The organism is Niastella yeongjuensis (assembly GCF_900110245.1).
Classification (GTDB): domain Bacteria; phylum Bacteroidota; class Bacteroidia; order Chitinophagales; family Chitinophagaceae; genus Niastella; species Niastella yeongjuensis.
This window is the reverse complement of sequence record NZ_FOCZ01000007.1, coordinates 460,958-518,628: the sequence shown is the minus strand read 5'-3', so window position 1 is coordinate 518,628 and position 57,671 is coordinate 460,958. Positions and strand designations below refer to the sequence as shown.

Annotated in this window: 46 protein-coding genes and 1 tRNA gene (2 of these 47 running past the window's edge); 19 read left to right on the top strand and 28 right to left on the bottom strand. The window is 44.4% G+C overall.

Translation table 11 applies throughout. The annotated features are described in order from the left end of the window. The 3 genes in view from BMX95_RS21160 to BMX95_RS21150 are tightly spaced (at most 5 nt apart) and all read left to right on the top strand, a layout consistent with a single transcriptional unit that may run on beyond the window. Positions 1-1,101: the 3' portion of a TonB-dependent receptor plug domain-containing protein gene (locus BMX95_RS21160; RefSeq protein ID WP_081203676.1), read on the top strand. Its footprint begins 912 nt before the window's first position; only the last 1,101 of its 2,013 coding nucleotides appear in the window; the start codon falls outside the window, past its left edge; the stop codon is at positions 1,099-1,101. A gap of 5 nt (positions 1,102-1,106) precedes the next feature. Further along, a complete protein-coding gene (locus BMX95_RS21155; protein WP_081203677.1) occupies positions 1,107-2,162 on the top strand; it encodes a cytochrome-c peroxidase in 1,056 nt (351 codons plus the stop codon). Positions 2,163-2,164: 2 nt separating this feature from the next. Further along, on the top strand, positions 2,165-2,650 hold the full coding sequence (locus BMX95_RS21150; RefSeq protein ID WP_081203678.1) for a molybdopterin-dependent oxidoreductase: 486 nt from the start codon (positions 2,165-2,167) through the stop codon (positions 2,648-2,650). Positions 2,651-2,809: 159 nt separating this feature from the next. On the opposite strand, the gene BMX95_RS21145 is transcribed toward BMX95_RS21150, so the two are convergent. The 3 genes from BMX95_RS21145 to BMX95_RS21135 are packed head-to-tail and all read right to left on the bottom strand — an operon-like array spanning position 2,810 to position 6,099. Next, complete coding sequence (locus BMX95_RS21145; protein ID WP_081203679.1) at positions 2,810-3,331, bottom strand: hypothetical protein; 522 nt, start codon at positions 3,329-3,331, stop codon at positions 2,810-2,812. Between the two features lie 47 nt (positions 3,332-3,378). Continuing rightward, positions 3,379-4,887 (bottom strand): NAD(P)H-hydrate dehydratase, encoded by a 1,509-nt coding sequence (locus BMX95_RS21140; protein ID WP_081203680.1) that lies wholly within the window; start codon positions 4,885-4,887, stop codon positions 3,379-3,381. 12 nt (positions 4,888-4,899) lie between these two features. After that, positions 4,900-6,099 (bottom strand): serine hydrolase domain-containing protein, encoded by a 1,200-nt coding sequence (locus BMX95_RS21135; RefSeq protein WP_081203681.1) that lies wholly within the window; start codon positions 6,097-6,099, stop codon positions 4,900-4,902. Between the two features lie 243 nt (positions 6,100-6,342). On the opposite strand from BMX95_RS21135, the gene serA reads away from it, so the two are divergent. Beyond that, positions 6,343-7,581: a phosphoglycerate dehydrogenase gene (gene serA / locus BMX95_RS21130; protein WP_081203682.1), complete on the top strand. Its 1,239-nt coding sequence runs from the start codon at positions 6,343-6,345 to the stop codon at positions 7,579-7,581. A gap of 129 nt (positions 7,582-7,710) precedes the next feature. Here serA and BMX95_RS21125 read toward each other — a convergent pair whose 3' ends face one another. Further along, on the bottom strand, positions 7,711-10,332 hold the full coding sequence (locus BMX95_RS21125) for a DUF5916 domain-containing protein (RefSeq protein ID WP_165759083.1): 2,622 nt from the start codon (positions 10,330-10,332) through the stop codon (positions 7,711-7,713). Between the two features lie 349 nt (positions 10,333-10,681). Between BMX95_RS21125 and BMX95_RS21120 the strand changes: the two genes are divergently transcribed. After that, positions 10,682-11,797, top strand: a complete 1,116-nt coding sequence (locus BMX95_RS21120) for a Gfo/Idh/MocA family protein (protein ID WP_081203684.1) — start codon at positions 10,682-10,684, stop codon at positions 11,795-11,797. Between the two features lie 15 nt (positions 11,798-11,812). Next, entirely contained in the window at positions 11,813-12,211 is a 399-nt protein-coding gene (locus BMX95_RS21115; RefSeq protein WP_081203685.1) for a nucleoside deaminase, read from the top strand. Positions 12,212-12,213: 2 nt separating this feature from the next. Here the strand turns inward: BMX95_RS21115 and BMX95_RS21110 are convergent, their stop codons facing one another. Then, positions 12,214-12,870, bottom strand: coding sequence for a YdeI/OmpD-associated family protein (locus BMX95_RS21110; protein ID WP_081203686.1), 657 nt, complete (start codon positions 12,868-12,870; stop codon positions 12,214-12,216). 124 nt (positions 12,871-12,994) lie between these two features. Next, positions 12,995-13,390 carry a hypothetical protein gene (locus BMX95_RS21105; protein ID WP_081203687.1) on the bottom strand — a complete coding sequence of 132 codons (396 nt, stop codon included), beginning with the start codon at positions 13,388-13,390 and terminating at the stop codon, positions 12,995-12,997. A 200-nt stretch (positions 13,391-13,590) separates the two neighbouring features. Here BMX95_RS21105 and BMX95_RS21100 point away from each other — a divergent pair. From BMX95_RS21100 to BMX95_RS21085, 4 genes are all read left to right on the top strand, one after another. After that, positions 13,591-13,674: transfer RNA gene (locus BMX95_RS21100), tRNA-Leu, on the top strand. 112 nt (positions 13,675-13,786) lie between these two features. Next, complete coding sequence (locus BMX95_RS21095; protein ID WP_081203688.1) at positions 13,787-14,896, top strand: SEL1-like repeat protein; 1,110 nt, start codon at positions 13,787-13,789, stop codon at positions 14,894-14,896. A gap of 192 nt (positions 14,897-15,088) precedes the next feature. Continuing rightward, complete coding sequence (locus tag BMX95_RS21090) at positions 15,089-16,615, top strand: arylsulfatase (protein ID WP_081203689.1); 1,527 nt, start codon at positions 15,089-15,091, stop codon at positions 16,613-16,615. 499 nt (positions 16,616-17,114) lie between these two features. Beyond that, positions 17,115-18,368 (top strand): epoxide hydrolase family protein, encoded by a 1,254-nt coding sequence (locus BMX95_RS21085; protein WP_081203690.1) that lies wholly within the window; start codon positions 17,115-17,117, stop codon positions 18,366-18,368. Positions 18,369-18,469: 101 nt separating this feature from the next. On the opposite strand, the gene BMX95_RS21080 is transcribed toward BMX95_RS21085, so the two are convergent. Together BMX95_RS21080 and BMX95_RS21075 are read right to left on the bottom strand one after the other, a co-directional pair. Then, a complete protein-coding gene (locus BMX95_RS21080; RefSeq protein WP_081203691.1) occupies positions 18,470-19,165 on the bottom strand; it encodes a response regulator transcription factor in 696 nt (231 codons plus the stop codon). Further along, complete coding sequence (locus BMX95_RS21075; RefSeq protein WP_081203692.1) at positions 19,162-20,613, bottom strand: sensor histidine kinase; 1,452 nt, start codon at positions 20,611-20,613, stop codon at positions 19,162-19,164. Before BMX95_RS21075 ends, BMX95_RS21080 begins: the two co-directional genes overlap by 4 nt. A 114-nt stretch (positions 20,614-20,727) precedes the next feature. On the opposite strand from BMX95_RS21075, the gene BMX95_RS21070 reads away from it, so the two are divergent. Next, positions 20,728-21,444, top strand: a complete 717-nt coding sequence (locus BMX95_RS21070) for a basic secretory protein-like protein (RefSeq protein ID WP_081203693.1) — start codon at positions 20,728-20,730, stop codon at positions 21,442-21,444. 39 nt (positions 21,445-21,483) lie between these two features. On the opposite strand, the gene BMX95_RS21065 is transcribed toward BMX95_RS21070, so the two are convergent. From BMX95_RS21065 to BMX95_RS21040, 6 genes are all read right to left on the bottom strand, one after another. Continuing rightward, a complete protein-coding gene (locus tag BMX95_RS21065; protein ID WP_081203694.1) occupies positions 21,484-22,452 on the bottom strand; it encodes a DUF5007 domain-containing protein in 969 nt (322 codons plus the stop codon). 23 nt (positions 22,453-22,475) lie between these two features. Next, positions 22,476-23,168 carry a hypothetical protein gene (locus BMX95_RS21060; RefSeq protein WP_081203695.1) on the bottom strand — a complete coding sequence of 231 codons (693 nt, stop codon included), beginning with the start codon at positions 23,166-23,168 and terminating at the stop codon, positions 22,476-22,478. A gap of 18 nt (positions 23,169-23,186) precedes the next feature. Further along, a complete protein-coding gene (locus tag BMX95_RS21055) occupies positions 23,187-24,656 on the bottom strand; it encodes a RagB/SusD family nutrient uptake outer membrane protein (RefSeq protein WP_242673233.1) in 1,470 nt (489 codons plus the stop codon). Between the two features lie 26 nt (positions 24,657-24,682). After that, positions 24,683-27,958 (bottom strand): SusC/RagA family TonB-linked outer membrane protein, encoded by a 3,276-nt coding sequence (locus BMX95_RS21050; protein ID WP_081203697.1) that lies wholly within the window; start codon positions 27,956-27,958, stop codon positions 24,683-24,685. A 503-nt stretch (positions 27,959-28,461) separates the two neighbouring features. Further along, on the bottom strand, positions 28,462-29,097 hold the full coding sequence (locus BMX95_RS21045; protein ID WP_081203698.1) for a hypothetical protein: 636 nt from the start codon (positions 29,095-29,097) through the stop codon (positions 28,462-28,464). Then, positions 29,098-31,878 carry a 2-oxoglutarate dehydrogenase E1 component gene (locus tag BMX95_RS21040; protein ID WP_081203699.1) on the bottom strand — a complete coding sequence of 927 codons (2,781 nt, stop codon included), beginning with the start codon at positions 31,876-31,878 and terminating at the stop codon, positions 29,098-29,100. Positions 31,879-32,158: 280 nt separating this feature from the next. On the opposite strand from BMX95_RS21040, the gene BMX95_RS21035 reads away from it, so the two are divergent. Further along, positions 32,159-32,959 carry an AraC family transcriptional regulator gene (locus tag BMX95_RS21035; protein WP_081203700.1) on the top strand — a complete coding sequence of 267 codons (801 nt, stop codon included), beginning with the start codon at positions 32,159-32,161 and terminating at the stop codon, positions 32,957-32,959. Positions 32,960-33,026: 67 nt separating this feature from the next. Here the strand turns inward: BMX95_RS21035 and BMX95_RS21030 are convergent, their stop codons facing one another. The 9 genes from BMX95_RS21030 to BMX95_RS20990 all read right to left on the bottom strand — a co-directional run bounded on the left by BMX95_RS21030 (position 33,027) and on the right by BMX95_RS20990 (position 44,300). Continuing rightward, positions 33,027-33,590, bottom strand: coding sequence for a TetR/AcrR family transcriptional regulator (locus BMX95_RS21030; RefSeq protein ID WP_081203701.1), 564 nt, complete (start codon positions 33,588-33,590; stop codon positions 33,027-33,029). 36 nt (positions 33,591-33,626) lie between these two features. Then, positions 33,627-34,730 carry an efflux RND transporter periplasmic adaptor subunit gene (locus BMX95_RS21025; RefSeq protein ID WP_081203702.1) on the bottom strand — a complete coding sequence of 368 codons (1,104 nt, stop codon included), beginning with the start codon at positions 34,728-34,730 and terminating at the stop codon, positions 33,627-33,629. Position 34,731: 1 nt separating this feature from the next. After that, a complete protein-coding gene (locus tag BMX95_RS21020; RefSeq protein WP_081203703.1) occupies positions 34,732-37,899 on the bottom strand; it encodes an efflux RND transporter permease subunit in 3,168 nt (1,055 codons plus the stop codon). Positions 37,900-37,904: 5 nt separating this feature from the next. Beyond that, positions 37,905-39,218 (bottom strand): TolC family protein, encoded by a 1,314-nt coding sequence (locus BMX95_RS21015; RefSeq protein WP_207631714.1) that lies wholly within the window; start codon positions 39,216-39,218, stop codon positions 37,905-37,907. A gap of 120 nt (positions 39,219-39,338) precedes the next feature. Further along, a complete protein-coding gene (gene mug / locus BMX95_RS21010) occupies positions 39,339-39,857 on the bottom strand; it encodes a G/U mismatch-specific DNA glycosylase (protein ID WP_081203705.1) in 519 nt (172 codons plus the stop codon). Between the two features lie 2 nt (positions 39,858-39,859). Continuing rightward, a complete protein-coding gene (gene ilvB / locus BMX95_RS21005) occupies positions 39,860-41,596 on the bottom strand; it encodes a biosynthetic-type acetolactate synthase large subunit (RefSeq protein WP_081203706.1) in 1,737 nt (578 codons plus the stop codon). Between the two features lie 363 nt (positions 41,597-41,959). Then, positions 41,960-42,592 carry a TetR/AcrR family transcriptional regulator gene (locus BMX95_RS21000; RefSeq protein ID WP_081203707.1) on the bottom strand — a complete coding sequence of 211 codons (633 nt, stop codon included), beginning with the start codon at positions 42,590-42,592 and terminating at the stop codon, positions 41,960-41,962. Continuing rightward, positions 42,561-43,043 (bottom strand): DinB family protein, encoded by a 483-nt coding sequence (locus tag BMX95_RS20995; RefSeq protein WP_242673234.1) that lies wholly within the window; start codon positions 43,041-43,043, stop codon positions 42,561-42,563. Before BMX95_RS20995 ends, BMX95_RS21000 begins: the two co-directional genes overlap by 32 nt. Before the next feature lie 30 nt (positions 43,044-43,073). Then, positions 43,074-44,300, bottom strand: a complete 1,227-nt coding sequence (locus tag BMX95_RS20990; protein WP_081203709.1) for an MFS transporter — start codon at positions 44,298-44,300, stop codon at positions 43,074-43,076. A gap of 378 nt (positions 44,301-44,678) precedes the next feature. Between BMX95_RS20990 and BMX95_RS20985 the strand changes: the two genes are divergently transcribed. From BMX95_RS20985 to BMX95_RS20975, 3 genes are all read left to right on the top strand, one after another. Next, a complete protein-coding gene (locus BMX95_RS20985; protein WP_081203710.1) occupies positions 44,679-45,296 on the top strand; it encodes a TetR/AcrR family transcriptional regulator in 618 nt (205 codons plus the stop codon). Between the two features lie 70 nt (positions 45,297-45,366). After that, the gene (locus BMX95_RS20980) at positions 45,367-46,644 is read left to right on the top strand and encodes an MFS transporter (protein WP_081203711.1); all 1,278 of its coding nucleotides are present in this window, start codon (positions 45,367-45,369) and stop codon (positions 46,642-46,644) included. Positions 46,645-46,668: 24 nt separating this feature from the next. Then, positions 46,669-47,238 carry a cysteine hydrolase family protein gene (locus BMX95_RS20975; RefSeq protein ID WP_081203712.1) on the top strand — a complete coding sequence of 190 codons (570 nt, stop codon included), beginning with the start codon at positions 46,669-46,671 and terminating at the stop codon, positions 47,236-47,238. A gap of 607 nt (positions 47,239-47,845) precedes the next feature. Here the strand turns inward: BMX95_RS20975 and BMX95_RS20965 are convergent. Both BMX95_RS20965 and BMX95_RS20960 read right to left on the bottom strand, forming a co-directional pair. Continuing rightward, a complete protein-coding gene (locus tag BMX95_RS20965; protein WP_081203714.1) occupies positions 47,846-48,985 on the bottom strand; it encodes a chromate transporter in 1,140 nt (379 codons plus the stop codon). A gap of 97 nt (positions 48,986-49,082) precedes the next feature. Continuing rightward, a complete protein-coding gene (locus BMX95_RS20960) occupies positions 49,083-49,922 on the bottom strand; it encodes a chromate resistance protein ChrB domain-containing protein (protein ID WP_081203715.1) in 840 nt (279 codons plus the stop codon). Positions 49,923-49,934: 12 nt separating this feature from the next. Between BMX95_RS20960 and BMX95_RS34580 the strand changes: the two genes are divergently transcribed. Then, complete coding sequence (locus BMX95_RS34580) at positions 49,935-50,117, top strand: hypothetical protein (RefSeq protein WP_133054049.1); 183 nt, start codon at positions 49,935-49,937, stop codon at positions 50,115-50,117. Between the two features lie 390 nt (positions 50,118-50,507). Further along, positions 50,508-52,340, top strand: a complete 1,833-nt coding sequence (locus tag BMX95_RS20955; protein ID WP_081203716.1) for an SBBP repeat-containing protein — start codon at positions 50,508-50,510, stop codon at positions 52,338-52,340. A 160-nt stretch (positions 52,341-52,500) separates the two neighbouring features. On the opposite strand, the gene BMX95_RS20950 is transcribed toward BMX95_RS20955, so the two are convergent. After that, positions 52,501-53,034, bottom strand: coding sequence for a carboxymuconolactone decarboxylase family protein (locus tag BMX95_RS20950; RefSeq protein ID WP_081203717.1), 534 nt, complete (start codon positions 53,032-53,034; stop codon positions 52,501-52,503). A 210-nt stretch (positions 53,035-53,244) separates the two neighbouring features. Between BMX95_RS20950 and BMX95_RS20945 the strand changes: the two genes are divergently transcribed. Next, positions 53,245-54,039 (top strand): ABC transporter ATP-binding protein, encoded by a 795-nt coding sequence (locus BMX95_RS20945; protein WP_081203718.1) that lies wholly within the window; start codon positions 53,245-53,247, stop codon positions 54,037-54,039. Then, the gene (locus tag BMX95_RS20940) at positions 54,036-55,601 is read left to right on the top strand and encodes an ABC transporter permease/substrate-binding protein (RefSeq protein WP_081203719.1); all 1,566 of its coding nucleotides are present in this window, start codon (positions 54,036-54,038) and stop codon (positions 55,599-55,601) included. Before BMX95_RS20945 ends, BMX95_RS20940 begins: the two co-directional genes overlap by 4 nt. A gap of 66 nt (positions 55,602-55,667) precedes the next feature. Here BMX95_RS20940 and BMX95_RS20935 read toward each other — a convergent pair whose 3' ends face one another. Together BMX95_RS20935 and BMX95_RS20930 are read right to left on the bottom strand one after the other, a co-directional pair. Continuing rightward, a complete protein-coding gene (locus tag BMX95_RS20935) occupies positions 55,668-56,237 on the bottom strand; it encodes a carboxymuconolactone decarboxylase family protein (RefSeq protein ID WP_081203720.1) in 570 nt (189 codons plus the stop codon). A gap of 289 nt (positions 56,238-56,526) precedes the next feature. Continuing rightward, positions 56,527-57,671 carry the 3' portion of an MFS transporter gene (locus BMX95_RS20930; RefSeq protein ID WP_081203721.1) on the bottom strand. It continues 397 nt past the right edge of the window, so the window shows 1,145 of its 1,542 coding nt (coding positions 398-1,542); the start codon falls outside the window, past its right edge — the gene reads right to left on this strand; it ends in the stop codon at positions 56,527-56,529.

Below are 57,671 nucleotides of genomic sequence, written 5' to 3'. Positions count from 1 at the left end.
GTTTTCAATAATGACCTGAAATCTTTTGACGATGGCAGCTATACTACCATTTCAAAACCATATGCATTTACGAGCATCTATCGCGATTATACTTTTGGCGGAATAGGAGAGTATGGCATCAGCCTGTTCCGGGGCCGCGATGTAGTAAAGGCCACGGTACAATACAAACAGGACGTACACCGCGAGCACAATGAAGGCGAGCCGGAACGTACCATGAGCGACAAAACGTTTACCGCGGGTTTTGAAAATGAATACCGCCTTATGCCAGCCCTTACTTTATTAACGGGCTTTAGTTATAATAACAGGGCCAGCATAAAAGCTCAGAATTATAACAGCACCACCAAAGAAATTACCGATTACCCGGCAAACGACAACAACGCCATTAATGTACAGGGCGGGTTGGTATATAAATTAAATGCCATTAACTCGTTTAACCTGTCTGTTGCCCGTAAAACCAGGTTTGCCACCACCAAAGACCGGTATTCTTACCGCCTTGGTACGGCCATTCCCAATCCCGACCTGCAGGCAGAGTACAGTGTAAACTATGAACTGGGGTATGCCGGCACATTCAACAACCGCCTGCGGGTACAGGCTGCGGCATTCTACAGCAAAATAAATAACACCATTCTTTCAGTAAACAATGTGTACCTCGATCCCGTGCGCAATGTATGGCAAAGCCAGTTGCAGAATGTTGGGGAGTCGGAATACCTGGGTGCAGAGGCCGGTGCAGAATACATGATCCTGACCTCACTGAAAGCAGGTTTGAATTATACCTATGTTAAACGGAACAACCTGAGCAATGCGGCGGTGCATTTTACTGATGTGCCCGAACACAAAGTATTTGGCTTTCTGCAATACCAGTTGCGCAACCGCTTTACCATACAGGCAAATACTGAATATAATTCTGAAAGATACAGCACTACATATGGGGTAAAATCCGGTTCCTTTATGTTGTTGAATGCCAGCGCTACCGTGAATGTATGGCGTTACTTTTCTGTTGAAGCAGGCATTAACAATATTACCGATAGAAACTATACCCTGGTGGAAGGATACCCCGAGGCCGGGCGCAACTATTTTGTAAATTTAGTGTACCGTTTATAAGTAATATGCGAAACTCCCTGCTGATAATAATTGGACTGGCGATAACGACAAACACGCCCACGCCGCTGCCGTTGAGCTATCCCAGCTATTTTGGTAACCGCATATATATTCCTGCCGATAATCCGGTAACCGTGGAAGGAGTGGCATTGGGCAGACGCCTGTTTTATGAAACAAAGCTTTCTGCCAATAACCGCATTTCCTGTGCTACCTGTCACCGGCAGGAATATGCTTTTACAGATGGTAAACCTTTTAGTACCGGTGTTGACGGCACCCTTACCAAACGCAATTCCATGACACTGGCCAACCTGGTTTGGGTGCGTAATTTCTTTTGGGATGGGCGTGCAGATGGACTGGAAGAACAGGCTGCCACCCCATTGACCGATGAACATGAAATGGGACAGGCCCTGTGCAAGTCGGCTGAAAAATTACAGGCAGCAAAACCATATCCGGCATTATTCAAAAGTGCATTCGGTTCCAGCCATATAACTGCCGAAGGCATTATAAACGCCATTACGCAGTTTGAAAGAACGCTGATCTCCTGTAACTCCCGGTACGACCAGTACTTGCAGGAAAAATACCAACCGACCCCTTCGGAGTTGAATGGCATGACGCTTTTCTTTGCCAATCCCAATCCCGAGAAACAGGTTCGGGGTGCTGCCTGCGGGCACTGTCATGGTGGTCCTAAAACATTCAATGAGTTGTTTCATAACAACGGCCTTGATAGTATGCCCGGCGATGCAGGCCGGGAAGGTATCACCAAACAACCGACAGACAAGGGCAGGTTCAGGGTAGTTACCTTACGGAATATTGCCTTAACGGCCCCTTATATGCACGATGGCCGGTTTAATACGCTGGAAGAAGTGGTAGATCACTACAGCGATCATGTACAATCCAGCCGTACGTTGAGTATATTTCTGCAAGATAATTCGAATACCACTCATGGTAAGCAGCTGCAATTGACGGCACAGGAGAAAAAAGACCTGATCGCTTTTTTGCATATGCTTACGGATTCTTCTTTTATTACCGACAAACGCTTTTCAGACCCATTTAAAAACAAATAAGTATGATAAAGAATTTGATTGCATCGGCTTTATTGGTGTGTATAGGTTATGTTGCTTCTGCGCAGGCATATGTACAGGTAACGGGCGAAGTGAGCAAGACCCTGAAATTATATGAGGCCGATATTGCAAAGATGAATAAGGTATCGGTTTCCCTTACCGACAAAGATGGCAAAGACCACAGTTATACCGGTGTACCGGTGCTGGATATCCTGAATAATGCAGGCGTTACAACCGGCAAACAACTGCATGGAGAAAACCTCACCAAATATGTGCTGGTAAAATGTGCCGATGGTTACCAGGTATTATTTGCCCTGGCTGAAATGGATACCGCGCTTTCTAAAAAGACCATCATCCTGGCTACCCGGGCCGACGATAAACCATTGCCCGAAGGCAAAGGCCCGTTTCGACTGGTAGTGCCCGGTGAAGGCCGCCCCGCCCGCAGTTGTTTTCAGGTAGTGGAGTTTATTGTAAAGTTTGCTAAGGATTAGGGCAGTGAGTAGTGAGCAGTGAGTAGTGAGTAGTGAGGGGTGAGTAGGGTCGCGAGCTTACTCACCATTCACTATTTACAATTCATTAGGCTTGCTTTCTTACATATTTGGTCAGGATCACAATTACCTGGCCCTCTATTTTACCCTCAATCTGTTCGATCAAGCATAGATCAACCGGCGTTTCTCTTTTTTGATCTTCCAAAGGCTGATACCGGATACCAATACCCACAAAAGAGGATAGATCATCTGTTTCATATAGGCTGCCCGCCCCGTAGGTTCTTTCCAAAGCATATAAAGATAAACGAGCCAGAAAATATATGCGACGCTGAACAGGCAAATGAGCAGCCAGTTCAGGCTAAGGAACCGGGCTTTTTTCTCTGTGCGTATTTTGGCAATGGACATCGCGAAAAAGATCATCATCAGCAGGATCAGCAGAATGGTGGTATTGCCAGTGCCGGCTACTTTTAAAAACTGGATGGGTACCCAGTCAAAGAAGTTTAATTTGAAATAACGCAAGGCGAATGCTATGACAAAAACGCCCAGCATACCCACCGTAAATTTCTTAAGTTTTGTAATGCCATGGAACCGGATAGCCCGGTAAAAAAAGATGAGAAAAAGAATGAGCAATAAAATATATGGCCCATAAATAATCAGGTTGACCAGGAAAGGGGAAGTTTTCATAGTATCGCAATTCGGATTGGGTTTAAAACGGTAATATCTGGATTTTCTTATAACGATTGATACGCCTGACCTAAAAAATCTACCAGGTCAGAGGCTATCAGGGAAGGCTGTGAAGCATAAGCAGCGGCCAGATCGCCGGCAAGACCATGCAAATACACCCCTAAAATGGCGGCGTGCAGGGGTGGATATTTCTGCGCCAGCAGTCCGGTAATAATTCCGGTCAACACGTCGCCGGTACCGCCGCTGGCCATACCAGGATTGCCGGTGCTGTTAAAATAGCCCTTGCCATCGGGGGACGCAATAAATGTATATCGGCCCTTTAATACAATATATAAATCATTATCTGTTGCTGTTTGCAGGGCTAGTTGTATACGGTCGTAATCATTGTCGGTTTTTCCAAACAACCGTTCAAATTCTTTGGGGTGCGGGGTAAGAATGGAGCCCAGGGGGATCTTGTTCAGCAGGGCTTTTTCTTTCCCTATCGCGTTCAATCCATCGGCATCGATCACCATCGGACGGCGGTTCTGTTCAAAAATGTTATATAAAAGCGCAATATTACTGGCATTCGACCCCAGTCCCGGACCTATACCAATGGTGTCGTATTTGTCCATTTCCTGGATTGCATGGCCGGAAGTGGCGCTTTCGTCGCCAGCAGCACCTGTTTTACACATGGCTTCGGGCACCGAAGATTGCATGATGTTGTACCCCACAGCCGGAATATGACAGGTGAGCTTGCCTACACCACTGCGTAAACAGGCGCGGGCGCATAAAACGGCAGCACCCATCATCCCATAACTACCTGCAATGATGGCGGCATGGCCGTAATCGCCTTTGTGCGAAAAAGGTTTGCGCGGTTGCACCAATTGTTTCACCATTGCCGGGTCAATAAGCTGAAAGGGCGAATCCTGCATGGACAAGAATTCCGGAAGCAGTCCTATGTCTAACAGGTGCACATCGCCAATGCTGGCTGCGTTTTCCGGCATCAGGAAAGCCGGTTTAAAACACTGAAAACTAAGGGTGTGATGCGCCTTAATTACAATATTCCCTTTAGCGCTGTGGTCAACAAACAGACCGCTGGGAATATCGACGGCTATCACTTCATTATTACTATTGTTAATATGTTGTATCAGGTAAGCGGTGAGACCGTCGGCCGGGCGGTTGATGCCGGAACCCAACAACGCATCGATGATCACTTCGCCGGCCGGGATGGCGTGTAGGTTTTCTTCTGAAGAAATGAAACGGATGGTGGCATTGGTATCGTGCAACCGGGCCAGGTTGAGCTGAAAATCTACTGTACCCTTATGGCCAAACTCAAGAATATAAACGGTAACCGTATGATGGGTTTGGGCCAGCAGCCGGGCAATGACCAATCCGTCGCCGCCATTATTGCCTTTGCCGCAAAAGATGGAGAAGGCTTTCCCTTTATAATTGTTTTGTAATAGCCATTCATAACAGGCTGTAGCAGCGCGCTCCATCAAATCGACAGAGGCAATGGGTTCGTGACGGATGGTATATTCATCCCACGCCCTGATTTGTTCGGTAGCAAAAATTTGCATTCCGAAAATTAGTTACTTTTTGGCAGTAGAACGGCGACCGGCAGGTTTCTTTTTATGCGCAACGGTGTGCGAGCGACGTGTTACAACTGGTTTTTGAGCCTGAGCAATCTGTGGGTTGCTGGGATCGTCATCGTCGTAGCGGTTGTTGTTTTGCAGGTAATCACCGAAAATATCGGCCATTTCCTTCACCTTGTAAACGTAGCGGCAATCATTATTACACAGGGCAATAATGGTAGCATCCTCATCCAGCATCCGATAAAAAGAGGTGCGGTTGCCATGCCACCAGCCATTGTGGTAAATGAGCTTTTTGCCATTATTCAACAGGTACATGCGCCAGCCCAAACCATAATTGTGGGTACCCGGTTTTTCAAAACTATAACCGGAATAGGCCTGATCGAGGAATGACTTTTTAAAGATGCTTTCATTTTTCAGGGCCTGGTCCCATTTCAGCAGGTCACGTACGGTGCTGTAAACGTTTTTGTCGCCATATACCGCATCGAGAAATTCGAACCTATATTCTTTTCCGCTGTAATAAAAGGAAGGCATGTATTTCGCAGAATCGGCAAGGGTGAACACATAGGTGTCTTTCATCCCAAACGGTTCGAAGAATGTCTTTTTCAGGTATTCAGGGTAGCTCTGGCCGCTTACTTTTTCAATGATGAGGGCCAGCAGGGCAAAATTGGTATTGGAATAGCTGAAGCCATGGTTGGCAGGCGCTATAGGTATTTTCTTGTAGTTGGCGATAAGGAAATCGAGTACATCCTGGTTAGAAACCATCTTGTGTCTGTCCCAACCCATGGACCCCATGTAGTGGTCATATTTGGGAATACCGCTTCGATGGTTCAGCAACAGGCGTACGGTAACGGCTTCCAAAGGAAAGCCCGGTAAGTATTTTGAAACGGGATCGTCGATATTGAGTTTGCCTTCCTGCCACAGTTTGAGGGTGGCCATACCGGTAAAGGTCTTTGATACTGAGGCAAGATGGAATGGCGTACTGGGCGTGATGGAGTCTTTTCCGGTGCGGGGATCTATGAAGCCATTGTACATTTCGTAAATGACCTGGCCATTTTTGGCTACCAGCACACTGCCATTGAACCTGGTTTTACTGAAGGTAGAGTCGAGATGGTTGCTGACCATTCTCTTATAATAACTCATCTCTTCGGGGGTTAAAGGAACGGCATGAGAAAGTGATGAAGTATCACCTTCATTCATAGGGGAGGAAGTAACCTTCTTATTATTAACTCGAGCACAACTTTCCAATACCACTAGGGTTAGCAACAACCTGACTATGTTTTTCACCAGGACTATTAATTTATGGTTTCAACTAATGTACAAAGTTACAGAAAACGGTTCAGTAACGGGCCATGAATTCAATTTCTATGCCCAACTTTCTGCAACTATGAACTATATTTGCAATCTTTTAACTAAGATAACGTAAAAGCAGTAGGATTCATTATGACCGACAAACAAATTACGAGTTATCCCAAGGAAAAGATAAACATTCTTCTACTTGAGAACATCTCTGACACGGCTGTTAAATTCTTTAAAGACAATGGTTACACATCCGTTAAAAAGGTAACGGGGGCATTAAGTGAAGAAGACCTGATTAAGGAAATAAAGGACGTGCATTTGCTGGGTATCCGATCCAAATCGCAGATCACTCCGCGTGTACTGGATGCTGCAAAGAAACTACAGGCAATCGGTTGCTTTTGTATTGGAGTTAATCAGGTTGATTTAAAATATGCTAAACAACAGGGTGTTGCGGTGTTCAATGCGCCGTATTCCAATACCCGTTCCGTAGCTGAGCTGGTTATTGGTCTGTCTATTCTGTTGATCAGACGCATTGTTGATAAGAACAAAGCCGCTCATGAGGGTGTATGGATGAAGGACGCAAAGGGCAGTTATGAGCTGCGTGGCAAAACCCTGGGCATTATCGGATATGGTAATATCGGAACCCAGGTGAGCATTCTGGCCGAAGCCATGGGGATGCATGTTATCTTTTACGATACCATCACCAAACTACCGCTGGGTAATGCTGTAGCCAAGAAAACCCTGAAAGACGTGGTAAGCCAGGCCGATATCATAACGCTGCACGTACCCGAAACGGCTGCCACCAAAAACATGATCAACAAGAACGTGATCAAGAATTTCAAGAAAGGGTCTATCCTTATCAACTATGCCCGTGGGGAAGTGGTTGAGCTGGAAGCGCTGGCCAAGGCATTGGAGGAAAAAGCAATGAGTGGCGCTGCAGTGGATGTGTATCCCTGGGAGCCGGAAAAAAACGGCGACAAATTCTCTACTCCGTTACAGGGTTTACCCAACGTGATCCTGACCCCGCACATCGGCGGTTCAACCGAAGAGGCGCAGGAAAACATTGGGGAAGATGTGAGCAACAAATTGTACCAGTATCTTGAACATGGAACAAGCATTGGCTCACATACGGTGCCTACTTTAAGCCTGCCCCTACAGGAAGGTGTGCATCGCATCCTGCACATTCACCGTAACGTGCCGGGCGTGCTGTCTGCCATCAATACCACCCTGTCTAATGCCAAGATCAACATCCTGGGCCAGTACCTGAAAACAAATGATGAAATAGGGTATGTGGTGCTGGATATTGACAAAAAGCTGTCTAACACAGCGGTTCAGTTGTTGAAGGAGGTGAAGGACACCATTAAGGTGAGATTGTTGTACTAATAGTCTATTTCTTTATAGAAAGGTGGGTCACTCATTGTGAGTGGCTCACCTTTTTTGCTACCGGTTACCAGTCGCCGGTTTCCGGGCCCTAAATTTCAGCCAAGCGTTAGGCATCTTCGTACATGGCAACTACTTTAAAAACCGATACGTCCACTTTACCAGAAAGATATTCCTCGCATCATCGTGGCCAAAGGCATTATTGAATAAACTTTTGGGAACCCGTACATTGTTTTCGAGATCGGCATCGGCATCGGGCGTATTGCTTTGCGACCACACCAGGTAAAGCTCTGAACCACGTTTATACTCCCAACGCATTACGAAATTGCTGCGGAACTGCACAAAGTTAAAATCAGGTTTATCGAAGGTATAATCCACCACGCCATCCTTTTGTTCATCAACCAGGTATTCATCACCCACCAGTTTAAGGGTACCTTCTTTGAATGGCTGAAACCGGTCATTGTAGTTTTTTGCCATGGGATTGATCACATACGCAAAATGATCGTATGTTGGCCGGTTCAAATAGGGTTGTCCGTAGTATTGCAAAGTAAGGTCGGGTGTAATGTTATACGTTAACCGGCCGGTAAAACGCAGGGTGTGTTGTTTTACTTCACTTACAATGGCACGGGAGGTATTGTTGTAGTCTACATTATCGACAAACTGGTCCTGCCGGCGCCAGTAATAGGTATAACTTCCGGCCAGACTAAGCCGCAGGGAATTCATGGGTTGAAAATAAAGGGTGAGCTCTACGTTATTATTTCTCATGGTATGACCGAAACCCCACACGTTGTACAAAGCCAGATAGGCGTATAGTTTCTTTCTAAAATCAGTATTCACATATATGTTGTGCGAAACAGTACCCGGATTGCGAATGGCCGTAGTGCCTCGTAAAGCATTGTTCGAAACGTCGTATACCACAGTAGTACCACCGGTACCAGCCTGCCAGTTGTTTTTAAAATAGGCATGGCTGTTGAAGTTAAACGCCTGGTTCAGGAAGCGGCCGCTGTAATCCCAGCGCGACCAGTGGTTATAATTCAACCGGGCTGAACGGAAGAACAGGAATGATTTGGGCCAGTGAAAACCTGCCCAGGTAAAATGGTTGATCTCATTGGCGGTAAGCATAAAGCCGATATCGTTCAACTCCAGTTCCGGAGAACGCAGCGTAAAGCCGGTTTCGAATTTAAACAGGCGGCCATGTTTTCCGGCTCCCTTACCACCCACTTTTCCAAAACGGAAGGTGCCGCCGGTTCCCGTAAGCGCTGTACGGCTGCTGTCAACCGATAGCACGCGGGCATCTGTTCGCTGGAACAGGTGTTCAAAAGCGGTCTGGGTATTGAGGATGGCATCCTTTGTGCCCTGTACCTGGCTAAAGACCATATTACCGCGCACATACCAGATCCGGTTCTTCCAGGTATGGTAGAAATCGAGCCCGCCGGAATAGGCCTGGCGATGCAACAGGTCATTCAACCCGCCATCGCGATTTACAGCGGTAATAATACCACCAAAGATAGTTTGTCCGCTATTGATGTCTTTCTGCAATCTGCCAACAAAATAGCTGGTAAGCGGCTCCACCAGCTCCTTTCTTTTCTCTCCATTGTTGTCGATGGTTGCCATTTCCCGTTGGGTAATACTTTCCAGCACCCCAATGCTCCAGCCTTTTCGTGTTTTGCCACTGAACTTGGCGGCACCGAGGATAGAGGTGTACTGCGGCATTTTTAAATATTCACTATCATTGGTTTCAGGTGTTAAATGCGGGGAACTGCCGATACGGCGGGAGTAAAAAAGCAGGTCTGAATCATAATCGCCACCCGCCTCGGAACCGGTTAACTGATAGTCGAAAATATTCCGGCTCTCTATAAAAAAGGGACGGCGCTCTTCAAAAAAGTTCTGAAAGCCATCGATGCGTACCTGGGAAGGATCGGCCTCCACCTGTCCGAAATCGGGATTAACGGTGAAATCAAGGATCAGATCATTGGTAACGGCATACTTGCCATCGACCCCGCCGGTTAATTTACTGTCGAACCCCGTGGCAAAAGGATTGCCTGGTTCTTTTTTGTATTTATCGGCCTGAAAGGTGACATAGGGGGCAATCTCCACCTGCCGGTGCATGGGAATATTTTTCAATCCTTTCAGTTCACCAAAACGGCTTACCCAAACCCCGGAATTCTGTGGGATGTATTGCCAGCACGATCTTTCTTCCTTGCGAAAAATGCGTCGCGTTACCTGTATGCCCCAGGTTTTATCAACCTCATTGCCATAACGCAGCTGACTGAACGGGATCTTTACTTCGGCCGTCCAGCCGGTTTCATCGATATGGGTTTTCGAAAACCAGATGGGATTCCAGTTGGCATCCCAGTTATTGCCGTTGTTCGAAACAAATTCATCGCCACGTACGCCCGATACCGATAGGGTAAAGGAAAAGGCGGTGCGGTGGTCGTGGTAACTGTCGATATTTATTTCTACCCAATCGCCGGGAAACTGGTCACGGCGGTCCATCCAGCGGATGATGGAATCGGGATACTGATCGATACAATGGTAGGCTATGTACAGGTATTTTTCGTCGTACAGGATCTTGAATTCGGTGGGCTGGTGCGGTGCCTTGCCTTCGTTGGGCTGCCATTGGGTGAAGTTACCGCTCCATGTAACCGAATTCCAGGCATCTTCGTTGGGGATGCCATCTAATAAAATATTGCCTTGAAGGTGTTGGGTAATAAATGTTCTTCTCACAACCGTTGTATCGGTGGGTTGACTCATGGCGGTTGAAGTGATACATGTGACTGCAAAACAGATTAGCAAAAGCAGTTTGCGCGGGTTCATAAACCAAGTATACAGATTCTCTTTTTTTTATGCCTGTTAAAGTATAGCATCGGTAGTTTTGGAAAAACGAGCAACGGGGTTATTGCTTTAACGATCTAAGCGAAATGCAGGCATCAATAAGTTACAAAAAACAACTATTTTAAGGATGAGCGGAAAACGAAACCGGCAGGAACGATACAACCGGTTCTATACCGGCAAACTATCATCCCCATTGGTAAAAATGTTGGTGGCATAAATAATGCTGCGGTAACTCATTGTTACTTAAATTTAAATAAAACTTGCCTGTATGAATTCCCGTCGAGACTTTCTGCAAAAGCTGGCGGCATCGGTGATTGCCTTTCCCATGCTGTCGACCGAAGCCATTTCCTGTATAGAAAATGCCGATAAAAAAAACTATGATGGGCCGCCGTTACGCGTAGCTATTATGGGCCTGGGTAGTTATGGTACCCGCGTGGCAGACGCCATGAGAGATTGCAAACGTGCCCGCCTGGTGGGCGTAGTAAGCGGCACACCCGCCAAGATCACCAACTGGCAGTCGAAGTATAATATTCCCGAAAAGAACTGTTACAGCTACGAGACCTTCGACACAATAAAAGACAACCCGGATATTGATGTCGTGTATGTGACCACGCCTAACGGCCTGCACCACGATAATGTTATCCGTGCTGCCAAAGCGGGTAAGCATGTCATTTGTGAAAAACCGATGGCCTTGAATGCAAAGGAAGGGCAGGAAATGGTGGACGCCTGTAAAAAAGCGAATGTAAAATTGTTGGTTGGTTACCGTATGCATTTTGAACCCAAGACCCTTGAGATCATACGAATGCGAAAGGATGGCGAGTTGGGTAAAATACTTTTCTTCCAGGGGTTGAGTGGTTTTACTATTGGCGATCCCACCCAATGGCGGTTGAACAAAGCCCTGGCCGGCGGCGGCTCATTGATGGATATTGGGATCTATTCCATTAATGGTGCGCGTTACATGATCGGAGAAGAACCGGTTTGGGTAACCGCGGAGGAAACCAAAACCAATCCGCAAAAATTTAAACCGGGGGTTGATGAGACCATACAATTTCAACTGGGTTTCCCGAGTGGGGCAGTGGCCTCCTGCTTGAGCACCTATAGCATGAACAACCTCGATCGATTCTTTTTAAATGCAGAGAAAGGTTTTGCGGAATTACAACCCGCCACCGGTTACGGGCCCATTAAAGGCCGCACCAGCAAAGGCGAGTTAACGCAACCGCATATCACCCATCAAACGGTGCAGATGGATGAAATGGCCGGCATAATCCTTGATGGCAAACAACCGATAGTTCCGGTAGATGGAGAAGAAGGCGTGCGTGATCTGAAGATCATCGATGCCATTTACCAGGCGTGCAGCACAGGCAAAAAGATAGCGTTGAAATGATTTACTTTTGCGGTCATGAGTGAACATCAGCAATACCTGGAAAGATGCCTCGCCCTGGCAGAAAAAGCCGCTGCAGACGGTGAAAGTCCCGTTGGCAGCGTTCTGGTAAAAGACGGAAAAATTATTGGGGAAGGGTATGAAAAAAGCCGGCAATTGAAAGACATTACCCGGCATGCTGAAGTGGTGGCCGTTCTCGATGCGGTACAAAAGGGAGAAGATGTATCCGGGTCGGTTTTGTACAGCAATGTGGAGCCCTGCATCCTTTGTTCTTATGCCATCAGGCATTATAAAATAAAAGAGGTAGTATTTGTAAAGTATTCCGGGGAGTTGGGAGGAACCAGGGAGCCGTTTAATATCCTTACCACTACTGAGCTGCGTTCCTGGAGCCAGCCACCAACGATAACCGTATTATAAGCTTATATATTCCTGGGATTCTTCCAGCCCTTCAATAACCGGTCGAGCGTGTCGGCAATTCGTTTTTCCCGGGTTTCCGCACGTTTGGCGGTAACAATCCATTCTACATATTCTTTTTTGTGGGAGAATGGAAGCGACTCAAAGTAAGTACCAGCCTTTTTGTTTTTAGCTAGCACCGCCTGCAGGTCATCTGGCAGGCGCACAATCTTCTTTAGGGGGTCGATATATTCCAGGATGGGCCGTTCCGTTTGATTGGCCGCTTTCTTTTTATCGGCTTCAGTTTTCAGTCGAAAAGCAAAGACCGACCAGGTATCGTTAAAAGAAACCAGCGTGATCCAGTGGACCTGTGGCTGTTTCAGCAGGTTGTCCCACCCTTTATCGCGGGTAAGGTCAGTTTGCAGGGAAGAAGTGCCTTTGGGATAATAACACCAGCAAAGCACATCTTCTTTAACCAGGGGCAGTACTTTGGGCAATTCTTTATCGAGCTGGGCTTTATTGAGGAGGAACCAGTGAATTTGCTGGTAATTCTTCGCTGTGGGGGAAATAGATACATCATCAGGAAGGGGCCCGAGTTCCTTTTTAAAATCGGCCGGCGCGTTGATGGTGCGCAGGGTGAAGCCTTCTTTTATTTTTAGTTTTTGCGCCAATGGAGCAGGCATGGTAGTAGTTTGAAACTAAGGTAAGCAAAGAAGTAGGATCTTGTTTATTGGATCTTGCGGAATAGGGGAAGATAACAAGTTGACAAGGAAATGAGCCCTGTCAACCTGCTTATTTATTCGAAGTTTATTTAACATCCGCCGTTTTGGTAAAAGCCTTGTCAATATAAAACTTTACGGGCAGTTCGTACTTGACGACCAGGTCCATTATTTTCATTGATTCAGCCGGTGGATCTGCCTGTAAATTTTCGCGGGAATAAAAAACTTTTCCGTGGACATTTTTAAGCTTGCCAAGGGCGGAGTCGAGCATGGTAAGGTCGACCGGGAGACCATTGGCTGTTATTTTTCCGGATGATGCCACGAACACCTGAAGGGTCGAGTCGTTTGTTTGGGCTGTCCCGGTTACTTCGTCAAGGGGCATTGCCGGCTTATCACAAGTAGAGGAGCCGCAGCCTACGATAGCGATGCCCAGGGCAAGTACCATTCCGACGGAAAGGATACTCAATAGGGATTGTTTTTTCATGGAAGTTTGTCTCAGATTTATGAGACAACCTGAACGTTGAATATGGCCACTGATTGTACGGGGCATATATTCATTTTCTTAAATCAGGTGACATTCAATTTTTTCTGAGAATTATTTCTCATTTTTTTGGTCAATTCAGAATTACGGTTATCTTTGCAACCCGAAACGAAATAGCTCTTTAGAAAATAAAAGATCTGAATGCCCAGGTGGCGAAATTGGTAGACGCACTGTGTTCAGGTCGCAGCGCTCGCAAGGGTGTGCTGGTTCGAATCCAGTCCTGGGCACTTACTTAAAAAGCCTCTCGATTATCGAGGGGCTTTTTTGTTATGGGCCTTCCTCTCCACCTGCGCGTCATCCATATTTTTTCAATTTAATTGTAATCCGGTACTTAAACAGATGAAACATTATTTTCTGATAATTTTATTTATAATAACTTCTTTCCTTTCTTTTGGACAAACCAAAGATTATGAAAAAGGACTAAAGGCGTTTGACTCTAAAGACTTTTCAAAAGCTTTTAAATTATTGAAACCATTTGCAGACAATGGAGATTCAATGGCTGAATTTGTTGTAGGCTTTTGTTACCTCAATCCTGAATTTAAAATAAAGAATGATTCGTTAGCAGAATATTACCTAATAAGTTCAGCAGAGAAAGTTAACTCCAAAGCAATGGAAATACTTTCTATTTATTACTTTCAAAAAGGAGGAGAAAATGAAAAACTGAAAATTCAAGCGTTGGTTTGGGCTGAAATAGCGGGAGCATATGACCCAGCTTTTAATGCGACAACTACCCGTTTTTTAATCAGACAATACCTAAATGAATCGGAGTTGAATGAAGCAGAAAAGATTCTGAAAGACAAAAAAATAAAATTTGACAAAATTAGTATTGAAGCATTTCAAAGCCTTAACAAACAAGCCAAATCGAATAATGAAAACGCTAACAAAGTAAAAATCCCTGAAAATAAATACAATCTAATAGAAAATCCATATTCTGATTGGGTTTATCGATGGAAACTAGAAAGATTTGAGTGTGACACGATGTATTACACGGCACAAGTTGAAACAAAAATAATCGACTCCGCGATAAATGTTATTAAGCAAAATCAATCATTTGACATTCATTTTTTGTATCGTGGTGACAACAAAAAGAAATTCACCATTTCTATTGACGAACAGGAATACTTAATAACAGAGCTTGACTTACTTAAAAACTATAAATGGGAACAAAATATGTTTCCTTATTCAAGACGTTTAGAGCAAAACGAAATTCAACCAGTATTTGACAAAACAGAAAACCTCCCAACGGAAAAGGAAAAAAACATGTGTTCAATCGTTTATACCTTTTCAAAACCTATTTTTATCCGTAACGGAACAATAGCTTTATATTTAGACCAAAAAAGGTATCGGACTAATTATACTCAGTTGGAATTTGGATTCTACATACTTGAAAATAATAGATGGGAACAAATTGCAAGTGTTTACAAGCATTATGAAAATGCGAAAGAATAAACTGTGCATAACAAGGGTAATGCAGCAGATAGGTCTTGACAAAGCCTGCAAACCAATGTTTGCGGGCCTTTGCTTTTTGGGGTCCAAAACTGAAATTAAGTACTTAAAATAAGGCGGAAACCTTACTACTGCCGTGTCTATAGTATTGACATAAGTTATTCTAAACATTTTAGATAATTCAATTTAAAGATTATGGCAGCAAAGAAAAACGAAAAAAAGCCCAATATATTGGTAATATTTGGTGATGATATCGGAATTCCCCAGATCAGTGCATACACCAGAGGATTGATGGGATATAAAACACCTAACATCGATCGTATTGCAAACGAAGGAGCCATTTTTACGGATTCATATGGGCAGCAAAGCTGTACCGCAGGGCGTGCAGCCTTTATATTAGGCCAGGAGCCATTCCGCACAGGGCTCCTGACAATTGGTATGCCGGGTGACCCTCATGGTATCACAGATTGGATGCCCACAATTGGCGATGCATTGAAAGAACAAGGGTATACAACCGGCCAATTCGGTAAGAACCATTTGGGCGACCGTGACTATCATCTTCCTACAAATCACGGCTTCGACGAATTCTTTGGCAACCTTTATCACCTGAATGCGGAAGAAGAACCCGAAGGTTACTTCTATCCCCAAGATCCCACTTTCAGAAAGAAGTTCGGACCAAGAGGCGTTATTCACTCCTGGGCACAGAAAAACGGCGAACAGAAAATTGAGGATACCGGTGCGCTTACTAAAAAAAGAATGGAGACCATAGACGAAGAATTTCTTGCCGCTGCAAAAAATTTTATTGATAAAGCCGCCAAAAACGACAAACCCTTCTTTGTTTGGTTCAACACCACCCGTATGCATGTGTTTACACATTTAAAACCTGAATCATTAGGTAAAACGGGCAAAGGCATACACGCAGACGGTATGGTTGAGCATGATGGTCATGTAGGAGAATTGCTTGACCAGCTCGATGATCTTGGAATAACTGACAACACAATAGTTCTTTATACAACTGACAATGGAGCAGAGATTGCACTTTGGCCTGATGGCGCCATGACGATGTTCCATGGTGAAAAAGGTTCTACATGGGAAGGTGGCTTGCGAGTTCCCATGCTGGCCCGCTGGCCTGGGGTAATTAAGGCGGGGACGGCCTACAATGATATAATTTCGTTGATAGATTGGTTCCCTACCTTGTTAGCAGCTGCCGGTGTTCCCAATGTTAAGGAAGAACTGGCCAATGGTACCACCTTCGGAGGTAAGAAATTTAAAGTTCACCTTGATGGTTACAACTTTTTACCTTATTTCAAAGGCGAAGAAAAAACAAGTCCCCGTAATGAGATCTATTATTTTGACCAGGGAGGTAATTTGAACGCCATTCGTTACCAGGACTGGAAAGTAAGTTTCGCTACCCAGCAAGGCAATATAGCTACCGGCGTACGCTCCGTTTCAGCATGGGCCCTGATAGCTAACCTTCGTATGGATCCTTATGAAAGAGGACTGGAAGAAGGCGGTGGCGCTGTTGAGTTTCTTGCCCGGAATATGTGGTTACTGGTGCCGATACAGGCCCAGATAAAAAAATTCTTCAGCGATTTTCACGACTACCCATACCAGGCAGGTTCGTCACTCAATGCCGGAGGAATTAACTATGGTATGTTGAAACAGCAGGAGGCACTTAAACGGTTGAAAGAAGTAGAAACATTTGCTACCATTGGTGGATAATGATCTTCAGAATACATAGGGGGCAGGTTATCAATTGAACTGTTCCCTATTTAAGTACCGTCAGGATAAATCTGACGCTTATGAAAATATCGTTTCTTCATCCACTGCTTTTTGTTTCTTGATACCTGATTCCAGTTAGGTTGATTGCTGAATTTTAACTTTTCAGCGGCGAACCTAACTTACACCTGATGCCATTAGTTTTAATGGCATTCTTTCTTGTGTCATGTCATCGGAATGAATCAAAGCCTAATCCATCTTCCCTATGGACGGAAGTGCAGAATGCCCTATAAGAAGCTTAACTATTTTTAGATGTGGAATTTGGCGATTACCTATATTTCCTCTGACAGGTAAAAAGCGTGAATAAGCATGCCTAACTGGCACGCTGTTTCTCCCAATATGAGCTAATTAGTCGAAAACACTGAGCTTAATAGAACAGTTAATATACATCCCATACTATACTTTCGATCCCATTTTATATTAAAAGATAATCTATAAAAGCATGGGATTAATTGAAAGTAAATTACCAGAAATACCAGCTAACGGCATTCCCTTATTTGAATTACCACTGGCAACTGCATCTTTAACACCTTTTGAGTTACATATTCCACAAGCCGTAATCGATGACCTTCGTTTAAGACTTAACCAAACCAGATGGCCAGACCGTGAAATCGTTAATGATTGGTCACAGGGTGTTCCCTTGTCGGCGGCAAAAGCATTGATTGATTATTGGGTCAATAACTATGACTGGAGAAAATTTGAATCGCAGCTGAATCAATTTCCACAGTTTCGTACACTTATCGACGGAGTGGGCATTCATTTCATCCATGCCCGTTCACCGCATCCCAATGCATTACCCATTATTTTAACACATGGATGGCCTGGTTCAGTGGTTGAATTCCTTGGAGTAATAGACCGTTTAACTGACCCCACAAAATTTGGCCTACCCGCTAAGGATGCATTTCACGTAGTTGTACCTTCGATACCAGGTTACGGTTTTTCAGATAAACCTACTGAACAAGGCTGGAATCCGTTGCGTATTGCACGTGCCTGGGCTGTTTTGATGCAAGAGAAACTAGGATATACCCAATGGGTGGCTCAGGGGGGTGACTGGGGCGCTGCCATCACACATGCATTAGCTGGAGAGCGTCCTCAGGGATTGCTTGCAGCACATGTAAGCTTACCACTGGTCGTTCCTGATGCTTATCCGCCAAATCCCGACAAGGAAGAACAGGAAGCCATCAGGGATATTGAAAACTACTTAAACAACATGTCTGGCTATGCAGATCAAATGAATACACGTCCACAAACTATAGGTTATGCGCTTAACGATTCTCCCCTGGCGCTGGCTATGTGGATGTACGAAAAGTTCTGGGAGTGGACAGATAATCAGGGCCAACCGGAGGATGCGCTAACAAAAGATCAAATGCTCGACGATATATCTCTTTATTGGTTTACTGGCACTGGTACTTCCAGTGCGCGGCTGTATTGGGAAGGCGTAGGAAGCACGATCAGGAATTCAGGCTTTTTCTCAGCATCCCGTGCAACGTCAAATAAAATAGAACTTCCAATGGCAGCCAGCATTTTCCCCGGCGAAACATTCCGCGCGCCACGCGCCTGGGCCGAAGTTGCCTGGCCCAACTTATTTTATTGGAATAAGGTAGATAAGGGAGGGCATTTTGCCGCGTTTGAACAACCCGAGATCTTTGCGGGTGAGATGTATAAAGCATTCCGGTCATTCCGACATTCCTGGTAAGAAAGCACAAAAAGCCTTGTAAGCCTATAGATTTACAAGGCTCTTTGAACTTTAACAATTATTCGGTTAGCCTCACCTGTGGCGATACCAAACAGGGCTTTCTACTCCTGCACCCTGAAGATAAACCCCACGCCATATACATTCTCAATCCGGATGCAGTTGGAATTGTTCAGGTGTTTTCGCAGTCGGGAAATAAACACATCCAGGCTTCGGCCCAGAAAATAATCGTTCTTGCCCCAGAGTTGTACCAGGATGTTTTCCCGGCGCAGGATCTTGTTCTCATGTTCAAAAAGATAGAGGAGTAGCTCTGCCTCACGGGGCGTGAGGATAATGTCATTTCTGTGTTTGATAGACAGCCGGAGGGAATCTTTATTAAACTCTACATCACCACGGGTAATAATGGGCCGTTGAGGTGTTTCGGTAGCAGCATAGCGGCGAATGATGTTCTTTATACGAAGCACCAGTTCATCCACATCAAAGGGTTTTGAAATGTAATCATCCGCGCCAATCTTCAGGCCATACAAACGATCTGCTTTTTCATTACGCGCCGTGAGGAAGATAAAGGGAATCTGAATGCCGGCTTCAAAGATCCGGTTGGCCAGTTCAAAGCCATCCATTACGGGCATGGAAACATCAATAATGGCCAGTTGATAGGAGGAATGAAACTGTTGCAACTGGTCGAACGCCAGCTTACCATTCTTTGCCCAATCTACCTCAAAGCCAACAATCTCCAGGTACTGTTTAACAACATTGCCCAGATCAATCTCATCCTCAACCAATAAAATCTTTGCATTCATAGGAGGGTCTTTTGTTCCAATACGGGTATACTGATTGTAAAGGTGCTGCCTGTTCCTTCTTCACTCTGGAGATCCAGCTTCCATTTGTGCGAGTCTATAGCCCGGTTCACATAGAATAGTCCCAATCCCAGTCCCTTCACCCGGTTATGAACACCGCTGCCGCCCCGGTAAAACTTATCAAAAATATGCTTTCTAATTTCTTTGTTGATACCAATGCCATTGTCCGCTATTTTAATGTGCAGGGCTTTTTTATCGCTGGATGTGGTGACAATTATATGCTTGGATTCTCTGGTATTGTATTTTACCGCATTGTCAAAAATATTCAGAATTATGGTAGTGAACCAGAAAGGATCAAGCAAAACAACGTCCCGTGTTGCATTTTTGTTTAAGGTAAGGGTGACCTCAGATTCAGACTCTGTTGCATTGAGCCGGTAATCCAGCAACAGTTCCTCCAGCAGATGGTGCACAGAGCTGCGCTCCACGTGCAGGGACAATTTGTTCATGGTGGTAATACCCAGCGTTTGGCTGATCAGCGTTTTGAGCCGTTCGGCCTGCCGCTGTACTACTTCAGTAAGCGGGAGGAGGCTGTCTTTATTAGACAGGATCTTGTCGTTCTGCATGGTCCGGTTGGCCACAATGATGGCAGACAGCGGCGTATGAAATTCATGCGTGATGCTGTTGATGAAATCAGATTTCATCTCTGACAGTTTCTTTTGCCGGATCCAGTTCCGAAAGGTTACAAAGTTCAGGATGACCACGCCGCCTACTGAAAGGAGGGAGAGCAGAAAGGTGGGCATCATGAGCCGGAGAATGGTTTGTTTGCGGTCATACGTGTCCACATATAGGCTAAAGGAGATGCTGTAGCTGTTATCCGTACTGCTGCTGACAGTTACATGCCGGGCCAGGGTATTGGGCTCCAGATTGTCCAGTGTACCGGCTATGCGGATCCCTGCCTTTGTTTGGATCTGCGGATCAATCCATTCGTTATGGCCGTTCTGATGGTAGAGGGGTACATACTGGTCCCGCCGGAAAGCTATTTCAATAAACTCAATGGTAGACGCATACCGCAGCTTTCTGTCCAGGTGATTGCGCTGCATGATGGCTTCCATCAGGCTGTCAATATTGTTGGCTTTACGCAGGTCACGGAAAGCGCTGTCACAAACCCGTTGGCCAAGTTTATTGAACGCCTGTTTGTCCATTTTATACAGGGCTTCCAGCCGCGGCAGGTTACCCATTATATGGTTATCCAGTATATTGGCGCCACCCGGCATGACCTTGTCATTTTTGATGGCCCCCAGGTACTCATCCGTAATAATGCGTTTTTCTGCAAAGAGGTAATGGTTGTTTTTTAATTCATAGGTGTTGTACAGGAGAAAGAATTGTACACAGGTCAGTGTGAGGGCACTGGCAATCGCAATGATCCTGTGCAGAGAGGTGGTATACTTCAAGCAATGCTGGTTTAAATTGTAATTTGATTTCCATTAACACTGTGTTTGAAGTCTGTTGACAACAAACAGACCTGACCCATAAATATCTTCACAACTTCATCCAAAACTTCAACAATGAACTCAACATTAACAGCGGTAATGATGGCCGGCCTCGCATTGGGCCCCGCACTGCCAGCCTGGGCTTCCGGCCACAGCCAAAACGGCTACCAGGCGCCTGCTGCGGATACCATTACCCGTGAAGGGTATACGCTGGTATTTATTAACCGGCAGCCTGATTTTGACACCACTACCCGGCAGCGTATGATTGACGTATTTTTTACCGTTTACCCTAAAGAAGCTAACCGGTTCAATACCCACACAGCCCAAAAAGTAGTCTTTACCATCGATCCCGACTATGATGGCGTTGCAGAGACCGGCAACGATAAGGTGCGTTATAATCCCAAATGGCTGAAAGCCCATCCGGAAGATATTGATGTGGTCACCCATGAGGCCATGCACATTGTTCAGGCCTATACACATCCTGTTCCCGGATGGCTTACAGAGGGTATTGCTGATTATGTGCGTTATGTATATGGTGTCAACAACCAGAAGGGAAACTGGCGGCTTCCAGACCTGAAGCCCGGCCAAAACTATACCAATGCTTACCGTATAACTGCCCGCTTCCTGGTATGGGTGGAAAAAAACCATTCTGGTACTGTTGACAGACTGGATAAGGCAGCCCGCGAGGGGAAATATACGTCACAGATCTGGACTACGCTAACCGGAAAAACGGTTGATGAACTCTGGAAAGACTACAGCCAAAATCCTCAACTGGAACTCACCTACCGTTAATTACAAGACAATTACTATGTGATCAGGCAAGGGATCCCGTTATATCGGGTCCCTTGTTACTTTAGGTAAGTGAATGGTAACTAAATAAGTGCCACCCTGCCACAAACGGAATGTAAATCTTGGGTTCACACTGTATGTTCTGGTGCCGGCTGGTGTAATACCCGGGTCTATCCTGGCTATGTTGCCGGGAATGCGATAATAGATGGTATAGCCCTGTGCGCCCTGGATAATAGGGAATGGCGTCAATTCAAAATCACAGATCAGGGCTGTGTCTGTAACTGTCAGCGGATGGAAACGGGCAAAGGTGCGGAAGCTGCTTCTGTCCCCACGTTCAATATATTCATTATTGGATGGCTTAAAGGGTGTGCCGTTCTGGTCTTCAACCTTCAGGATGACCCGGTAGCCATTGGTAGAGAGTCGTTCAATTTTCATTTGCGGTGTGGCTATGTCCCCGCTGGTAGTGGTACCGTCCTGGAACCAGGCACAGGCGGCGCCGTCATTCTCATAAGGCAGACCATCATACAATGTAAACCGGCCAACATCCTTATAGATCCTGCTGCCGGATTCATTGGTGGCCTTAACATCATAGGTGTAGGTACCTAATGGCACACTGTCTGTAGTACTGTAAAATGTAAAGGCGCCGGTGTGTACGTTGAAATCAAAACAAGGTTCATTAACCAGTTTTCTAACGGAATTCAGCAGTTCGATGGTGCTATCTATAGCGGGATCAAACTGGCTGATGAATACATACCGCTGGTGATTGGCATAAATGGCATCCGCATGTTTGCCGGTGGCGGAATCCCGAACGTCCAGCAGTTCATAGGTCACAGGGGCGCTGGATCCATCTGCATCTACCGGGTTGGTCTCAGTTACAATACCCCTGGCTATCTGAATGGGGTTGTCCGTATACCGGATCTGCTGGCTTAAATAACCAGGTGTAACTTTCTGGCAGGAGTTGGTGACCAGGCCTGCCAGGAGAACTAATCCAATATATTGAGGAATCTTCATGATTGATTGTGTTTGATTGGAGATTAGTGATTGTCATCATAAAAGTTGAACATATGTGAGTTACCCAGCACGTGCAGCACACCTGTGGTGGTAAGAATACCTGTGGTCTGGCAAAGACTTTCCAGCCGCTGCTCATCCACTACGGATCCCAGTTGGGTAGAATCTGGCGGTACCGGATGACCGGGTAACGCAATGATCTTGGTGAAATAAATGTATTGCGGTTCTGTGGTGAATACATTCTGATTGGTGTAATCAGAAGTAGGGATCAGCTGCATTAACCTGTATTCACCATTACGCGATTGCCGCCATAAACCATTCCTGGTAATATTATCCCGTGTGAACCGGTCTGCAAACATATAACTGCGCAGGGAGTCCTTCAGGGCTGCCAGGTTCAGGGAATCAAATGTATAGGGCATGTTCTCATCATTCCTTTTGATGCGCAGGTCGGCCCCTTTGGCTTCTACATATCTGCGGATAGAATAATTGGTAAAGGCAAAGAAGGTGCCCGCCTGGTTGAGCTCGTCTTTCAGCCCTGTTTTGTCAATCATCATCACCAGTGTATCAAACAAATGGTTGGTCTTGAGATAGTCATAGGTGGTCATGTTCACCTGCGCCACAAAGGTGCTTCCGCCAATGGTATAGGATTTCTTGCAGGCAACGGTGGCCAGTAACAAAAGGGCCGAAGCCGCTGTTAATATTTTTATCTTCAGTGTCATACTAATCAGTTTTATTGGTTAAAGCTTGCCCTGCCAATATTTGGTTTGCACCAGTGTAAAGTCATCCTTGAACATGGACGGATCTATTGGCCATACCCAGCCGCCATTATAATACTGGTCCGGGCTGAAATTCTCATTATAATCAAGCAACAGCCCCGTGCGGATCAGATCATAATAGGCCTGGCCTTCAAAGAAAAATTCCCGCAATCTTTCTTCCAGTATCTCCCTGCCCATGTCTGTGCCGCCGGCGCCTGTATAGTCTGCAATACCTGCCCGTTCTTTAACAGCGTTTAACAATGGCAGTGCTTCTCCATCCCGGCCCAGTTTATTGAGCGCTTCTGCCCGCAGCAACATGATATCCGGCAGCCTGAAAATATTCAGGTTATTGGACAGCCGCGGATCACCTTGAGAGGAGCCGTCGGCATAGTAAATATTTGCGTATTTAATGGTCTGCCCCTGGTTGCTGGTATAGGCCTGGTAAAAGAATTTGGCATAACGGATATCAGCAGTATCAGAATAAAGGTTTATTACATAATCATGATTGATGGGCCAGTTCAGGCTGCCCTGGTTGGCAATAAAGGGCCTGGCCAGGGTAGGCAGATAACCGCCACCATTACCGGCCGTAGCAATGCCTTCATTTTGACCGTAGTTAACGTTGATCTCAAAAATGCCTTCCCGTGATTTGCCAACAAATACCTGTGCATAGTGCGCGGAGTCCTCCAACTGGTAACCACCCTGTCTGATAAGCGTGTCGGCTGTTTTTTCACAGGCGCTGTAGTCATGCTTCCAGGCCTGGATATGCGCTCTGAGCGCCAGAACGCTGCCTCTGTTGGCACGGACTGCAGTTTGACTGAGATCTGCATATCCAAACACCAGGTTGCTTTCCGCCGTCTGGCAATCTGCCAGACATTGCGCCCATATGGTGGTTGCCGGTGAGCGGGCAATAGTTTGCGCCTGGCTAACATCCAGATCCGGCGCCAGCTTCAGCGGTATATCTCCCCAGATACGGCTCATATAGAAATAAACATAAGCGCGGAGAAAATAAGCCTCTCCAATGATCTGGTTCTTGAGATCCGGATTGGTAAAAGCGGAAGCGGGTATCTCCGGTACCCTGGCTATGATCAGGTTAACCTGCTGGAGCACCTGGTAATAATTCTGCCAGTTCCATTCCCAGGGTCCCACGTTCAATCCAATGAACTGACCATTGCAAATGGGTTGATTAAAGGCATCCAGCCCGCCGTTAACACTGTATTCGCCGGAAGGCAGATCTCCATATACATGCCAGGAATAGTTGTTCAACAATACACTCCTCAGCAAGGCATAGGCGCCTGCAATGGCTGTATTGGCATCCTGACCGGTTTTAAAATAAGCATCTGTAAATGTGGAGTTGTGTGGTTGCAGGTCCAGGATCTTTTTACAGGAGCTGCTGCCAAGCAGGACCAGTAAAAACACCGCAACCAGTTTTCTATTTATATAAGCGTTTTGCATGTTGATGACTTTGAAGTGATGGATGATCATAAGCTCATATCAAGACCTAAAGTGAATTTCTTTGGAATGGGATAACCACTCCCGTTATATATTCCAAAAGGATCGACCTGTTCGGCATCCGGCGCCAGCGCCTTCTGGAAAATATGCAGGTTGTCTACCATGCCATATACCCTCAGCCTGCCCAGGTGCAGACGCTGCAACACAGAAGGGTTGAACACATACGAAAGGGTCATGGTCTTGATCCGCATATAATCTCCATTCTCCACCCATTGGGAGCTGACTGCGGCATACTTGTAACGGGTGCCCAGAAAGGAGCTGAGTGAAGGGTAGGTAGCATTATCCCCCGGATTCTGCCAGTAGTTAATATCACTCAGGTCAGGAAAAGCATTGTGGGAAATGGCATGCAAAGGGTTGGGATCACCATCATCCGTAGGCACCAGACCGGAAAGCCTGCCCGCCAGGTAGTCATTATAGATCTGCCTGCCAAGTGTATAAGTACAGAACACGGTCAGACTGAGGTTACGATAGCTGAAGGTATTGTTAAAACCGCCTGTGAATTTTGGATTGGGATTGCCTGCTGGTGCATAGTCTGTATTATCCAATATGCCATCTCCATTCTGGTCTTTCCAGATAGGATCTCCCCCTCTGAAAGGATAGCCGTAAAAATTGAGCACGGCACCTGTGAGCGGGTTAAAGGGAACATCCTTGTCAGTTTTATAAACACCCGTTGCCTGAAACAGGAAGTATTCATTGATGGGATGGCCTTGCCTGAGCAGGTAACTGGTTGCACCCTGGTTAACAACAATATCCCTGCCGCCATTGGGCAGTGACGTGACCATATTCTTATTGTAGGCAAAGTTAAAATCAGTCGACCACTGGAATTTATTAGCTGGTTTGAACCAGTGTGCAGATAACTGGGTTTCTATACCTGAGTTGCGCGTACCAATGGCATTGGTGGTAATAGTTGAGAACCCGGTAGTAACAGGCAACACCAGCGAGAAGATGCCTTGTTTGGTATTGCGTACATACAGATCCGTAACCAGGTTGAACCGGCCGTTCAGGATATTGATGTCAATACCAAGATTGGCTTCCTGTGAATGTTCCCAGGTAAGGTTCTTGTTGGCCAGACCGGCTGAAAAATTGGGTGAAATAGCCGGCACCCCATTATAGGTAAAAGAAATGTTCTGGTTGTTAGCTGGATTGTTGCTGCCCGCAAAACTACCAGCGCCAATAGTGTAAGTATTATAGGACAAATAGTTGCTGCCCTCATCCGGTTGACGGCCCGTAACGCCAAAGCTACCTCTGATCTTCAACATACTGAGCCAGCCTGAAAAGCCATCCATGAAGGGCTCTTCACTGACGATCCAGCCTGCAGACACAGAAGGGAAATAACCTACACGGTTATTGCTACCAAATTTAGATGACGCATCGGCATTGAATACGCCGGAGAAAAGATAGCGGCCTTTAAAATCATAGTTCAACCTGAAAAAGCCGGACTGGATCCCGCTTTCAATCAGATCAGAAAAGCCGGATGATTGATTTTTATTCAGGATATTAACTACGGCTACCTGGTCATTGGGAATACCATCTGTTTCAACATCTGTTGAGCGGTATTGATGGAACTCCGTATTCTGACCCAGCAGGAAATTCAAATGATGGCTATTGCCAATGGCTGTGGTATACATCAGGGTGTTGCTCATCAGGTAATTGGCGGAATTGTCCGCAAAGCTAACAGCATAGCCCACACCACTTTGTCGGTATTTGCCTGGTGAATAAGTATCCCGCCGGCTGTTGGCCGTTTGGAAGGAGATCACCGTATTAAAGACTAACTTATTGGAGATCTTCCAGTCAATGCTGGGGCTGATGGTAAGACTGTTATTGGTGTTGGCATCTGTCTGGTTACTGGCATTACCAAAGATAAAATCCCGGCTGGCAGGGCTCAGGTACAAGGTAGAAGCCGGCAGCCTGCTGGATGCATAATAACCGCCATTAAAAGGACCATAACCGCCGGTAATGTCATTCAGAGAACGGGGGCGGTTAAGATGGCTGAAGCGGATCTGTGTGTTAACAGTCAGTTTGGATGACAGCTTTACACTCGTATTGCTGTTAAAACTATAGCGCTGCAGCCCGGATTTCTTAATGATGCCTTTTTCATTGTAGCAGTTCAGGCCGTATCGGTAATTGACAACATCACTACCGCCGCTTACTGACAGGTCTACGTTATCTACCAACCCGGTCTGAAACATACCCCCACGGTAATCATTGGCATTGTTAAAGGCCGGGTTCAATGTATCTGTCAGGATCATGGGCAGATCCGTTAAACTGTTATAGGGACCGTAATGATTGATCAGGTCCATCTTGGCACGGGTTTCTTCAGCCCCAATGTATACTTTGTCCAATGTTGGTCTTTCAGTAATACCATGGTACGTGCTGAAGTTGATGCGCAGCCTGCCTGGTGTACCTCTTTTGGTTTTGATGATGATAACACCACCGGCGCCGCGGGATCCGTAAATGGCGGAGGCCGAAGCGTCTTTCAGGATATCAATAGATTCAATATCACTGACAGGAATGCCCGCCAGTACATCTGTATTGGTACCATTGCCATAATTTATGGCGGCAATATCATCCGTAGCCTGGGGAACGCCGTCAATAACATACAGCGGACCGCTTACCGCTCTGGCCAGACTGGCCTTACCGGCGGCAGTAGTGGGATCATTGTTAACGGACCTGCTAACAGACGTATTACCTCTCACAACAACTGTACTGCGAACGCCGGGCTCACCGGAGAAGTTCTGTACATTGACACCTGCTACCCGTCCCTGCAACAAGCCATCCAGGGTAGGAGATGGTACATCTGCAATGGTCTTTGGATCAAGGGATGTAACAGCGGCACTGACATTGCGCCGGGCAAGACTCTGGTACCCGATGACCACTACATCTTTCATCCCTTTTGGGTCCTGCTTTAACGTGATGATCAGGTTGGTGAGTGTTCCTGTAACTTTAAGGTCTTTGGGGAGATAACCTACCGACCGGAAGGTGACTGTTGCGCCCGGTGCTGCGCGGATGAGAAATTTACCATCTTCATTGGACATACCGCCTTGTTTGGTGCCGGCTATTTCAATGGTCACGGCGCCTAATGGCTTACCATCACCACCGTCTTTAATAACACCGGAAACAATAACGCTGTTTGCCGCGGGTGCTACCTGGGAAAAGGCATGCTGTATCACAAATAGCAATAGTATTTGGACAGACAGAACAACCTTGTAACAGGCAATTCTGCCGACCAGTGTTAATTTAGTCATTGCAGTAGTTTTGATTGAATCTTATAGCTAACTAAATTAACCGGTTGCCGTTTTCAAACTTGTCAACGAAGATCAAATGGATTGTTAACAGAATTTAAATAGAAGAAATTTGGAGATGTTAATAGTATTAAAAATAAATAAATACAGCGAATCCCAGGAATGTCACCGTTGTTCGTTTTTGTTTTTAAGGTGTCTCGTACTTGTTCCTTGTTGAAAATTAATATACAATAAAGGAGGTTTCCCGTTTTTGGACATTTAATAAAAAGTATTCTTTTCACATATCATTTGTAATTGTCTCTTTATCGTTCTTCAAAAAATCGGTTCATGTCCTGATAAAGAATTGATTCGTTCCCATAGTTAAAACCTCCCTGATATCTAACCTCCCGCGCAGCACGATAAAATGCACCATAAGGATGAACCGGTACTCACCCTTTTAACACCTAATTTCGTCGGATCGTTAATCGTTAGGTCATTGTTAATAGTATGTCATTTATTGCGTCCATCTATTTTTCATTTTCCCTGAATAAATATAAAGCGGGCAGCGGCAGCTCATACTGATCGGGTACTTCTTGCAACCTGAGAAATCCATTACTTTCAAAAAAGGGCAGGAGAGGATGTTCAGCATATTCGGTTATCCATAGACCATCATAACCACGGCAAACAGATAAACATTTTTCCAATAGCGATAAAGGAATCTGCGGATCATCATATTTTTTCAAGATCCCAAATTCTGCCAACCGTATTATTCTTTTCTTTGCAAGTAGCTGTGGCCTTCTACCATTCGATGTTATTCGCATATAACCAACTGGCTCATTATTGTAAAACACGACTACCCACTGATTTGACAAACTATTCATTTCAATAATCATTGTTCTCCGGTTGAAACTACCGGCAATGTATTGTTCAAGAATTTTATTTGTCGTTATTGAACCAAATTTTTCGTAAGTTATCTCCGTCGCTAAAGAAAGCAAGATCTCTATGCCTTCTTCCGTTGCTAGCATAAATTTTGAAATTATTTTATTATCCATTTTTGTAATAGTTACATGCAGGTGGTTAAATTTGTGTTGCAGTAAGCTCGTAATTTCACTTACAGATTCGCCCACTGCAGGAATTTTTGTTTTAATTGAATTTAAACTCATTTATTTTAATCCAATCGTTTCCATGATATGAATTGATGTTTTAAACGCATCTTCGATAATTGCCGCCTGTTCGGGTTCGTGCAGTTTTGTATGCCCGGTTGCAGTACTGCTACTTTCCCTGCGGGATATAACACTCATCTGAAGATCGGTTTCACAGAACTTTCGGCATATGTATGGCCAGGCACCCATATTTTGTGGCTCCTCCTGAACCCAGATCAGTTCCCGGGCATTGCTGTATTTTTTTTTGATATTTTTCATCTGTTGAACAGGTGTTGGGTAAAGCTGTTCAATCCTCACAATTGCTATATCCCTACGTTCTTCTGCCCGTTGCTTCTCTAGCAGGTCATAATATATTTTACCAGAGCAAAATAGAATCCGTTTAACATATTCCGTATTAGCCAGACTATCGTCGATCAGTTCCTGAAAACCGCCTCTGGTAAAATCGTCGATTGGCGAAACGCACTTTGGATGGCGCAGTAAACTCTTAGGCGTAAATATTATTAGTGGTTTGCGGAAATCCCGATGCAGTTGTCTGCGTAGAATATGAAAGAAATTTGCTGGTGTAGAGCAATTGGCTACCTGAATATTGTTATTGGCGCATAATTCCATAAAACGTTCTATCCTCGCTGATGAATGTTCCGGTCCCTGACCTTCATACCCGTGAGGTAGTAACAAAACCAACCCATTCCCAAGCTTCCATTTGGTTTCAGCGCTTGCGATATACTGATCAATGATGATCTGAGCACCATTTGCAAAATCGCCAAATTGCGCTTCCCAAATGATCAATGCATTGGGGTTGGCTAACGCATAGCCGTACTCAAAGCCCAATACCGCATATTCAGATAAAAGGGAATTGTAAATTTCAAATCGGACGTCTGTCTGTAAAGCATCCAGTGGATTGTATTTCTCTTCTGAATCTTCAACAGTAAGTATGGCGTGTCTGTGTGAAAAAGTGCCGCGTTCTACATCTTCTCCGGTTAAGCGTACGGCATAATGCTCTTTTAGTAAAGAACCATAAGCCAGTAATTCTCCCATTGCCCAATCAAATATCTGTGTTTGGGCTGCCATTTTTTTTCGCGCTTCAAAAAGCTTTTCAACTTTTTTTAAAAACTTCTTCCCGGTTGGCAGGGTTGTGATGTCGCGCCCTATATTTAATAAGGCTTCCGCTGAAATAGAGGTATCTGGTGATGTATGAAAATCTTTATCAACGGGAATTCTCAGCCCTTTCCAAACACCATCGAACATTTGCTTTACAGGCTTGAACTTTTCCTCTGCTTTGGATTCATCCAGTAAGATCTGCAATTGATCTTTAAATGTTTTCTCAAGTTCTTCCACATAATTGGCATCAACACTGCCTTCTGCTATTAGTTTCTTTACATAGATCTCTTTCGGGTTAGGATGGGCTTCAATGGCCTTATATAACAGAGGTTGTGTAAACTTAGGTTCATCCGATTCATTATGTCCATATTTACGATAACATAATATGTCAATAAAAACATCTTCCTGAAATGTTTGACGGTATTCCATAGCCATATTGATCACGTATGCCAATGCTTCCGCATCATCTCCGTTAACGTGAAATACCGGGCTAAGAACGACTTTGGCGAGATCAGTACAATATGTACTGGACCTGCCATCTTTATAGTTGGTGGTGAACCCCACCTGGTTGTTTACAACCAGGTGTATGGTGCCACCCGTGCGAAACCCATCTAGTTTCGACATTTGCAGTATCTCATAAACAATACCCTGTCCGGCGATGGAGGCATCACCGTGAAGTAGAATAGGTGCTATCTTTCTGTGGTTCCCATTGTATTTTAGATCTGCTTTCGACCTGGTTTCCCCTTCTACAATAGCATCAACAGTTTCGAGGTGGGAAGGGTTGGGGCAAAGGCTTATATGTACCATCCTGCCATTGGATACCTGTATGTCGTTTGAGTATCCCAAATGGTATTTTACATCACCGCCAAACACACCTGTAACATCATAGTTCTTGCCCTGAAACTCTGAAAAGATCTCTTTATACGGCTTTCTCATGATGTTTGCCAGTACATTCAGCCTGCCCCTATGTCCCATCCCAATAATATATTCTTCCACTCCCAATTCAGCACCCTTCTCTATTACAAAATCTAAAGCGGGTATCAATGATTCAGCTCCTTCCAGCGAGAAACGTTTTTGTCCCAGGAATTTAGTGCCCAGGAAATTTTCAAAGACTACTGCCTCATTTAGTCTATTAAGTATATTTTTCTTTTTATCAGCGGAAAACCGGGGGGTATTACGTTCCTTTTCCATCCTGCTTTCAAACCACTTTATCTTCTCAGGATCGCGCATATAAAGATATTCTGCACCAATGGACCTGCAATAGGTCTGCTCCAACAATTCCCTGATCTCACGTAACGTTGCCGGCCCGATACCTACTTTTGCGCCTGCATTGAATATCGTATCAAGATCCGCATCTATTAAACCGAAATTTTCCAGCTCCAGTGCGGGACTATGTTTCCTGCGTTCCATTACCGGATTCGTTTTTGTAAACAAATGCCCTCTTGTACGATAGCCATTAATTAAATTAAGCACGTTGATCTCCTTCTCAAGTACCGTTGCTACTTCGACTGTATGAGATGGTGGAGCAGGATTATTTTCATTAATTGATGATTTTCCCAGATCAAATCCTTCAAAGAACTTTTGCCAGACAAAATCTACTGAAGCCGGATCTTTTTGGTAATCATCGTAGAGTGCGCTGACATAAGCTGCATTCCCATTGTTGAGATATGTGAATTGGTCCATACAAACTTTTATTATTAAATATTTCAAAAATCCCGGCAGCTGTTTGAAATGGTTTTAAGCCTTCCGTTATTTAGATGCAGTAGCTAAAATGTACCGGTTCGATCATTGTAAATTAATATCACCTGATAATTGAACTTGTAGTCCATCAATAAATAACCATTGCTACTTTCCTTGACAAAGGTATAAGCTTCCTGAGGTATGTTGTTTTAGTATTTTAGTCAAATATTTGTTGAATCCAGCCAATTGATGGATATAATTCTATCTTTGTATAAAAGGGAGAATGGGACACATTACTGCTTCTTTACCTGAAATAGATTTATTGCCAGACTCCATATTTGTAATGTATGAGAAATGCGAAAAACGACTTCCATTTCATACGCATTCAAAGGGGCAGTTGTCATATGTAGAAGGTGGGCTTGCTTATATTCAGGTTGCAGAAAGGACTTATTTAATTCCTGCAAGGCATTATTTCTGGATGCCAGCGGGCGTCCGTCATAATTTAACAGCTGCCGACTCTGCCACCCATTTGCGCTCCATATTCTTTAATACGCGAGACGATCATAAAAATGAATTCTATAATAAGATTGGGATTTACCCTATAAATGAACTGTTGCTTCAAATGTTCATCCATTCTCAAAAATGGGCGGGGCATGTTATGGAAAATGATGAAAAGTATTTATTCTTAAAAGTTATAAAAAATATACTGCCCGAGATCAGTACCCGCGTTCTTCCAATGGCTCTTCCCCATACAGAGAATACAAGAATGTTGGAGATTATTAAATACATGGAAGATAATTTATCAGAACAGCACTCTATTGCAACTATCAGCAAAAAATTTAATTTTAGTGCTCGTTCGTTGTCCCGCTTCTTTAAGACTACATTGGATATGTCTTTTCTTCAATATTTAAAACTGTTGCGGATGGCAAAGGCTTTTGAGCTTATTGTAAAAAACAACCATTCCCTGGAAGATATAGCTTACCAAACGGGCTATCAAAGCCTCTCTTCATTTAGTAGTACATTTTACCAGGTTACCAGTTTCCGTCCTTCAGATTTTATCAATGTTAAAAACGTCTTTAAATAACCTGGGCTGTATGGGAAAAAAGAGGTTCTCTCATTTGATCTGAGACAACCTCCTGATTTTTGTTTAACTATAATAACGAAGTAACTATTTTCTTTGCATTTGCTATTGGCCGCTCACCTTTGTATAAACTCGCAGCAATTGTACACCCCTCAAAAAGAAGGAATATTGCCTCACAGATCATATCAATATCCAGTCCCGATTTGTTTTTTAATTCTATTTGCACTAATAATTCCCTGATGTAGTACTTCATGCGGTCTTTTTCACGGCTCACCTGTGCAAATATCTCGATATCGTCTTTCGGAATTTCTGCCATTACCTTAGAAAAGTGACACCCACGAAAGCCTGTTTTATATTGTTCATCCTCCCTAAAATCGAATATGCCCAGTAGTTTAGACTTTGGGGTTCTGTACTTTCTCAGAAATTCGCTCAGCCGGGCAAACCAGGCATTTTCAGCGTGTTCGATATAGGCGATAAGCAGATCTCTTTTTGAGGGAAAGTGATTATACAAAGAACCCCGGGCGATCTCCGCTTCTTCTATAATTTGATTGATGCCAGTAGAATTATACCCCTGCTCGTAGAATAATCTTGTAGCTACATCAAGAATTCTGGCTTTTGCTGCTGATTCCTTCATACGCAAAATTAACAAAAAATGGACAATTCTGTCTAGTTAATGCAAAGCATAACCATGGCGGATTTCTTCACTTCCGTTGCGAACAAACCTCCGGCCTGGAACAAGGCCCTTTCCAAAAACCTCAGCAAGACTATCGGAACTTCTGCCAAGCCTGACCGGCACTCGTTTGGCATAGCCGGACGAGTCTTCGATCATAAAAACGCCATCGGTTGAATTTACGACCGCCCCTTTAGGCACTGCAAATCCCGTTGAACCGGTATTTAGTCCAATTACAGCCTCTGCAACCATTCCCGGAGATAGTTGCAAGCCATCATTTAGTACATCGAGTTCCACATGTTCCGAGCGCAACTTTTTATTCATAACGCCAGCCCTTCGTGCAATTTCTGCACTGAATACCCGGTCAGGAAAAGCTTTTACCGTAAAGTTGACCACATCATTGAGCTTGATAAGGTTTTTATATGCTTCCGGGATTTGCAGGATGAGGCGTAAGTGTTGCTGCTGCTGGAGCGTGAAAATTGGTAACTCAGACCCTTTGCCCGAAGGTCCCATATATGCTCCCAAGTTTACATTTCTTGCGCTGATCACTCCGTCAAATGGGGCCCTGATCACCAGATATTGCGTAACAGTCGTATTGGCTTTGTAATCTGCCATAGCTGCCTCCATTTGTGCCCGGTCTGAATTGCGTTTGGCTAAGGCAATGTCCACGTCATTTTTTGAGATTGTCCCCGGCGTTGTGCTTGCGTCTAAAATACGTTGATAGGTCGCATTACTGGATTCATAAATTGCCTGCTGTGCTTTATACCTCGACTCTGTTGCGGCTAACTGAGAGATTAGCTCGGGCGCTTCAAGTGTTGCCAGCAATTGCCCTTTCTTTACAAAAGACCCCACATCGACAGACAGAGTTCTCACATAGCTGTTTACCTTGGCATACAGATCTACCTCCCGGTATGCGGATAATTCTGCAGGAATAACCAGATCAGTATGCACCGATCCGTTAGTGAGTTCAAAAGTCACGGACGCAGCGGGTGGTGTGGCCGGCGCAGTCTTATGAACTGGTTCCTTCTCTTTTGAAGGCGACGAGCACGCCACCCCGAACACGCATGCGATTGTTATAATGGTGTTGGCGGAATTAATATTCATATTATTCGCTTAAAGAGTTAATATAAGATTGGCTTTCCTCATCATTTGCTTCAAGGGAAACAGATTTAAGGGATGCCTTTTGTTGGCCCCACGCAAATAGCAAGGGCAGTATAAACAGCACTGCAAAGGTAGACGCGATCAATCCACCTACGACGGCGCGACCGAGCGGTGATGTTTGATCACCTGCTTCACCTAAACCACTTGCCATTGGCAACATGCCCATCACCATGGCGAGGGCCGTCATTAAAATTGGTCGCAACCTTAGGGCGGCTGATTCGTTCGCCGACAATAAGGCATTACCATTTTTTAGTCGTAGCTGCTCCGCATTGGTGATGAGCAGCACTGCGTTGGATATTGATACACCAACAGACATAATGATACCCATATACGATTGCAGATTGAGCGTTGAACCGGTAATGAGTAATAACGCAAGCGATCCAATGATCACCGCCGGTACTGTAGATAAAATAATTGCCGATACCCTGAAAGATTGAAAGTTTGCCGCCAACATTAGAAAAATTACCACAATGGCTACAGCTAAACCATTTTGAAGACTGCTTAGTGTATCTTTTAATGTTTGATTCAGACCTATTTGTTGAACGGTAAGGCCTCTTGGAAGTTCCCCCAGCGCCCTGATAGCTTTTTGTACATCGGCTGCCGCGGCACCTAAATCCTTATTATCGAGGTTCGCGGTAACTGTTAACATGGGAAGAGTGCCAAGGTTGTCATTCTCTCCGTAGGTAATGCTATGCTTAATGGTGGCTACATCGCTAAGCACTGGACGGAAATTGTTTTTCAATAGTGGTATCTCGCCAATATCACTTAAGCTCTTCATTTGGTTCTCGGGTACCTGAACCTGAACGTTATAGCTATTTCCTGATCTCTCATCGATCCAGATATTACGGTCTGTATACCGAGAAGAAGAGGTAGAGGCGACCAATGACCGCGAAATGTCGTTGATGTCTACTCCCAGCTGCGCGGCCCGTATGCGGTCCACTTCGATCTCGATAGCTGGATATTTATTGGATTGGCCCAACTGAACGTCTCTTATATAACTTATTTTTTTCAGTTCGTACATCAGCTTTTCAGCGTACTGCTCGTTCAGCTTTTTGTTACGGCCTGCAAAACGCACCTCTATCGGCGTTGGTGAGCCCTGGCTTAGTATCTTATCAGTTAATTCAATGGGCTCAAAAGACAGCCTCAGCCCGGGCATTTGCTTTGTGACCTGTGCCCTTATCTTTTCTTTTAGTTGATCCAGATTGGTCTTATAGTCTTCTTTGAAGGCAACCTGCAACACGGATTCGTGTGGACCAGCCATCCATAGATAAATAGGGTTCATGGAAAACATATTCGGGTGCAGGCCCACATAAGCAGAAGTGATCAGCACATTTTCTTCGCCCACGATATTCTTAATGATCTGGGTCGTTTTCAAAGTCTTTTCTTCCGTTCTTTCAATCCGTGTTCCTTCAGCAGCCCGTATTCTTACCTGAAATTGTTTGCCGTTCACTTTTGGTAATATATCCTTCCCGATAATTGACAACAGCCCACCTGCCACTACTATCGAACCAATCAGGTAAACGATTACAATGGTCCTTCTATAAGGCATCATCCGGTCCATAAATCTGAGAAACCTTAAACGTAGCCTGTCAAATTTACCTGCTTTTAAAGGCTGATGCTGATCCGTTTGTTTTGCATGCCCCTTCATGATCCAGTTTGCCATAACCGGAACAAATGTTTGTGCCAGGAAAAAAGACATTATCACGCTAAAGCCGATGGCTAAGGCAAGTGGTAGAAACAAACTTCCCGGAATGCCTCCCATGGTGAATGCAGGTGCAAATACCGCCAGAATACAAAGAAGGATAAGCAAGTTGGGGAAAGCAATTTCCTTACATGCATCCCAGATGGCAAGCCGTCTGGGTTTTCCCATTGCCAGGTGTTGGTGTATATTTTCAATCGTCACAGTGCTTCCATCCACCAGAATACCAATGGCCAGCGCAAGTCCGCTAAGCGTCATGATATTGATGGTTTGCCCGAAAAGATTGAGAAAAAGCACGCCCGTAATAATTGAGGTAGGAATAGTTAGAATGACTATCACTGCGCCCCGCCAGTCACCAAGAAAGAGCAATACCATCAATCCGGTAAGCACTGCGCCAATAACTCCTTCCGAGATCAGGCTTTTAACAGCATTGATGACATACACCGACTGATCAAACGCGTAAGTCAGCTTCACATCCTCAGGCAGGGTCGCTTGCATGCCAGGCAATGCTTCCTTCAATTTCTTCACGACCTCCCAGGTAGATGCATCTGCATTTTTAGCAATAGGCATGTAAACAGAACGCTTGCCGTTAACGAGTGCATAGCCAACCGTTATGTCAGCACCATCCTGGATAGTTGCAATATCACGCAGATAGAGGTTTTCTACGCCACCTTTAAAAAGCGGGATATTACCGAAATCCTGTACCCGGTGAATGGTAGTGTTGATCGGAATAAGGTAATTTTTATCGTCCATGCGAACGTTGCCCGATGGAGTGCTTTGATTATTGGCCGCGATAGCCTGAATAACCTGTTCAGGCGTTAAATTATGGCTTCGCAATAACTCCGGATCTGGTTTAATAACAACCGTCCGGAAATTTCCTCCAAATGGCAACGGCGATAACAGCCCAGGGATCTGAGTAAATGCCGACCGCACGTAAATATTGGCCAAATCGAGTAGTTCGTTATTGTTACGTGTATCGCTGCTTACCACTAATTGCCCTATTGGTAAGGTTGATGCATCGAAGCGCAGTAGGAAAGGAGGATTGGAACCTGCGGGAAACAAAGCCTGTGCACGGTTGGTTGCAGCGGTTGCTTCCGCTTCTGCAGCGGCCATATTTGTACCAGGATAAAAGGTTAACTTAATTAATGTTAACCCTTGTATGTTTTTTGTTTCAACGCTTTTAACGCCGTTCACGAAAAGCAGCGTGTTTATATACTGCTTTGTAAAGAATGGCTCCATTTGGTTAGGTGTAAAGCCACCATATGGATGCGCGACATAGAGTACCGGTAGATCCAATCCCGGAAAAATATCAACCTTGATCGTTCGGCTCGCACTTATTCCGAAGAAAAGAACGGAGGCCACCAGCACCATGATGGTAATGGGTTTTCTAAGAGCGAAGAGTATTAGTTTCATCGGAGTTATAAATTATCATAAAAGAGATTGAAATCCCCAACGGATGCAGATTTGAATAGAAGTGCCTGCCAAACATTAGTATAGGCAATATCCCGGGCTGTTTCTGCTCTCACCAAAGAATAGAGCGCCTGGGTTACGTCGACAAGGTTTGTCAATCCATGATTATAAAGGACCAACTTCTGAAAATAAGCATCCCTTGCAGCCTTTACCTGCTTTGGGGTTTCGTAGTAATCTGCGATTGCATTCCTGATCCTGGCATTTGAAAAGTCAAGTTGCGCCGCCAACTGTTGCCGAGCCAATTCCAGCTCATCAGTGATACCCTGGCTTATCAATTTTTGCGATTTAATTTGCTGTTTTATCCGAACCGGCTGGGTCAGGTTCCAGGTAATGCCGAGTGCTACAACATAGTTGCTCCTGTCAAAACCGATCCCATCCGTCTGGCCTTTCGTGTAGCTGAGCCTGTCCGATGAAAAGTTGTTGCCGAATCCCGAGCCTCTGCTCTGCATCGCCATGCCCAAACTCAATGTTGGGTAATTAAGTGTTTTAAAATAATTCAGTTGTTGATCGCTGTAGAGGACGCGGCTTTTATAGTATTGCAGTATGGGATGGTGTGCTGACACTGAATCTGCGTTGATTGGAACAGATCCCGGCAGTTGGGTTATAAAAAGTGTGTCGGCATCGATCTTCTGAAAAACAGTGCCCAAAAGCTTGATCAGGGCACTGTTTTGCTCGTCTTCATAGGTCATTGCTTTTAGCAGGATGCTTCTTGCACTGGAAACTTCAGCATTAGCCTGTGAAGAATCCACACCGGCCAGCAGGTCCTTTTGTGCCTTACGTACAATAATTTGCCGCAATGTATCGGCACGGTCGAGATTCTTGTGGTAAGATGTGGTCAACCGCTGTGCAGCAAGTAGATTCAGATAGGCTGCACAGATCCTTATTTGTTGTTGGAAGATCTCTTGCCTGAGGTCTGCGTCATCCAGCTCGGTTTTAAGACCCGCCGTTTTTATCTTTTCCCTGGTGCGGCCGAAAGAAAAGAAATCCCAGTTCACGTTCGTCAGGTATAATGAACCAAAATCGGCGCTCCAGTTTTGTGCAGCTAACGGCAACCCAGTGGTAGCAATGCCTGTTGGACCAAAGGCATATAATGGGCCGTTTTGACCGTTGGCTGTTCCGTAGTTGACTTCTATCGCCAGATTAAGGTTCGGCAGGTAATCCAACCTGGCCTGTTTAACCTGCGCTTTCGACGCAGCAACGTAATTTCCCTTAGCTTTGATGGTCCCATAGTTTTCAATTCCAATTTTCAAAGCGTCTTTCAACGAGAGTTGTTGCTGCGAATAAGCTCTTTTCGGTACCTGGCTGCTAAATATCCCAAAGATAAGGGCTGCCCGTAATCGACTTAGCATCCACGTTTGAATTCTATTTTGCCTCATCTTATATTAATTATGATCTTGCTTAATTGCTTCCAGCATTTGCCTATAACTGATTGTTAATTCTGTTAAACTAAAACCGCGGTTTAGCCCGCTGGGGTTAGGCAACACCCAAACAATAGATTCGCCTATGTTTTTTTGTTGAACTCCCCAGGAAATATCTCTCAAGCCAGAAAGGGCCTGATAAGCTGATTTACCAAGAAAGGCGATGTATTGGGGTTTGTACTTTTCTATTTTTTGGGTGAATATCCCGGCTGAATCTGAAAACTCTTGTTTCGACAATTGATCGGCACGTGAGGTAGGTCGTTCAACTACGGTGGTTAGACCATATCCGTAGTTGAGTATTGTTCGGTCTTTTTTTGCTACGATCTCATGGGGGGTAAACCCGGCGAGATGTAAAACCCGCCAAAACCGGTTACTCCTGCCAGAGAAGTGATGACCATCTATCGCTGATTTAAGACCGGGGTTTATTCCGCAGAATAACACCTCCAGGTCCTCAGCAATTATATCTACTAACGAATGATCCATAGTTATTTGAGTTTAATCTCGCTTATGCCGTATCCCTGTGGTACCATTGGGAATACATTGTTTTCTTTACTAACAACGACTTCAAGTAGAAAACAGCCCTTTGCATTCATCATCTCCTGCAAAGCGGCCGATAGTTCTTCTCGTTTAGAAACAGATCTGGCCGGAATACGATATGCTGTTGCTAGTGTCACAAAATCGGGGCTATCAATGTTGGAAAAGGAGTAGCGGCTCTCGTTAAATAATTCCTGCCATTGCCTAACCATTCCCAAAAAGTGATTATTGAGAATGATAATTTTAATATCGATCATGTTCTGCATGATAGTGCCTAATTCCTGCAAGGTCATCTGAAATCCACCATCGCCGACAATAGCTATTACGTTTCTATGAGGTGCTCCATATTTTGCGCCTAACGCAGCGGGTAACGCAAATCCCATAGTCCCCAATCCTCCACTGGTTATATTACTTCTGGTCCTATTTAACTGAGCATATCTGTTTGCAATCATCTGATGCTGGCCAACATCAGAAACTATTATTGCTTCTCCGTTGGTATATTCATTTAATGTATTTATGACTTCTCCCATCGTGATTTCTATAGATGTTGGTGCGATTTCATTGCTTATGACAATATCAAATTCTTCCTGATAATATGTATGAAATTTTTGCAGCCATTCCTTATGTTCCTTTTGCTCTACCAGTTCAATTAGTTGTGGTAAGGTTTCTTTACAGTCACCCCAAACCGGTACCGTAGTCTTTACATTCTTGTCGATCTCAGCAGGGTCAATATCTAAATGGATCACTTTCGCTTGCTTTGCGTATTTATCAAGCCGTCCTGTCACGCGGTCATCAAAACGCATTCCGATGGCGATCAATACATCGCATTCATTGGTGAGTACATTAGGGGCATAATTTCCATGCATGCCCAACATCCCAACGTTTAACGGATGATCCGTCGGGATGGCCCCCGCCCCCAATATAGTCCAGGCTGCGGGGATACCGGATTTTTCAATAAAAGTTTTGAATTCGTGTTCCGCGTTTCCCAGTATCACTCCCTGTCCCCATACAACAAATGGCTTTTGGGCCTTGTTAATTAGCTTTGCGGCTTCCTGTATGTATTTAGGTCGTATGGCAGGAGAGGGCTTGTAACTTCTAATATGGTTGCATTGAATGTAGCCCCTGTAGTCAAACTTTTGAAGTTGTGCATTTTTAGTAATGTCTATTAAAACCGGACCCGGACGACCGGTTCGGGCTATGTAAAATGCCTTAGCCATTACATCTGGAATTTCTTTTGCGTCTGTTACCTGATAACTCCATTTAGTTATGGGAGTCGAAATATTTATAATATCTGTTTCCTGAAATGCGTCTGAACCGAGTAAATGGGCGAAGACCTGACCAGTAATACAGATAACGGGAGTGCTGTCAATCATTGCGTCGGCAATTCCCGTCACCAGATTGGTTGCACCAGGGCCGCTCGTTGCAAAAACAACACCTACCTTACCGGAAGCGCGGGCATAGCCCTGAGCCGCGTGTATCCCTCCTTGTTCGTGCCTGACCAGAATATGAGTAAGTTTATTTCTATAGTCATATAGTGCGTCATAAACGGGAATAATTGCACCACCCGGGTGTCCGAAGATCACCTCCGCGCCTTCTCCAACCAGGGCTTCCAGTACGGCTTGCGATCCGGCGATCTCCTTTTCTGCTTTTTTGCGGTAAGCTTCCGATTGATTTTTTGATGTTGTCATTGTAGTTATATTTAAAGTAGTTTGTAAAATTTATCTTTTGCTCCCAACTGTTATGATCGATCCTTCGTTCCCTGCCTGGTATAATTTCTGCTCTTTGTCGTATCTTTCAGACCTCCAGCGGTCTTCAGCAACCTGGATGTTTGTTTCAATCGCCCCTATATTTTCCAGAAAGGCAATCACTTCTGTTTCATTTGTTTTAGCAGTGCATTCCAGTAAACGGCGGGGAACAGCACAACTTCGTCATCAAAACATCCTAGAACGAATTTTTAAAAGCTCATAACCACGGTGGTTTTAAATATTGGTATCGGTGTTTCTATTTATGCAATTGATTTAAGCATATGCTTAATTATGGGGCAAAAAAATTTAGATACCTAACATACCTTTTATTAAATCCGGCAGCAATTTGATCCGCTCTTTTAACATTTTGGCAAATGCATTTTTATCGATCTCCATTGTTTGCCGAAAAATTTCCTTACCAATAAATGGAAAAAGAACCATCCCTAACATACTCATGAGTAAATGTATCGGATGAATATCTGGCCGGGCTTCCCGCATTTGTCGCGCAATAACTGCTTTGATTAGCCCACGGTTCGCTTTCATAAGCCTGGAGATCCTTTCCGGCCGGTTTTGCATTTCACTTAAGATAAATAATACCAGTCCGGCCTCTTTAAGCAATATTTCTGTATAGTAGGCCACAATCGCCTTTATTTTTTCTTCCAGGCATGTAGTCTCGTTGTTGACGATTGGATAAATTCCACCAAAGAAAATAGCCGCTTGTTCCTGCGCTACAATATCGAATAACTTCTTTTTACTACGAAAATGATAGTGCAATAAAGCGTAATTGATACCAGCCTCGTCAGAGATCTCGCGTGTTGTGGCTGCGGCGAAGCCTTTATGAATGAAAACCCGTTTCGCAGCTTCTTTGATCTTCTCCTCTGTTGGATAGTCTCCAGGGTTTGCCTTTTTAGGTATTTTCTTCATTGCTTTCTTTGCCATGGTCGTAAAAATTGTCCAGCAATCGCCGGTGGTAATTAATCTGTCCGAGGTGATAATTAAGATGGCTCACCACGTGTGTTAGTAAGTAACCTGTAGTTACTTTTTCGTCAAACAGCAACTGTGGAAAAACTTCTTTAAGCTGCGATTCTTTCATATTTTCCAAAGTATGGCTTACCATTTCCATTACATCTTCAATGCCTTTGATCAAAACGGCTTTTGGAAGAATACCAGGTAAAAACTCAAATTCCCGGTTTCTGATGTAGCCGGTATGACCAAGCTGAGCACCTATAAAATGATTTAGACTGCCAGTCAAATGAACACAGAGGGTCCCTGCTGAATTGCTGATCCGCTTTTCAATCTGCCACATCTTTTCTTCATCCCGGTAAAGTTCTATCTCTGATCTAAGTTTGTTGAGATCTCTAAGAAGGATTTTTTTTAACTCTTCGAACATAATTTATCGATTTAATGATCATAAAAGTTGTCATTTTTCGTATCTGAAAACACGAACTGAAAGGATCGAAATAAGGAGCGCCACTACACCAAAAACTGCAAAGGTTTTATTTAGCCCGATAATAACAATCAGGCTGAACACCAGACTTCCCACACCATAACCTGTAAAGAGAAAAAAGGCAAATAAACCGGTGGCTTCGCCCCTTTTATTGGGGAAGGTTGAAGTGACTGCAGCCAGTGATGGATGCGTAAGATCAAAGCTTAGAGAAAGTGTTACTACAAGAATACAGGCGGCCCAAAGTGGTATAATGGGAAGGCTTAGAACAATAACGGTAAGCGAACCTATTATTATTCCTATTGGGATTACCTTATTTCGCCCATAGCGATCAGCCAGTTTTCCCATCCATGGACCAAGAATCAGACCGGGAATTCCATAACCAAGCAACGCAAGTCCTATTCCTTTTTCATCCAGGTGATAACGATTATAAAAAAGAACGCCAGCCCACGCAAAAACCCCACTATGAAACATCGCGTTGAAAAGCACAAAAGCGTAAGTTTTCCTTGCCCTTTTCTCTGAAAGTATTTGCATAGAAATTGCGCCTCTCCGGGTTGTATGATTAGAAGCCGACGCAAGCTTTTTGTCAATATAATGTTCGCGATTCGTTATAATGAGTGACATAACAATAACACCCATTCCCGCCACGCCAAAAAAAAGGTTCTGCCATCCTGTTACAGAAGCCAGAAGCGCCCCCGCGCTTGAGCCTAATGCTGTACCTCCGGCCATTAAACCAAAGAATATGCCCAGGGCTTGTCCTCTTCTTTCATAGGGAATTTTATTGCCTATCCAGCCTAAGGTAGTGGGAGATACGCCTGCACACCCTATACCAGTAAAGAACCTTAAAATTATCATCTGATCGATGGTCTGTACAAAACCAGTAATAACAGTCAATACCACAAATACACTCATACAAAAAAGAATGAGCTTATAACGCCCAAAGCGTTCACTGAGTGGTGGATACATTAATGTAAACGCACCGTAGCCCATAAGATATGCCGGTTCAATAAATGAAGTGTGCCTTACTGTTGCTTGAAAGTAGCCTGCTAAATTAGGCAAGAGGGGGGCTACCATAAAACCCTGAAAAAAAATGATAAATGTGCCCAGCGACATCAGGACGATCAGTCCGTTTGATAATCCGTTTGTATGCGTTTGCCTGTGCAGAGGTAGTTTGATAGTTTGGTCAAAATCTTTTTGGTTCATTGTATATTTTTTTCAAGGCGCTATTTTAATGACAACCAAAACTAAGAAAATAATACATTAAATAGACAGATCAGTCTATCTATATTTCAAAATAAACAACCTATATAGCATTTACGCTTTCTCTAATAAAAACAGCGTCAGAAACTTATACAAGAATCCCTAACATTATTATATTCAGAAAATAATTAAGCAACTGCTTAATTATAATTTATGTGTAATTCAGCGACTACGTAATTAAGCATGCTATATATTGCCTGGGATGAGGCAATGAGGTAGGAACAGCGAATTGAGAACGCTTAAAGTCATTTGCCAGAATTTTATCAGAATTACTTTCGACAATATTTGTCTTTTTGTCGAAAATGGCTTTACCTTTGCACCATGCCGGCGAACAACGTACAAAAAGAAGATATTATTCAGCAACAGATCCTGCAGGCCGCCCAGCAGCTGTTTCAAAAACATGGCTACCAAAAGGTAACCATGGACGATGTTGCCAAAGCAGTAGGCAAGGGCAGAAGCTCGTTGTACTATTATTATAAGAACAAAGACGAAGTATTTGACGCGGTAATGGATGCAGAGATCAGCGATATTATAGCCGAGATCACCCGCATGGTAGAACAAGCCACCACTACCGAAGAAAAATTGCGTGCATTTGCGCTCACTAAAGCAAAGCTTTCCCGTAAAAGAAAAACGTTCTTCGATGCGCTGGAAAGTGGTATGAGCTCCGATGAAATATCACAATACGCCCATAAGAAACTCAACATTAAAAAGAAGATCAGGAAAGAAGAGATCGTATTACTGACCCCGGTATTTGTACAGGGCGCAAAAAAAGGTGCTACCCCTACACTGGACCCCAAAGAACGGGAGTCCATCATTTTTGTGTTTACAAGCAGCCTGCGTGGATTGCAACGGGAGTTCATGCTCGATAATAATTATACACGCATGGAACCCGCTATCGATATGCTGGTACGAATGACGATGCTGGCCATTGAACAATAATTTTTTTGCCTCATATTCGACATTTTGCCAATTAATGTCGAAATGTAAAACAACCGAACCTCGTTTATTTATGAACGCAACTGAAAAAAGAAACGCCTTCCGGGCATTCCGTAACAGGAACTATGCATTGTTTTTTTGTGGGCAGTCCGTTTCACAGATAGGCACCTGGATGCAACGCACTGCCGTTAGTTGGGTTATTTATTCCATTACCCATTCCGCCTTTATGCTGGGGCTGGCCGTGTTTGCGCAACAGTTCCCTTCATTTTTGTTCTCTTTGTTGGGAGGCATTGTTTCTGACAGATACAGTCGGCGCAAAATATTACTGATCACCCAATCCATTTCATTGATCCAGTCAGTACTATTGGCGATGCTCACGTTTACCAGTCATGATCTTGTTTGGGAAATATTGATGTTGAGCGTGCTGCTGGGTGTTGTAAATGCCTTCGACACCACAGCCCGGCAACCCATGGTGCATGAACTGGTAAACAACAAGGAAGATATTGCCAATGCCCTGGCCCTGAATTCGGCCATGGTGAATTTAGCCAGGTTAATTGGTCCTGCGTTATCAGGTATTGTCTTACAATCGTTCGGCGCCTCAGCCTGTTTTTCGTTGAATGCAGTGAGCTTTCTGGCGGTACTTGCTTCGCTGTTATTGATGAAATTACCACCCTTCGTTGCACCGGCCACCAAAAAGAAAGTCATGGCTGAACTAAAAGAAGGGTTCAGGTATTTGCAACAAACGCCGCGCATAGCCATCATAATTATTGTAATGATCTGCATGGCGCTGCTGGTGTTGCCCTACGACACCCTGACACCGATCTTTGCTAAAGTGATCTTTAAAGGTGATGCCCGCACCTTTGGTTATATCGCCAGCGCAGGCGGACTAGGCGCCATAGGCGGAAGTTTCTTTCTCGCAGCTTTAAAAAAGACTACCGATCTTACCCGTGTACTGCTTGCCACTACTGGCATTCTGGGTATTGGGTTAATAGGATTTTCCTTTTGCACTTCTTTTTACTGGTCAATTCCTTTCGGGATCATGATCGGGTTTGCTTCGCTTACACCCATGACGGCCAGTATTACCATTATTCAAATGGAAGCAGCGGCCAATATGCGCGGCCGGGTAATGAGCTATATAGCTCTTTCCTACTTTGGCATGTTGCCATTGGGAAGTTTACTTGTTGGTTTCGCCTCCCAAAAAATATCGGCGCCGTTAACCATGCTGTTACAGGGTTGCATAGCCATTGTCATTGTATTTATATTCTCACGTTATCTTAAGCCGGAACGATTAAATAAAAAAAACAGCAAGGAACTGCAGGAGGCTGAAATCGAAGTAGCAGAAAAAGTATAATTCTACTCATAAAAAATACAACTCATGAGCAACAACAAAAACAACACCGCTCTATTGGTAATGGACATGCAAACCGTAATGCTAGGTATGTTTCCAGGCGCTGCAGCTGTTACCGGCAATGTAGCAAAAGCTATTGCCAACGCGCGCAGCAAGGGAATACCGGTAATTTACGTGGTTGTGGGTTTTAGACAGGGCGCTCCCGAGATCAGCACCAACAACAAATCATTTATGAACGCCAAACAATTAATTGACAGCGTCCCTGCAGCTGAGCTGATTGCTATTCACCCCGACCTGGCGCCAAAAGAAAATGAATGTGTTGTTGTAAAACGTAGGGTGAGCGCCTTTTCGGGTAGTGACCTGCAAGTGTTATTGAGCGCTTTTAGAATTGAACATATTGTTTTGACGGGTATTGCTACCAGTGGGGTAGTGCTTTCCACCCTCAGCGAAGCAGCCGACAAAGATTATCGCATCACCGTATTATCAGACGGCTGTGCCGACAGGACCGAAGAAGTGCATCAGTTTTTAACTACAAAACTGTTTCCAGGTAAGGCCGACGTATTAACAGTGGACGAATGGCAGCAGGAAAAAGCCTAAACAAGCACGCCGCTTACTTTAGAAGCCTTCTGACACCTGTCAGGAGGCTTTTTTGTTGGCACGTGACAATACACCAGAATCGTTATAATAAAAATATTGGCAACAAATCTAGGGTGGTTGGTATATTTGAGTCAAGTATGCACCATCTGGTATCCTACATACCATTCCGCAATGCTATTTTGGGGTAAAGGAATTCCAGCTGAGTTGAAAAGGGATTATTCGGATCACAAACAAAAATGTGACACCGATAGTATGCTGAAAATATTATTCCGTAATGATATCAACAATTTTTGTAGTCGGGTTAAAGGCAAGATAACTTTTTTCGCAACCGACGACAAGGAAGGCGTTAATATAGTGTATTTACCAACGCCTGACGAAGGCTATTTTTTTCTTATAAATTATGACTTTTACGGAGATTTTGAAAGTCATAATCTTTTGATGAGGACATCATTAAACTTTTATTCTGCTGACAAAGGAAAGACATGGACGCTTAGTCAGGACCACTGGATACAGAATTATATGATCATTAACTACTATAGGAAAGATTACTATGGAAACAGTAATCAATAATTATTTCAACCCCGTAAGATGGCTGTTCCAACTGACATCAGAGCCAGCTTTTTATGAATAGGCCAAGTATCGCTGCAACGACAATAATAACCGGTTCCTGCAATTTCCTGAATTTCAATAATACCAGAATGGTAATAAGTGCAATGGCAGCAGCGAGCATGTCAGTTATTTGTCTTTTACCTAATACAAAAACAGCCCCTATAATGGCGCCAATGGCGGCAGCGGTAATGCCATCTACAAAAGCTTTAACAGAGGGGTGTTTACCGAATTTTTTGAAATAGGGTGCCGGAAGAATCGTAAAAAGATAACAGGGCAAAAACGTAGCCAAAGCAGCCACACAGGCCCCTGGCAAGCCTGCAACGAGATAACCAATAAAACCTACGGTAATTACTACCGGGCCGGGCGTGATCATGGCAACGGCTACTGCATCGAGGAATTGTTGATCGTTCAGCCACTGATATTCTTTTACCACACCGCCGTATAGGAAAGGTACAATAGCCAACCCACTACCAAATACAAATGCCCCGGCTTTAAAAAAGAACCAGCCTGTTTGTATTAGTTTCCCGTTAAGTGTAAAAGCGGTTGTGATCTGTAACAGAACAGGAGAAAGAATAGTGGCTTTGCCCGAGATAAACTTAGGCGGCGCTTTATATAACCACACAACTAAGCCGCCTGCCAGCATCAGCCAGAGGATCTCCCTTTCTGTAACAAACGTAGCAATTGCCACTATTATAGCGATTCCCCACAACAACCAGTCTTTCCCCAAACTTTTCTTTGACAATTTATAACTGCTTATAGCGATGATGCCAATGACAGCAGCACCGATACCATAAAAAACAGCCTGCATCCAGGGCAATCCACCGGTTTTTACATAAGCATATCCAATACCTAAAACCATTAAAAAAGAAGGCAACACAAAAGCAAGACCAACGAGCGTAGCGCCAATGATCCTGTAGTGTACATAGCCCAGGTATATCGATAACTGAGCAGCCAGGGGTCCGGGTGCTAACTGGGCAAGTGCCAGACCTTCTTTATAATCCTCTTCCGTTATCCATTTATGTTTTTCAACCAGGTCACGATGCATATAACTTACCAATGCCACCGGACCGCCAAAGCCTATAGCGCCCAGCTTTAGAAAATATAAGATCAGGTCTTTTAGCTTATAGGTTTTTTCCATAGCTGTAACACTTTTATCGGTTGGGTATTTGTTAACCGCAATGTTACCCAATTACAGCTCCGAAGAATAGAACAGAAATTACCAACTGGTACAAAAGTTACTTTTTCCGCATCTTTTTCCGATAATCTGATGGGCTTTGACCAGTATGTTTCTTAAATATCCGGGTGAAATGGCTTTGATCGGAAAAGCCGGTGAGGTAGGCTATTTCGGTAAGAGAATAGGTTGGTGTTGCCATTAACTCCATTGCCCTTTCAATCCGTTGTTTGCGGATGTATTCACCAAAGGAAAGGTTGCCGAAGTGTTTCGAGAACTCCCTGGATAAATAGGATGGGTTGATAGAAAGGTCTTTGGAAAGTTCTTTTAAACTAAGGTTAGTATCAATATGATCTTGGATAAGATCTTTCAATTCCTGTGCCCAGGCCGGTATTTTTTTACCTGTGCCTTTTTTTTCTTTCAGAAACTTGTTGAATACATCTAATAGTAAGTTCTCAAACGGCTGTTGGGTATGCTTTTCTTTTTGCAGATATTTTGCCCAACTATATAAGGCATCATAAATGAGCATTCCTTTTTCCAACAGTTCGTAATCGTCGTTATGATTGTACGCAAGGCCGGCGGAGATTGCCCATAAACCAGCTGCCTGCACGGCTATTTCATGATGGTCAGTGTCGGCACCGCGTACGATTGGGGCCATCGCGTTTACCGCCGCATCCATAATATTATACTTTTTTATCAGGTAGTCAAAGGTGCATTCATTACCATAATGCGTGTATTCCACACCTGGAATATCAAAAGGAATCGCCTTGAGCTGCTCAGCTTTGCTCAAAACCTCATTAAACGGAACAAAAATGATTACTGCCTGCGGATCAATAAACCGGCGTATCAACCAGGGACAGGCCAGGCGGTCAATTTTAGGATGTTCGCGCGTGATCCATTTCATTAAGTGAATGTAATGAAAAATATTTTGGCTACAGGTAAGACAATAGCGGTAAAAGGAGCAAATCTTACACCCACTCACCAGCAAGTGATGGATGAAGAAGGTACCCCTAATTTGGAAATCGGCTATTCCGATAATGTTTATTACATCTTATCGATAATAAAAGGCAAGTTGAAAGTACTTTCATTTACATTGTAATGCACTATATGTAATACCCATTTTTAAGCAGGTCGCTGTTGTCAGCGACCTGCTTTTTTTTGATGATTCCGGGAAAAGATAAATTGTTGGCTCAATGCTTTTATACCGCCACAGAACCCAACCTATTCCGTTCCCCACGACATCGCAGTAAAACAACCTGATCAATGAAAGGCAAGCCCGTATGTGCATCGGTGCCCGATCATGTTATCGTGAGTTCCGGCAAGGCGCAGCAGGCAGGCAGCTTTGTTAGGGTGATGCATGTCATTGTTTAATACCTCAACATGTAATAACTTTACCTGGTTTTTAAAGTAATTTCGTTTCTATATCTACTTGCAAGCAGAGTATATCCTTCCCTTTATCAAATCTTCGTTTAACAGTTAAATATCGTTTATGACAAATTTTTTACGCCCCTCCTGGAGGCGATCGCTTCTGTTTGCAGTTCTTGTTCCCGTTATGTGTTTTGCCCAGGTTAACCAGCAGTGGGCAGTTAGGTATAATGGACCTGCTAGTGGCGCAGACGCAGCAAACCGTGTTGTAGTGGATGCATCAGGAAATGTTTATGTAACAGGCAGCAGTTATGGCATTGGAACTGAAAATGATTATTCCACGATCAAGTACAATGCTGCCGGTGTACAACAATGGGAAGCCCGTTATAATGGTCCGGGAAACGTTCGTGATATACCATCCGCTATTGCGGTGGACAACTACGGCAATGTGTACGTAACAGGCACCAGTGGAGATTTCAATGCGGCCGAATTTGCGCTTAGTTACGCCACTATAAAATACAATTCAGCAGGCGCTCAACAATGGGCGGTAACATACAAAAGCCCCGGGAACGGCTTTGATGGCGCTCAGGATATAGCCGTGGATGCCAATGGCAATGTGTTTGTAACAGGAACGAGCACAGGCCTCAGCTCCGGCAGTGACTTTACTACTATCAAGTACAACAAAGCAGGAATACAACAATGGCTGGCCAGGTATAATGGCCCGGCTAATGGTTCAGACGGAGCAACCGGCCTTGCTATCGACAAATATGGAAATGTTTATGTAACCGGAGGTAGCACGGGTATTGGCACTAACATGGACTTTACCACTATTAAGTACAATGTAGCAGGCGTGCAACAGTGGGTAGCCAGGTACAACAACGCCGGTAATACAGATGAAAGTGCAGTCGGCGTGGCCATAGATCCTGCCGGAAACGTGTATATAACTGGCAGTATCAATGGTGACTATGCCACTATTAAGTACAATAGCAATGGACATACCCAATGGGTAAAACGATATAATGGTTCATTAAATTATTACGATGCCCCCCTGGCTATTGCCGCAGACGAAAAGAGTAACGTATATGTAACGGGCATAAGTAATATGGAACCTTTTTTTGACCCCGGAGATCCGTCTTCTGCAGTATTTGCTACCATTAAATACGATAGTAGTGGCAACAAACGGTGGGTTGCCCGTTATGACGGTCCTCAAAAGGGGTACGACCGCGCACATGCAATCGCCCTGGATGCTGCCGGTAATATATATGTTACAGGAGAGAGCAGAGGGATTGGAACCGGGATCGATTACGCCACAGTTAAATACAACAATGACGGCAAACAGCAATGGGAAGCCAGGTACAACGGTCCCGGAAATACAACTGATGGCGCTACCAGCGTGGCTGTAGATGCCTTGGGAAATGTATATGTAACAGGTAGCAGTTACGGCATTCCTTCGGAGACTCAGACAGATTTCGCAACCATCAAATATTCCCAGGCTTCTATTGTTTGCTGTAATAAAGATGACAACGTGCTGGTTTGTCATATGGGTAAAACGACCATTTGTATCAGTAAGTGCGACGTTCGCGAGCACCTTGCACACGGAGATAAGTTAGGTGAATGCACTGATTGTACGGCTAAAATTGCCGGTGATGGAAATCAACCTTCACTAACGGATGCTCCATTGCCTGATCACTTGCGCATATACAATGCCCCCAATCCTGCTTACAGCAGCACCAGGATTTATTTTGAACAACCGGAACAAGGCCATGTTACCATAAAAGTTTTTGATATGCAGGGCAAGGAAATTATAACCCTTTTAAATGCAGATACAAAAGCAGGCGCTCATAATTCTGATCTTGACGTGTCTAACCTTTCGAAAGGGGTTTATTTATATCGCATTACTTTAAAAACACCAAGCAAAGTGTGGATCGAAACCGGGAAGATCAGCGTTGTTAAATAGTATACCAATTTTTTCAGCACATATAAAGAAGGCGTTTCCTGCGTTTGTAAAACAGGGAAACGCCTTCCTTGTAATTTATATTTCCAGGTTTATAGCATTATCGTATCCCACCATGTTATTCAGAGTCATTACATTTTTAATCGCATCGCCACAGGCCAGGCTACTTTTGGGCTATTGGTGAAAAATCAACCGGTGGATCTGTTAAGTTGCACAAATAATTCATGATCATTTTATCGCCAATGGCGATCAACAAATCTACCAGGTGACCGTAATTATAACCTACATGGTAAAAAGTTTCCAGATATTCTTTAGGAGCCCGGCCCTTATTACTGGCCAATGCCCAGGTAAGTTTGGCCAACGCATCCAGCTTCGGATCAAAGCTGGCGGTACCATTTCTCATTTCACTGATCTGTTCGTCGGTAAATCCGTTCAGCTTACAACTTAACGTGTCTTGTGCAATACAATAGGCGGCCTCATTAACCTGGCTCACTATTATATTAATGACCTGTTTTTCCCGTTTCTCAAAGGATGTTTTTATTTGCTGAAATTCCAGATAACCTACAAGTCCCTTTTCGCTATGAGCCATGCTGGCATAAATATTTGGAACAAACCCAATCAATTTTTCCAGGTTTTCGAACACAACCTGATTGTCGGCCGAAACCTCATTCTTTTTTGGTATTTTAAATGCTTCCATGATTATATGTTTTTAATTACCTCCTATTAGACGCAACCTGCCCGGAGTTGTGACAAAAAGTATCCCGGTACTAAGTTCGCCCCATAATCACGACCAAAAATCCTGAATAAGTATCTAAAAATCCAGGATTGTTTAAGCACGGCTTTCTGATGCACAGAGTGCCTACCTTGCGCGTTCAATCAAAGCACAGAATAGATTGATGGTTGTAGCATGATCAGTATTCAGCAAGTGACCAAAATGTATGGGCCCAAATTCGCGGTAGATCAATTATCGATGGAGATAGCACAGGGTGAGCACCTGGCATTACTGGGCGCCAGCGGCAGTGGTAAAACAACGCTCCTAAGAATGATTAACCGGTTAATTGAACCAACCTGTGGAACAATAACCATCAATGGAGAAGACCTTACAACGCAACCTGCCCATTTACTACGGCGTGATATAGGTTTTGTATTACAGGCTAACAGCCTTTTTCCACATTATACAGTTGAAGAGAATATCAGTGTAGTCCCCAACCTGTTAAAATGGGACCAACAAAAAACGCAGGCACGCGTCACCGAATTGTTGGACAAAGTGCATTTGCCCGCGGCCTATCGCAACCGGTATCCGCATCAGTTGAGTGGTGGGGAAGGGCAGCGGGTAAACCTGGCCCGCGCATTGGCTGCCAATCCGCCTGTTTTGCTTATGGATGAACCCTTCAGCGCGCTGGATAATATTACCCGAACCGCCATTCGTCAATTATTTAAGGAGCTGGAGGAGCTGAAAAGTAAAACGATCATTATGGTAACACACGATGTACAGGAAGCATTTGAAATGGGCGATTCCATCGCCTTGTTGCAAAACGGCAAACTGCTGCAAAAAGGTAAACCAGCTGATCTGTTATATCACCCGGCCAATGAAGCCGTGAAAGAATTCCTGGCCGGCAGTTACCTGTCCCTTGCACTGGCAGCAACACCTGCTGAAGAGATATGGCAATGGCTGGCGGATAAAAACAACAAAAGATCATGAACGATCTGGAAAACTTTTGGGGCTTTATAGTTGCTCACTGGCAGAAACTGCTGGAGCAAACTGTTCAACATATTGGATTGACTTTGATCTCTATTATGCTGGCCATTGCAATAGGAGTACCTGCCGGCATTTATGTGGCGCGTAAAACAAAACTGGCTCCAACGGTGATCGGAATAACTGCCGTATTTCAAACCATACCCAGTATTGCTTTGCTCGGGTTCCTTATTCCGTTAGCCGGTATTGGTCCCACGCCGGCGATCATCGCTTTATTTCTCTATGGCTTGTTGCCTATAGTGCGGAATACCTATACTGGGATCATTGGTATAGATCATAACGTAAAAGAAGCCGCCACCGCCATGGGTATGACTGAACATACGAGGTTGTTGAAAATAGAACTGCCGTTGGCGTTGCCGGTTATCCTGTCAGGAATAAGAACGGCTACAGTGATCAATGTGGGGGTAGCCACATTGGCTGCTTACATTGCCGCCGGCGGGTTGGGGGAATTTATATTTGGGGGCATCTCGTTAAACAATACCAACATGATCCTGGCTGGGGCCATCCCCGCTGCTTTGCTCGCCCTGTTGTTCGACTATTTATTGTCCCGGTTACAACAGGTAAAACTTAAAAAACTATCTACAGCGTTTATAACCTTACCGTTGTTGATCGCGTTTAGTTCCTTTTACTTTATACCTGGCATCAGGCACACCGGGTTACTGGCGGGCTTTACCCCTGAATTTATGGGCCGCAAAGATGGTTATCTCGATTTACGGTCTGTATACGATCTCCAGATGCGTCATGTAGTTATCAGCGATGCCGTTATGTATAAGGCAGCCTATGATAAAGAACTGGACGTGATCAGCGGTTACAGTACCGATGGCCGCATTAAGGCATTTAACCTGGGCACCCTCCGGGACGACAAACATATTTTCCCACCTTATTATGCAGCACCTATTGTTAGAACAGCCGCTTTGCAGCAATTCCCCGAACTGGAAGTCGTACTTAATATGCTCACTGGCAGGATCAACGATTCCATTATGACCGATTTGAATTACCGGGCAGATTACCTGCACCAGGAGCCGGAAAAGATCGCCGCCGATTTTCTAAAAACACAGGGCATCTGGAAAGCACCACGGGGTGGTCATAAAGGCGTGGTGCACATCGGTTCCAAAATATTCGCAGAGCAATACATTCTAAGTAATATGTACGCTATGCTGATAAAAGGTTATACCGATCTGGATGTAGCAACAAAGACGGGTTTGGGAGGCACTAAAATTTGTTTTGAAGCCCTCAGAAATGGCAATATCGATCTGTACCCGGAATATACTGGAACCGGCCTGCTGGTTATTCTGCAATCAAACATCGCGACTACAGGCCGCCTGGCACAAAATAAAAACGCAGTATACAATTATGTGCATGACCAGTTCATGCAGCAATACCAGATCAAATGGTTACAACCTATTGGTTTTAATAATAGCTATGCGCTTATGATGCGTCAGGCGCAAATGAATCAACTGGCTATCACCAGTATTTCAGACCTTGTAAAATTTACAGATAAAGAATGAACTCATTAGAAACTTGCAGGCTAATTGTATAACAATCGGCCTGCAGGCATCTGATCTGGTCATTTTTTAGTAGAGCGGTTTTGTTGGAGCAGCAACAATATCAAAGTCTATTTGGGTTTTGGCCACATTATTGATAAAGTTGGTAAAAGTGAACTGCACACTTAAGGCGATTATTTCTACGATCTCTTTATCGGTATAGCCTGCTTTGCGAACCTCTTCAATATCTTCTACTCCCACTTCGCCGCGGCGGGCAACCACTTTAGCCGCAAAGGTGGCTGCGGCGGCTATTTTGTTATTTACTGATTTACCCTGTCTGTTCAAGCTGATCTCTTCATCCGTAATCTTCGCGCCTTTTGATGCAAAGAACGAGTGTGCAGAAAGACAATAATGACAACCATTCGCTTCCGAAACAGCCAGGGAAATTGCGGTTCTTGTTTTTAGATCGAGTACTTGTGACAAATTACTTTGCAGGGTAAGGAAGGATTCCAATACTTCAGGACTTACAGAGAGCACTTTTAATACATTTGGAACGAAGCCGATCATTTTTTCGGCAGTATCTAACAGAGGTTGCGAGGCGTCAGGGATTTGATCATCGCCAGGTATCGCAATCCTGGATTGGGTTTTTGTTGTTTCCATTTTATTTTACTTTTAATGATGGTTAAATAAGTTGAGTATGTTCTTTGGGAAATAAAAAAAGCCGGCTTTCGCCGGCATCCTATAGCATCACTGATTATCCTCAGTGATTGCTTCGCCCGCCATAGCCTTGGCGAAGGGGGGCTGTCATAATCATTGAGTACTAGTTTATAGTAATGTAAATACTTCTTCCCTGGGTAACCGCAACTAGGGAATTTACTTGTGCAATCATGGTAAAAATAGCCATATAAAAATAACCAGGAGTCCTAAATCAGACACTGAAAGTCCTGATTTATTCAAGCGCAACGGCCGCTTTTGATCTCTTAATAAAAAGAATTGTCATTAGTGCAGAAAAAAAACTCAGGCCTGCACAGATGCGCATGATCTTCCCGTAGGCAGTAATAAAACTTTCCCGGTAGTTTTTCTGAATTACCTGTTCCTGTTGCACTAATTCAGGTGGAACCCTGGCGTTGCCCAGGTTAGAAGCCTGCGTTAAAACAATACTCTTTTTATCATTGTCTAACGGGCTATTCTCAAGGCGTTGCTGCAAGGCCGTTGAAAAAAATATAATAGCCAATGCACCAAACACGGCATTAGCCATTACACCCGAAATGCTGGCCATGGCATTATTAACGCCTGAGGCTATGCCAGAAAATTGCTTGGGAACGGCTCCCATCACAGTGGCTGTAAGGGGAGCAACAGTTAGCGTCATACCGATGCCCAGAATGAGTATACCGGGAAAAAAAGTAAAAAAGTATTGACTGGCCCCGTTGGTTTGCGTAACCCATGACAGTAACAATTGACCCACACCGGTGAGCAGGGGGCCTGCTATTAAAAATATCCGGGAACCAAATTTATCGGCCAGTCCACCAACATAACCAGCCGTGGAAGCCATCAGGATCGTAAATGGTAACAATGTTAACCCTGAATGAAACTGAGAGTACCCTTGTACCTGCACCAGGTTCAGGGAAAGAAAAAGAAGGCTGGCGCCCAGGCCGGCATATAAAAAAAAGGTCAGCAGGTTGGTGCCACTGAAAATGGCATTGGAAAATAAAGTAAGCGGCACCATGGGATGGCTGCTCTTTTTTTCAATGAGAAGAAACACAAAAAGGAAAGCTACGCCTCCTGATAATGAAAGGTAAACCGAAAGTTGATGAAACCCCACTAAAGGAATACGCAGGAACCCAAACGTTAGTAACGTTAAACCTATAGCCAAAGTGCCGGCTCCCCAAAGATCCAACCCTTTATTGTCGTTATCCCGGTTCTCACTTACTTTAAAATAAAGTGTGACCAGCGTTCCAATACCAAGTGGAATGTTGATAAAAAAAATAAAGCGCCAAAGACCGGCATCAGCAAAGGCGCCGCCGAGCATGGGACCGCCCATCATAAACACAGTTGAAAATGCCGACCAAATGCCAATGGCTTTGCCGCGTTGCT

What these genes read in the sequence shown, in the direction of transcription:
- BMX95_RS21030 (WP_081203701.1), bottom strand. Translation starts at nt 33,590, where the DNA reads ATGAAGGAATCAGCAGCAAAAGCCAGAATTCTTGATGTAGCTACAAGA.
- BMX95_RS21035 (WP_081203700.1), top strand. Translation starts at nt 32,159, where the DNA reads ATGGGACACATTACTGCTTCTTTACCTGAAATAGATTTATTGCCAGAC.
- BMX95_RS21060 (WP_081203695.1), bottom strand. Translation starts at nt 23,168, where the DNA reads ATGACACTGAAGATAAAAATATTAACAGCGGCTTCGGCCCTTTTGTTA.
- BMX95_RS21000 (WP_081203707.1), bottom strand. Translation starts at nt 42,592, where the DNA reads ATGGCAAAGAAAGCAATGAAGAAAATACCTAAAAAGGCAAACCCTGGA.
- BMX95_RS21020 (WP_081203703.1), bottom strand. Translation starts at nt 37,899, where the DNA reads ATGAAACTAATACTCTTCGCTCTTAGAAAACCCATTACCATCATGGTG.
- BMX95_RS21105 (WP_081203687.1), bottom strand. Translation starts at nt 13,390, where the DNA reads ATGAAAAAACAATCCCTATTGAGTATCCTTTCCGTCGGAATGGTACTT.
- ilvB (WP_081203706.1), bottom strand. Translation starts at nt 41,596, where the DNA reads ATGACAACATCAAAAAATCAATCGGAAGCTTACCGCAAAAAAGCAGAA.
- BMX95_RS21025 (WP_081203702.1), bottom strand. Translation starts at nt 34,730, where the DNA reads ATGAATATTAATTCCGCCAACACCATTATAACAATCGCATGCGTGTTC.
- BMX95_RS21065 (WP_081203694.1), bottom strand. Translation starts at nt 22,452, where the DNA reads ATGAAGATTCCTCAATATATTGGATTAGTTCTCCTGGCAGGCCTGGTC.
- BMX95_RS20945 (WP_081203718.1), top strand. Translation starts at nt 53,245, where the DNA reads ATGATCAGTATTCAGCAAGTGACCAAAATGTATGGGCCCAAATTCGCG.
- BMX95_RS21085 (WP_081203690.1), top strand. Translation starts at nt 17,115, where the DNA reads ATGGGATTAATTGAAAGTAAATTACCAGAAATACCAGCTAACGGCATT.
- BMX95_RS21095 (WP_081203688.1), top strand. Translation starts at nt 13,787, where the DNA reads ATGAAACATTATTTTCTGATAATTTTATTTATAATAACTTCTTTCCTT.
- BMX95_RS20990 (WP_081203709.1), bottom strand. Translation starts at nt 44,300, where the DNA reads ATGAACCAAAAAGATTTTGACCAAACTATCAAACTACCTCTGCACAGG.
- BMX95_RS20975 (WP_081203712.1), top strand. Translation starts at nt 46,669, where the DNA reads ATGAGCAACAACAAAAACAACACCGCTCTATTGGTAATGGACATGCAA.
- BMX95_RS20940 (WP_081203719.1), top strand. Translation starts at nt 54,036, where the DNA reads ATGAACGATCTGGAAAACTTTTGGGGCTTTATAGTTGCTCACTGGCAG.
- BMX95_RS21120 (WP_081203684.1), top strand. Translation starts at nt 10,682, where the DNA reads ATGAATTCCCGTCGAGACTTTCTGCAAAAGCTGGCGGCATCGGTGATT.
- BMX95_RS21140 (WP_081203680.1), bottom strand. Translation starts at nt 4,887, where the DNA reads ATGCAAATTTTTGCTACCGAACAAATCAGGGCGTGGGATGAATATACC.
- BMX95_RS20985 (WP_081203710.1), top strand. Translation starts at nt 44,679, where the DNA reads ATGCCGGCGAACAACGTACAAAAAGAAGATATTATTCAGCAACAGATC.
- BMX95_RS21135 (WP_081203681.1), bottom strand. Translation starts at nt 6,099, where the DNA reads ATGAATGAAGGTGATACTTCATCACTTTCTCATGCCGTTCCTTTAACC.
- BMX95_RS21045 (WP_081203698.1), bottom strand. Translation starts at nt 29,097, where the DNA reads ATGAGTTTAAATTCAATTAAAACAAAAATTCCTGCAGTGGGCGAATCT.
- serA (WP_081203682.1), top strand. Translation starts at nt 6,343, where the DNA reads ATGACCGACAAACAAATTACGAGTTATCCCAAGGAAAAGATAAACATT.
- mug (WP_081203705.1), bottom strand. Translation starts at nt 39,857, where the DNA reads ATGGATCATTCGTTAGTAGATATAATTGCTGAGGACCTGGAGGTGTTA.
- BMX95_RS20960 (WP_081203715.1), bottom strand. Translation starts at nt 49,922, where the DNA reads ATGAAATGGATCACGCGCGAACATCCTAAAATTGACCGCCTGGCCTGT.
- BMX95_RS21115 (WP_081203685.1), top strand. Translation starts at nt 11,813, where the DNA reads ATGAGTGAACATCAGCAATACCTGGAAAGATGCCTCGCCCTGGCAGAA.
- BMX95_RS20955 (WP_081203716.1), top strand. Translation starts at nt 50,508, where the DNA reads ATGACAAATTTTTTACGCCCCTCCTGGAGGCGATCGCTTCTGTTTGCA.
- BMX95_RS20995 (WP_242673234.1), bottom strand. Translation starts at nt 43,043, where the DNA reads ATGTTCGAAGAGTTAAAAAAAATCCTTCTTAGAGATCTCAACAAACTT.
- BMX95_RS21055 (WP_242673233.1), bottom strand. Translation starts at nt 24,656, where the DNA reads ATGCAAAACGCTTATATAAATAGAAAACTGGTTGCGGTGTTTTTACTG.
- BMX95_RS34580 (WP_133054049.1), top strand. Translation starts at nt 49,935, where the DNA reads ATGAAAAATATTTTGGCTACAGGTAAGACAATAGCGGTAAAAGGAGCA.
- BMX95_RS20950 (WP_081203717.1), bottom strand. Translation starts at nt 53,034, where the DNA reads ATGGAAGCATTTAAAATACCAAAAAAGAATGAGGTTTCGGCCGACAAT.
- BMX95_RS21155 (WP_081203677.1), top strand. Translation starts at nt 1,107, where the DNA reads ATGCGAAACTCCCTGCTGATAATAATTGGACTGGCGATAACGACAAAC.
- BMX95_RS21125 (WP_165759083.1), bottom strand. Translation starts at nt 10,332, where the DNA reads ATGAGTCAACCCACCGATACAACGGTTGTGAGAAGAACATTTATTACC.
- BMX95_RS20935 (WP_081203720.1), bottom strand. Translation starts at nt 56,237, where the DNA reads ATGGAAACAACAAAAACCCAATCCAGGATTGCGATACCTGGCGATGAT.
- BMX95_RS21070 (WP_081203693.1), top strand. Translation starts at nt 20,728, where the DNA reads ATGAACTCAACATTAACAGCGGTAATGATGGCCGGCCTCGCATTGGGC.
- BMX95_RS21110 (WP_081203686.1), bottom strand. Translation starts at nt 12,870, where the DNA reads ATGCCTGCTCCATTGGCGCAAAAACTAAAAATAAAAGAAGGCTTCACC.
- BMX95_RS21150 (WP_081203678.1), top strand. Translation starts at nt 2,165, where the DNA reads ATGATAAAGAATTTGATTGCATCGGCTTTATTGGTGTGTATAGGTTAT.
- BMX95_RS21080 (WP_081203691.1), bottom strand. Translation starts at nt 19,165, where the DNA reads ATGAATGCAAAGATTTTATTGGTTGAGGATGAGATTGATCTGGGCAAT.
- BMX95_RS20980 (WP_081203711.1), top strand. Translation starts at nt 45,367, where the DNA reads ATGAACGCAACTGAAAAAAGAAACGCCTTCCGGGCATTCCGTAACAGG.
- BMX95_RS20965 (WP_081203714.1), bottom strand. Translation starts at nt 48,985, where the DNA reads ATGGAAAAAACCTATAAGCTAAAAGACCTGATCTTATATTTTCTAAAG.
- BMX95_RS21145 (WP_081203679.1), bottom strand. Translation starts at nt 3,331, where the DNA reads ATGAAAACTTCCCCTTTCCTGGTCAACCTGATTATTTATGGGCCATAT.
- BMX95_RS21090 (WP_081203689.1), top strand. Translation starts at nt 15,089, where the DNA reads ATGGCAGCAAAGAAAAACGAAAAAAAGCCCAATATATTGGTAATATTT.
- BMX95_RS21040 (WP_081203699.1), bottom strand. Translation starts at nt 31,878, where the DNA reads ATGGACCAATTCACATATCTCAACAATGGGAATGCAGCTTATGTCAGC.
- BMX95_RS21050 (WP_081203697.1), bottom strand. Translation starts at nt 27,958, where the DNA reads ATGACTAAATTAACACTGGTCGGCAGAATTGCCTGTTACAAGGTTGTT.